At 39.7% G+C, this 57,671-nt stretch carries 39 protein-coding genes and 1 pseudogene (2 of these 40 running past the window's edge); 34 read left to right on the top strand and 6 right to left on the bottom strand.

The features are described from left to right. Positions 1-1,946, bottom strand: partial view of a phenylalanine--tRNA ligase subunit beta gene (pheT, locus tag AACU33_RS33550; protein ID WP_096594577.1) — the 5' portion only. Its footprint begins 490 nt before the window's first position; 1,946 of the gene's 2,436 nt are visible here — the first part of the coding sequence; it begins with the start codon at positions 1,944-1,946; the stop codon falls past the left edge of the window. A gap of 187 nt (positions 1,947-2,133) precedes the next feature. On the opposite strand from pheT, the gene AACU33_RS33545 reads away from it, so the two are divergent. Continuing rightward, complete coding sequence (locus tag AACU33_RS33545; RefSeq protein WP_096594576.1) at positions 2,134-2,787, top strand: hypothetical protein; 654 nt, start codon at positions 2,134-2,136, stop codon at positions 2,785-2,787. A 73-nt stretch (positions 2,788-2,860) separates the two neighbouring features. Next, positions 2,861-3,658: an Rpn family recombination-promoting nuclease/putative transposase gene (locus tag AACU33_RS33540; protein WP_096595476.1), complete on the top strand. Its 798-nt coding sequence runs from the start codon at positions 2,861-2,863 to the stop codon at positions 3,656-3,658. 49 nt (positions 3,659-3,707) lie between these two features. Here the strand turns inward: AACU33_RS33540 and AACU33_RS33535 are convergent, their stop codons facing one another. Next, positions 3,708-4,685, bottom strand: coding sequence for a DUF6745 domain-containing protein (locus tag AACU33_RS33535; RefSeq protein WP_339376433.1), 978 nt, complete (start codon positions 4,683-4,685; stop codon positions 3,708-3,710). Between the two features lie 186 nt (positions 4,686-4,871). On the opposite strand from AACU33_RS33535, the gene modA reads away from it, so the two are divergent. The 3 genes from modA to AACU33_RS33520 are packed head-to-tail and all read left to right on the top strand — an operon-like array spanning position 4,872 to position 9,485. Further along, a complete protein-coding gene (modA, locus tag AACU33_RS33530) occupies positions 4,872-5,657 on the top strand; it encodes a molybdate ABC transporter substrate-binding protein (protein ID WP_096594574.1) in 786 nt (261 codons plus the stop codon). 16 nt (positions 5,658-5,673) lie between these two features. Beyond that, complete coding sequence (locus AACU33_RS33525) at positions 5,674-8,163, top strand: ATP-binding protein (protein WP_096594573.1); 2,490 nt, start codon at positions 5,674-5,676, stop codon at positions 8,161-8,163. Positions 8,164-8,183: 20 nt separating this feature from the next. Further along, positions 8,184-9,485, top strand: coding sequence for a sensor histidine kinase (locus AACU33_RS33520; protein WP_096594572.1), 1,302 nt, complete (start codon positions 8,184-8,186; stop codon positions 9,483-9,485). A 54-nt stretch (positions 9,486-9,539) separates the two neighbouring features. Here AACU33_RS33520 and AACU33_RS33515 read toward each other — a convergent pair whose 3' ends face one another. Beyond that, complete coding sequence (locus AACU33_RS33515; RefSeq protein ID WP_096594571.1) at positions 9,540-9,902, bottom strand: response regulator transcription factor; 363 nt, start codon at positions 9,900-9,902, stop codon at positions 9,540-9,542. A gap of 43 nt (positions 9,903-9,945) precedes the next feature. Then, on the bottom strand, positions 9,946-11,346 hold the full coding sequence (locus AACU33_RS33510; RefSeq protein ID WP_096594570.1) for a response regulator: 1,401 nt from the start codon (positions 11,344-11,346) through the stop codon (positions 9,946-9,948). A 609-nt stretch (positions 11,347-11,955) separates the two neighbouring features. Here AACU33_RS33510 and AACU33_RS33505 point away from each other — a divergent pair. The 27 genes from AACU33_RS33505 to AACU33_RS33375 all read left to right on the top strand — a co-directional run bounded on the left by AACU33_RS33505 (position 11,956) and on the right by AACU33_RS33375 (position 51,406). Further along, positions 11,956-12,630, top strand: coding sequence for a vWA domain-containing protein (locus AACU33_RS33505; protein ID WP_096594569.1), 675 nt, complete (start codon positions 11,956-11,958; stop codon positions 12,628-12,630). Positions 12,631-12,677: 47 nt separating this feature from the next. Then, a complete protein-coding gene (locus AACU33_RS33500) occupies positions 12,678-13,481 on the top strand; it encodes a PP2C family serine/threonine-protein phosphatase (protein WP_096594568.1) in 804 nt (267 codons plus the stop codon). A 37-nt stretch (positions 13,482-13,518) separates the two neighbouring features. Next, positions 13,519-15,699 (top strand): tetratricopeptide repeat protein, encoded by a 2,181-nt coding sequence (locus AACU33_RS33495; RefSeq protein WP_096594567.1) that lies wholly within the window; start codon positions 13,519-13,521, stop codon positions 15,697-15,699. Positions 15,700-16,157: 458 nt separating this feature from the next. After that, positions 16,158-16,931 carry a glucose-1-phosphate cytidylyltransferase gene (gene rfbF, locus AACU33_RS33490; RefSeq protein ID WP_096594566.1) on the top strand — a complete coding sequence of 258 codons (774 nt, stop codon included), beginning with the start codon at positions 16,158-16,160 and terminating at the stop codon, positions 16,929-16,931. 70 nt (positions 16,932-17,001) lie between these two features. Next, complete coding sequence (lhgO, locus tag AACU33_RS33485) at positions 17,002-18,213, top strand: L-2-hydroxyglutarate oxidase (RefSeq protein WP_096594565.1); 1,212 nt, start codon at positions 17,002-17,004, stop codon at positions 18,211-18,213. 264 nt (positions 18,214-18,477) lie between these two features. After that, positions 18,478-19,419, top strand: coding sequence for a glycosyltransferase family 8 protein (locus AACU33_RS33480; RefSeq protein ID WP_096594564.1), 942 nt, complete (start codon positions 18,478-18,480; stop codon positions 19,417-19,419). A 162-nt stretch (positions 19,420-19,581) separates the two neighbouring features. Then, positions 19,582-20,610 (top strand): NAD-dependent epimerase/dehydratase family protein, encoded by a 1,029-nt coding sequence (locus AACU33_RS33475; RefSeq protein WP_096594563.1) that lies wholly within the window; start codon positions 19,582-19,584, stop codon positions 20,608-20,610. A 253-nt stretch (positions 20,611-20,863) separates the two neighbouring features. Next, positions 20,864-21,877, top strand: a complete 1,014-nt coding sequence (locus AACU33_RS33470; RefSeq protein ID WP_096594562.1) for a glycosyltransferase family 2 protein — start codon at positions 20,864-20,866, stop codon at positions 21,875-21,877. 27 nt (positions 21,878-21,904) lie between these two features. Further along, the gene (locus tag AACU33_RS33465) at positions 21,905-22,765 is read left to right on the top strand and encodes a phytanoyl-CoA dioxygenase (RefSeq protein ID WP_096594561.1); all 861 of its coding nucleotides are present in this window, start codon (positions 21,905-21,907) and stop codon (positions 22,763-22,765) included. A gap of 12 nt (positions 22,766-22,777) precedes the next feature. Next, entirely contained in the window at positions 22,778-23,608 is an 831-nt protein-coding gene (locus AACU33_RS33460) for a phytanoyl-CoA dioxygenase family protein (RefSeq protein ID WP_096594560.1), read from the top strand. A gap of 39 nt (positions 23,609-23,647) precedes the next feature. Beyond that, entirely contained in the window at positions 23,648-24,199 is a 552-nt protein-coding gene (gene rfbC / locus AACU33_RS33455; protein WP_096594559.1) for a dTDP-4-dehydrorhamnose 3,5-epimerase, read from the top strand. 105 nt (positions 24,200-24,304) lie between these two features. Beyond that, on the top strand, positions 24,305-25,618 hold the full coding sequence (locus tag AACU33_RS33450) for an NAD(P)H-dependent oxidoreductase (protein ID WP_096594558.1): 1,314 nt from the start codon (positions 24,305-24,307) through the stop codon (positions 25,616-25,618). A 115-nt stretch (positions 25,619-25,733) separates the two neighbouring features. Next, positions 25,734-26,849, top strand: coding sequence for a glycosyltransferase (locus tag AACU33_RS33445; protein ID WP_096594557.1), 1,116 nt, complete (start codon positions 25,734-25,736; stop codon positions 26,847-26,849). 5 nt (positions 26,850-26,854) lie between these two features. Continuing rightward, complete coding sequence (locus AACU33_RS33440) at positions 26,855-29,080, top strand: GumC family protein (RefSeq protein WP_096594556.1); 2,226 nt, start codon at positions 26,855-26,857, stop codon at positions 29,078-29,080. A gap of 621 nt (positions 29,081-29,701) precedes the next feature. Then, a complete protein-coding gene (gene hepC / locus AACU33_RS33435) occupies positions 29,702-30,457 on the top strand; it encodes a heterocyst development glycosyltransferase HepC (RefSeq protein ID WP_096594555.1) in 756 nt (251 codons plus the stop codon). Between the two features lie 214 nt (positions 30,458-30,671). Further along, positions 30,672-32,522, top strand: a complete 1,851-nt coding sequence (gene hepA, locus AACU33_RS33430) for a heterocyst formation ABC transporter subunit HepA (RefSeq protein ID WP_096594554.1) — start codon at positions 30,672-30,674, stop codon at positions 32,520-32,522. Positions 32,523-32,724: 202 nt separating this feature from the next. After that, positions 32,725-33,675, top strand: coding sequence for a glycosyltransferase family 2 protein (locus AACU33_RS33425; RefSeq protein WP_096594553.1), 951 nt, complete (start codon positions 32,725-32,727; stop codon positions 33,673-33,675). Between the two features lie 117 nt (positions 33,676-33,792). Then, positions 33,793-34,650 (top strand): hypothetical protein, encoded by an 858-nt coding sequence (locus AACU33_RS33420; RefSeq protein ID WP_096594552.1) that lies wholly within the window; start codon positions 33,793-33,795, stop codon positions 34,648-34,650. 19 nt (positions 34,651-34,669) lie between these two features. Continuing rightward, positions 34,670-35,794: a glycosyltransferase family 4 protein gene (locus tag AACU33_RS33415; RefSeq protein ID WP_096594551.1), complete on the top strand. Its 1,125-nt coding sequence runs from the start codon at positions 34,670-34,672 to the stop codon at positions 35,792-35,794. 71 nt (positions 35,795-35,865) lie between these two features. Next, positions 35,866-36,879: a glycosyltransferase family 2 protein gene (locus tag AACU33_RS33410; protein WP_096594550.1), complete on the top strand. Its 1,014-nt coding sequence runs from the start codon at positions 35,866-35,868 to the stop codon at positions 36,877-36,879. Positions 36,880-36,888: 9 nt separating this feature from the next. Then, positions 36,889-37,839: a glycosyltransferase family 2 protein gene (locus tag AACU33_RS33405; RefSeq protein WP_339376432.1), complete on the top strand. Its 951-nt coding sequence runs from the start codon at positions 36,889-36,891 to the stop codon at positions 37,837-37,839. Between the two features lie 213 nt (positions 37,840-38,052). Then, positions 38,053-39,279, top strand: coding sequence for a glycosyltransferase family 4 protein (locus AACU33_RS33400; RefSeq protein ID WP_096594548.1), 1,227 nt, complete (start codon positions 38,053-38,055; stop codon positions 39,277-39,279). Beyond that, positions 39,197-40,138, top strand: a complete 942-nt coding sequence (locus AACU33_RS33395) for a glycosyltransferase (RefSeq protein ID WP_096594547.1) — start codon at positions 39,197-39,199, stop codon at positions 40,136-40,138. The genes AACU33_RS33400 and AACU33_RS33395 overlap by 83 nt, the downstream gene beginning before the upstream one ends. A gap of 226 nt (positions 40,139-40,364) precedes the next feature. Further along, on the top strand, positions 40,365-41,795 hold the full coding sequence (locus AACU33_RS33390; protein WP_096594546.1) for a glucose-6-phosphate isomerase: 1,431 nt from the start codon (positions 40,365-40,367) through the stop codon (positions 41,793-41,795). 1,029 nt (positions 41,796-42,824) lie between these two features. Continuing rightward, complete coding sequence (locus AACU33_RS33385) at positions 42,825-45,167, top strand: M10 family metallopeptidase C-terminal domain-containing protein (protein ID WP_096594545.1); 2,343 nt, start codon at positions 42,825-42,827, stop codon at positions 45,165-45,167. Between the two features lie 30 nt (positions 45,168-45,197). Then, the gene (locus AACU33_RS33380; protein WP_096594544.1) at positions 45,198-48,704 is read left to right on the top strand and encodes a two-partner secretion domain-containing protein; all 3,507 of its coding nucleotides are present in this window, start codon (positions 45,198-45,200) and stop codon (positions 48,702-48,704) included. 113 nt (positions 48,705-48,817) lie between these two features. After that, a complete protein-coding gene (locus AACU33_RS33375) occupies positions 48,818-51,406 on the top strand; it encodes a CHAT domain-containing protein (RefSeq protein WP_096594543.1) in 2,589 nt (862 codons plus the stop codon). 83 nt (positions 51,407-51,489) lie between these two features. On the opposite strand, the gene AACU33_RS33370 is transcribed toward AACU33_RS33375, so the two are convergent. Further along, a complete protein-coding gene (locus tag AACU33_RS33370; RefSeq protein ID WP_096594542.1) occupies positions 51,490-53,181 on the bottom strand; it encodes a GMC oxidoreductase in 1,692 nt (563 codons plus the stop codon). A gap of 632 nt (positions 53,182-53,813) precedes the next feature. On the opposite strand from AACU33_RS33370, the gene AACU33_RS33365 reads away from it, so the two are divergent. Then, positions 53,814-54,929 carry a glycosyltransferase gene (locus AACU33_RS33365; protein ID WP_096594541.1) on the top strand — a complete coding sequence of 372 codons (1,116 nt, stop codon included), beginning with the start codon at positions 53,814-53,816 and terminating at the stop codon, positions 54,927-54,929. Between the two features lie 214 nt (positions 54,930-55,143). Here the strand turns inward: AACU33_RS33365 and AACU33_RS37695 are convergent. Next, a pseudogene (locus tag AACU33_RS37695) lies at positions 55,144-55,702 on the bottom strand (IS5 family transposase); the annotation flags it as partial. An 845-nt stretch (positions 55,703-56,547) separates the two neighbouring features. On the opposite strand from AACU33_RS37695, the gene AACU33_RS33350 reads away from it, so the two are divergent. Continuing rightward, a protein-coding gene (locus AACU33_RS33350) for an AIPR family protein (protein ID WP_096594538.1) crosses the window boundary here: on the top strand, positions 56,548-57,671 show its 5' portion. It continues 550 nt past the right edge of the window; the window shows 1,124 of its 1,674 coding nt (coding positions 1-1,124); it begins with the start codon at positions 56,548-56,550; its stop codon lies off the right edge, out of view.

The following is a 57,671-nucleotide window of genomic DNA, read 5'->3' as shown; positions in this document are numbered from 1 at the left end:
CAATCGGGTTGATATTCTACTGGTAAATCTAGTTGATGAAATACGCTGTCTAGAATACCTTTGGCTTCATACCAGGTCAGAGGTTGTTCGCGACCGCTTCTTGACCATTTACTAACAGTGCGATCGCCGCCCATAATTCCTGCGATCGCTTCGGTTTCTTGCAAGCCGTCTTCCTCTCGCGAGAAAATCCGCCCAATTTCAAAGCCGTTTAGCGCACCGTTTCCTTGTTCTAAGTTGTATTGAAAAGCATCAATCAACCCAGCTAATAAATCGGTTCGCAGCGCGGAATACTCTACAAACAAGGGATTTGACAGGACTATTTGTTTGTCTTCGCCTGGTTTTACCAAAGAGTACTGAATTAATTCTGTCAGTCCTTCGGCTCGGAAGTAAGCGCGTAATTTGCGGATCAGTTCCTGATCTAAAGGCAAATAGCCTGCTTCGGCTTTTTGTGGCAGAGTATCACAAAATTTGTCATAGCCGTAGAGACGGGCAATTTCTTCAATCAGGTCAATTTCCCGTTCTAAGTCGCGGTAACGATAAGGTGGTACGGAAACTGTCCAGAAACGTTCGCCCGAAGAAGTAAGTTGACAGCCCAATGCAGTGAGAATGCGTTCAACGTCCTGTTCTTCGAGTTCGCCTGTTTCTTCACCTAAATCAATTGGCCCTAGGACTTGATTGACTCTATCTAACCGCAGTGCAATTGAACGCGTCCAGGTGGAAGGATCGGGGCGAGTATCAGCGATTTCTTGCTGGATAATTACGCCACCAGCCAGTTCAGTTAGCAGTGACAAAGCGCGACGACAAGCTACTTCCAATTCAGCGCGGTTGACGCCCCGTTCGTATCTGCCAGAGGATTCACTTCTTAAACCGACACTCCGAGAAGAACGGCGAATAGCAACAGAATCAAATAAGGCTGCTTCTAAAACTAAGCTTTGAGTACCTTCATGAACTTCTGTTTCTTCACCACCCATGACTCCCGCGATCGCCACTGGTTTATCATTAGCAGTAATCAATAAATTTTGGGTTGAGAGGTTGCGAGTTTGTCCATCTAAGGTTTTCAGCGTTTCCCCAGCATTGGCGAAGCGCACGCCGATAGTTAAATTGCCATTTCCTGCTACCGATTTTAGGCGATCGCGGTCAAATGCGTGTAAAGGTTGTCCCCATTCCAACAATACATAGTTAGTAATATCCACAACATTATTGATGGGACGCACTCCAGCGGCTTGTAAGCGTTGCTGCAACCAACCAGGAGAAGCAGCAATTTTTACCTGTTCGATAACAGTACCGATATATGCAGGACAAGCTTGGGTTTCGGAAATACTTAACGCTAAATTTCCTCTACCTTGGCTAACTGACACTTCACCGGGTTCGGGAATGCTGAGTTTACCACCAGTTAAAGCTGCTACTTCCCTGGCTATACCTACCATACTTAGGGCATCAGCGCGATTGGCAGTCGCAGTTACGTCTAAAATTACATCATCCAGACCCAACAAAGGACGGACATCGCTACCCAAGGCGAGATTTTCCTGTGGAAAAATATGAATTCCATCGACATCTGTAGTTAAGCCCAGTTCTTTTAAAGAACAGATCATTCCCTGAGAAGGTACACCCCGCAGTTTTGCTGGCTTAATTTTTAAATCGATATTGGGTAAATAAGTACCTGTAGTAGCAACTGGCACATAAATATCTGCCCGAACGTTAGCAGCACCACAGACAATATTTAAAGTCTCAGCCGCACCAATATCCACTTGACAAACACTTAATTTATCAGCGTTGGGGTGGGGTTGACGCTCAAGCACTCTCCCCACAACCACGCCATTGGCCCAAGTGCGGCGGTCTTCAATATCTTCTACTTCAAACCCAGCCATTGTCAGGGTTTCAGCTAATTCTTCTGGGCTAAGTTTGATTTCTACTAGTTCCCGCAGCCAGTTTAAAGAAATACGCATGGAGTGTGCTTGTTTTAGGAATCGTCTTTTGCTCTCATTTTAGGGTGCTTGCTAGCGAGCGATCGCCGATCGTTCAGCAAAGTCTACCCATTCACTTGAACGATCCTACTACGTTGATTCGAGCAATTGCGGAAATCGTCTTTGAGACTTTGGATCTATCAAAGCGATAGAGATTTTCAGGTGAACAATGAAAGTGAATTACCAGCAAATCCAAAAATGGATTCTACACCCAATGTTGATGGGTTTGGTTGCAGCCGGAGCGATCGCCTGCATATCTGAGGTAAACTCTGCATTGACAAAAAGTGCGTTGGCCAAAGAAGTTGTTTCTTTAGATGTGCCAAAACCCGTACCACCAGACCAAACTAGTTACCGCAGCCGTTTGGGTTTTAGCTTTGGCTATTCCCTCAACTCTTTTGTGGTAGAAGAAAAGATAGCTTCTCGGACAAATAATGTTAATTCTCCATTGGGTACGGTTGATATCTGGACTAAAAAGCACGCCCAAAAAATTCGTGCTGGAGAATATGCAGGCGGTACAGAATATCCAGCTAATGTTCGTATAGCTGTGTATCGTAATAACCGTAAATTACCTTTGCAGAAATGGGTGAAGCAGAGTAATGAATTTTCGGTTACGCGTGAATTTAAGACTGCCAAAATTGCAGGACAAACTGGAATTAAGTTTAAATCGAGTGGGTTGTATGAAAACGAACACGTTGTTTTTGGTAACCCTAAAAATTCACGTATTATTGTTGTGACATTATCTAAAACTGGTTATGGCGACAATGACGCCCATTACCAGATAGCATATCAACAGCTAGTAGATTCCTTCCGCTTGATAAATTAATTATGAGGTGAGAATAAATTCTTATATAGAAGCAAAGAGTAAAACTTACGCCACCAATACAGCATCAATCAGCGTGAAAACAGACACCATATTCTACCGTTTATTTCAAAGCTTCCCCAGCATATTCTTTGAGCTGATAAACCAACCACCGGAAACCGCAAATACTTACCAATTTTCATCGGTAGAAGTCAAACAACTCGCTTTCCGTATTGATGGCGTATTTCTTCCCAAAACTAACACATCGTACCCCATATATTTCGTAGAAGTCCAATTTCAACCAGATCAAAAATTCTACTCTCGTCTTTTTACAGAAATCTTTCTTTACCTGGATAAAACCCAACTTACCAACAATTGGCGTGGAGTTGTAGTTTATCCCAGCCGCAGTATTGATGTAGGAGAAACAGAAAGATACATAGAATTACTCACATCCGAGCGAGTCACGCGCGTATATTTGGATGAATTAGACTCCACGGCATTACTGTCGATTGGTATTGGGACTGTTAAATTAGTAATAGAGCCTTCAGATAGTGCAGTCACAAAAGCCAGGGAGTTAATCAACCTCGCCAGACAACAAATAGCCTCAGAAATTACCCAACGGGAATTTCTCGAATTGATAGAAACAATTATTGTCTATAAATTTCCCCAAAAAAGTCGAGAGGAGATTGAGCAAATGTTTGGATTTAGCGAGTTAAAGCAAACTAAAGTTTATCAAGAAGCCAAGCAGGAAGGAAAACTTGAAACAATTCCTTTTATGTTGAGTTTAGGTGCAACTGTCGAACAAATAGCGGAAGCATTAAGCTTAGATGTTGAGTTAGTTCGCTTGGTAGCTACAAAAACTAATGCTAACGAAGAACAGAATAGCAAATCTTAATACTTTAATTAATGGTAATTGGTAGCTATTAAAACTTGAGTTTTATAACTTAGGTTTGCACGCTAAAATCTTCTGAATCTATCCCCCAATTTACCCAGCTAATTGCCTCTCTTGCTGATTTGACATCAGGCGGAACTCGCAAGATATGAATAAAATCTGTACTTGGGCAAGTCATTTTTAATAAAACAATTGGTTCCATATCAACATCCTTATCTATTTTTAATAGAGTGTATTCTTGCCAAGTATCTAATTCAACAGCTTGTAATTCATGGGTAATTTTTGCATAACCAATCCCTTGAATTAAAACTCTTCTCAATTCTGCATTATCTTCTTCTAAAAGCCATCTTGCTTGCCATTGTTTTGGGTGTAATTTACCATACTTTTCTGGCAATATGACGCCGTGATAAGCATAGATATTAAATCCTTCATAAGCAATTGCAGGAATTCCTTCACCGTGCAAGTTTTTATCTGCATCAAAGCGAATTGTTAATGGTTTAGAAGTAACTACAGCAATTTCTTTAAAAGACCACCACCAACCACAATATTTAGTAAGATGCCACAAACCTTTTAGTTTAGAGCAGTCTATGCCAATAGCGTTAAAGTATGCATACAAAACAAGTTCTTGTAAGTCAAATACTCCGGTAGGATATTCATAGGGAGCCAAAGCGATAATAAAATTTGATTTATTAAAATTAAGAACGTCACAAATATTATTCCAAGTCAAATCAAATAAATCTCTCACAGGTAAAAATGCAGGATACATATCATATAGAAAAGTATCTTCTATAATTTGTCTAACAATAGGATTTACAACAAGATTAATAGCAGTATCAATATCTTTTCGCACCCACCATAGATTGCTTTTAACAAGATGTCCTAAAAAACTTTCATAACCAACCATCCAACTAACTGCCGCTAAAGGATTATCAAACCACATAATTTTTTGTGGTGGCTTTAGCCCAACACATTCATAAGCAAGGCAAATAGCTGCTTCTGCTTGTTGTTTATCTGTAGGTGAAGTATCCAAAGCAATCTTGAGCCACTCATCCCGAATCAGAGGCATGAGGGCTTGTTGTTCAGGGGTGAGTTTTTGAATGCGAGCCTGTGTCATACAGATGGAAATTGACTATGAGAAATTACTGTAACCTAATGTTTGCTGTTAGGCTGTGTATCTACGTGGGAATACTAAACAGCAAGTGTTGAGGAACTCAGTATGAAACGCCTCCAGTGGATGGCATGGTGCCTTGCAGCCTTAATGCTGGCTCTTTGGTTAGGAAGTTGCTCTCCGCCGCCAACAAAAGTGGTGAGCTTAAATTTTGCTGCGGCGGGTATGGTGCGCAATGCCCTGCAAGAGATTGAAGACCTTTACCAGCAAGAACATCCCAATGTCGTAATCCATTCTATCTATGCTGGTTCTGGCGTCATCAAAGAGGCAATTGAGCAGGGAGAACCCTTTGATGGGATTTTATTGGCAGATATCCCACCCCTTGATGAGTTACAAACAAAGGGGTTAATTCTGCTTGAAAGCCGTAAAGAATTATTGAGTACCGACATTGTATTGATTGCTTCTGCTAATTCTTCCGTGCGAGTTTCCGATTTGCGGCAATTAGCGGACGATCGCATTAAAAGCGTAGCCATAGGCGACCAAAATCTCGCAGTTGGTCGATATACTGCCAGCCTGCTGACTAAGTTGGGTATTAAGCAGGCAGTGGAGTCAAAGGCAGTTGTGGTCAAGGTGGATGTAAGGGAAGTCTTACGAGCAGTTGAGCAAAAAGAAGCGGAGGTGGGCATCACTTTCCTCTCAGAAGCTAAAAGCTCTGCTGATGTGCAGGTGTTAACCACCGCATCAAAAGATTTTTACGAACCAATCCGATCCGGTGTTGCTATTGTCAAAGGCTCTCCCCATCGCCAGGAAATGCAGGCTTATCTAGATTTTTTAAGCAGCCCTAAAGCAATGGCAGTATTTCAGAAATTTGGACTCCGTCCTCTACGGTCATAGGCAAAAGGAATTAGAGATGAAACAAGAATCTAACTTTCTGAGAACTATTACTGGGAGCTTGGCAATAACCACCTTCGTAGCATTAACAGTCAGTGGCATAGCATTTTGGAGTGCCAACCGAACTTTAGAAATCAACCAGCAAATGGCCGAAGATTTGGAAACTCTGAATGCTGTGGAGTCTGTGAGTAGCGCTTTAAAAGATACCGAAAATCTTCAGAGGCAATACTTACTGACAGGAAGTCAACAAACCTTCAGGGCATTTGGTATTCGGATGATCGATGTCGATCAACAAATGCGGCGATTGCAAAGCTTGCTCGACAAAGCGTCTGGCGAACAAGTAGCTGGCGATCGCTTAGAAACATTCACGATTCAACGCCTAAGACAACTACGCCAAGGCATTGAACTCAAGCAAACCAAAGGGCTAGATGCGGCAATTGACCGCTCGCCAACGCAACTACTTGATGAAGCGACGTTGCTGATACAGCAGATAAAAGCCACAGAAACCGTAGAGTTACGTCAGAAACAGCAAGCTGCTACCAACACAGCCCTTCAGGCAATGGCGGCGTTTTTAGTGGGTATTGTCTTTAACTTGGCAATTATTCTTTGGACTTACCATTTAATTCGCAAAGAAACCTGGAAACGGAATCAGGCAGAAATCGATCTTCAGCAAAGCAACCAGAAATTCCAAGAACAAACCATTCTGATGCAACAAATCCTGAACTGCATGAGCGATGGAGTGGTGGTTGCCGATGAAAATTATCAATTCTTGGTTGTTAACCCTGCGGCTGAACAGATGTTTGACACAGAAGTTCCTGAAGGTCAGCCAGAAGAGTGGTCGCAGCAATACGGAATATTTCAAGCCGATCGAGTGACTTTGATACCCCAAGAGCAGCTTCCCATAGTTCGCGCTGTTCGGGGTGAGGAAGTAGATAATGTAGAACTTTTTATCCGGAATCAGAAAATTCCTGAGGGTTTGTGGGTGACATTTAGTGGGAGACCGCTAAAAGATCCAAGTGGCGCATTGACAGGAGGAGTGATCGTTTGCCGCGATACTAGCACTCGCAAGTACGCAGAATTCCAGCTGTTGCAGGCAAAGGAAGCAGCGGAAGTTGCCAACCTTGCCAAAAGCGAATTCCTTGCTAACATGAACCACGAACTGCGAACTCCGTTGAATGGTATTCTCGGCTACGCTCAGATTCTCCAGCGCGACCCCACCACCACCCCCAAGCAGCAGAAGGGATTAGGCGTGATTTACCAATGTGGTTCCCACCTGCTGACCTTGATTAACGACATTCTCGATCTCTCCAAACTAGAAGTGCAGAAGATGGATCTCTATCCTCAAGATTTCCACTTTGCCAACTTCCTCACTACCACAGTAGAAATGTGTCGCATCAAAGCCGAACAAAAGGGTATTGCTTTCCATTACCATCCAGCTAACCTACCAACTGCCGTCCATGCGGATGACAAACGGCTGCGGCAGGTGTTACTAAACTTACTCAGCAATGCAGTAAAGTTTACTGATTTTGGCACGGTAAAATTTACGGTTGAAGCAATAGGGAACCAAGAAACAGCGGACACTCCATCAACAAGAATTCGCTTCCGAGTCGAAGATACAGGCATTGGCATCCCAGCAGAAAAGTTACAATCTATCTTTTTACCCTTTGAGCAGGCGGGAAAGCGCGATCGCAATAGTGAAGGTACGGGATTAGGGTTAGCAATTAGCCAGCAAATTGTGCAGATGATGGGCAGTTCGATCCAAGTCAACAGCACTCTGGGTAAGGGCAGCACCTTCTGGTTTGAAGTGGACATACCTGCTGCTGCTGATTGGCTGAATCGGTGTGGTTCTAACAATCAAAAGATAATTGGCTACCAGGGCGAACGGCGCAAAATCTTAGTGATTGACGATCGCCAAGAGAACCGCGCTGTGGTGATGGGGATGCTGGCACCTTTGGGTTTTAAAGTAGCGGAAGCCGATGATGGACAAGCAGGATTGGATCGCGCGCTTCAGATGCGCCCAGATTTGATTATTACCGATGTGATGATGTCAAAGATGAATGGGCTGGAAATGACCCGCCGCTTGCGTCAACTGCTGGATTTTGCCAAAACGCCCATTATTGCTTCCCCTGCTTCCTTGTCGCAAGTGGATATGCAGGAGGCGATAGATGCAGGTTGTAGTAGCTTTTTTCCCAAGCCGATAGAGTTCACCGCTTTGCTGGGGGAATTGCAACGCCATCTAGAGTTGCGATGGATTTACGAAACTATACCAGAAGCGACTGAATCAGCTATTGCAGTTGCCAATCCGACAGAGCTAGTCGTACCGTCAGCAGCAGAACTGAGCGCTATTTACCAAGCAGCCCAGGATGGCTTTATGAGCGATATCCAGCAGGAAGCCAACCGCCTCAAGCAACTTAATCCCCAGTATGCCCCCTTTGCCAATAAGCTGCTGGAACTGAGCCAGAGATTTGATGACGAAGGAATTCTCAATTTATTAGCACCCCATATTTAAATTTTTCTAGGAGTTCAACTATGTCTGTTGACAGCACAGCCCCAACAGGAACTATTTTGGTAGTCGATGATAACCCTACCAACATTCAAGTATTGTTCGATGTTTTGAGTGAAATTGGTTATCGAGTAGCGATCGCTAAAAGTGGCGAAGCCGCCCTGCAACGCGTCCAGTCCTACCATCCCGATATTATTCTGTTGGATGTAATGATGCCCGGCATCGATGGTTTTGAAACCTGTCAGCGCCTCAAAGTTGACTCCGCTACCCGCGATATTCCAGTAATTTTTATGACCGCCCTCTCCGACTCCGTAGATAAGGTCAAAGGGCTGAGTCTGGGTGCAGTAGACTATATTACTAAGCCGATCCAACATGAAGAAGCTCTAGCCCGGATTCGGGTACACCTGCAACTACGTGACTCGCAAAAATCCTTACAAAAACAAGCCACCGAACTTTCCCAAGCATTAGATAATCTCAAGCAGGCACAAGTGCATCTCGTGCAAAGCGAAAAAATGTCATCACTTGGGCAAATGATGGCGGGTGTAGCTCATGAAATCAACAATCCCGTAAATTTTATCTATGCTAATCTGGCTCCCGCTAAAGAATACATCAAGGATTTGCTGAATTTTGTGGATTTATATCGTCAATACCATCCGCAACCCCACCCCCAAATTCAAGACTGGATGGATGAGGTAGATATCGACTATTTGCAAGCAGATTTGCCCAAGCTAGTAGATTCTTTGAAACTAGGAAGCGATCGCATCCGCCAACTTGTACTATCGTTACGTAACTTTTCGCGTTTGGATGAATCGGGAACTCAGTTAGTTGATTTGCATGAAGGTATCGAAAGCACTCTATTGCTCTTACAACATCGTCTCAAAGGCCGCCCAGAACATCCTGGCATTCAAGTTGTGCGAGACTACGGACAACTACCCCATGTGGAATGCTATCCCAGTCAACTTAATCAAGTATTCATGAATATTCTTGGTAATGCTATTGATGCTTTAGAAGAACGAGATCGAAAACGCAGCCTTGAGGATATCCAGGCAAATCCCAGTAAAATTTCTATCCGTACTGAATACCTACAAGATCGGGATATTGCTATCAGCATTGCCGATAACGGTTGTGGCATTGAAGAAAGCGTCAGTTCTCAACTGTTTGAGCCATTTTTCACTACCAAACCCATTGGCAAAGGCACCGGATTGGGTCTTTCTATCAGCTATCAGATTGTTACCCAAAAACACGGTGGTAAAATCTACTGCCAATCCACACTAGGGATAGGATCTGAGTTTACGATTAAAATTCCGGTTCGGCAAGCTGTTTGTTAGATTTGTCATTTGTCATTAGTTATTTCTCCTCTGCTTCCTGATTCATACCCAAGATTACCCAACAACAGATTCAATAGCACGTAGTAACTGTTGTTTGGTAAAAGGCTTAGTTAAATAAACATCTGCACCTTGTTTCATTCCCCAAATCCGGTCAATTTCTTGATTTTTAGAACTACAAATAATAATTGGGACTTTCTCTGTTACAGAATTTTTCTTCAGTTGGCGACAGAACTCAAATCCACTCATTCCTGGCATTACGACATCAGTAATAATTACATCTGGTTGGTGATTGACTGCCTGAGATAAACCATCTTTAGCATCGTAAGCTTTCAGTACGGTGTATCCACTCTCTTTCAGAAAACTGTTAATTAATTCCAACTGTGAAGGAGTATCTTCAACAACTAAAACTGTAGCCATATTGCTTCTAAATTGCCATTCAAATTAGTATATTTTAAGTTAATTAAGCCAAATGCATGAAAACCAGCTTCAGTAATTCTGCGCGGGTAAAAGGTTTGGTGAGATATCCAGAAGCTCCGACAAGATTTGCCTTAACTTTATCTACAAGCCCTTTATTTGCAGTAACAAATATAATAGGAGTATTTTTAAACATGGAGTTATTACGTATAATTCGGCACAATTCATAGCCATCAATGCCTGCCATATTTAGATCCAATAAAATTAAGTCTGGTTTGTGCCTAATAATTGACATAACAGCTTTTAATGGATCGTCAATAGTCACTACAGAAAAATTTTCATCTTCTAAGAAACGACTAATTTCTTTGAGAATAGTCGGACTATCATCAACAGAAATGATTTTGTAGGTTTTTTTCGCAGTAGCCGTAGCAGTAGTTACTCTTTCAGGCGCAAAATTTATGCTATTTGGTATTGTTAATTCCTGCAAATTGTCTTGAGAAGGAGAAGTAATATATGGCAATTCCTCAATAGGGGCTAGCTCGTCTAAAGGAATATCTATGGAGGATTCAGTATCTGTATTTGTTTCTACTAATGTATCAACGAATTCTGGTTTAGTTGGTTCTGTAATATATTGAGGAGAGGCAGATAATTCGCCAAATGTCTTTGGTAATTTATCGAATGGTGGATCTGCTTCATGTAAAATAATTCCGCCATTAACAATGTAATGGTATAAGTTTTGAACCAATTGAATTTCATCTTGGTTCATAATTACCGCCAGATGACGTAGGCTAAAACCTTTCATCCAGTTAGTTAAATTTGGCTGCAAATCTAAAAAAGCTGGATTCTGGATCGATTTATTAATAAACAGGTAAGGACGCTGATAAGGAGAAGAAATGTGAGGCGCAAAAGCTTGCCAACGCTGTACTCTTGCTTGGCAACGTTCTAAAATTTTTTCTACATCTAGCCTGCAAATTTTTGGCGCATTCTCAGGCAAATTGCTGAATTCAAAGTTACCTACTTTGATTAACAGCCATGATTCAATCACTTCTTTAACTAATTCTTGAATTAGGACTGCTGCTTGGGTAGAGTGCAGATGTCCTTGTTCCACTAGCCAAGTAATAGCTTGGTATTCAGGAGAATCGGTAGTCAAATTACTATGGTGTTCTAGCAATTGGCTTGGGGAGTCAACTTCAAACCTCAAACGTAATTGAACGCGAATTTGACTGTTGAGTAAAGGAATTTGTTGGCTAAGACGGCGTAAATGGCGTTCTAATCGATCGAAGGGTTCGATTGAGTGAGTAGCATAAGCGATTTTGCCCTGTTCTAGGTAAATAGTCCAGGAAACTGAGTTACTAAATGCTCGCAAACAAACACTGTCAGAACTTTTAGATAACTGACTTAACAAACTCTGAGGACGTAGTTTAGTGAATGTGCCAGAAAGATTCATATTTATGGAGTTTTCCGGAAAATCAACGTGGATATAGGTAAGTTGAAATAATGGTCATGAGGCATTTTTTATTGTCAATTTTTCTCTAAAAACAAATTATTTTTAGAAGATATGCGTATATCTCACAAGCCATAAACACCACAGTATAGCTCGTTTGTTACATTTTGCACTGCATACTGAAGCCTGGTATTTTGTGGGTGCCTTTGACTGTTAATGGACATATTTACCTGAGGATAATTCTGATGGCTACACTGTTGAGTCCGAACTATTTATTTCTTTCATATAAAATTGTGGATTTCTACACAAAAGCTTTAAACTTTTCTGCGGGCAGAAGTATGTATTTATTGTATTGTGGGTTTACGATAACTATGAAGTTTAGTAGATGCTTTAATAAAGTTAATGTAAACCCTAAGTAATTTCCCTTTTACTCAACTATGTCTTAGTTAAGATTCTCTTGAAGATGTAGAGAATTGAGTAAGAATATTATTATTAATAAAGGTTAAGGAATCTACCAGAAAATATCTTAAATGTAGTTTTTGCAACCCTGGAAACTATATACTTTGAGTAAAAGGAAAAAAGACTTTGGATTATAACATAACACGAAAAGTTATGCATGATACCTTAAGACTTGATGAAGTAGTAGAATTTGCTGAAAACCCAGAGCCGCGTTGTCCTTGCGTATTATTACTAGATACATCTGGTTCTATGCAAGGAGAAGCAATTGAGGCTTTAAATCAGGGCTTGTTGAGTTTAAAGGATGAATTAGTCAAGAACTCCTTAGCAGCTAGACGAGTAGAAGTAGCAATCGTCACGTTTGACAGTAATGTCAATGTAGTACAAGACTTTGTGACTGCCGACCAATTTAACCCACCAATCCTGACAGCGCAAGGGTTAACCACAATGGGTTCTGGTATTCATAAGGCATTGGACATGATTCAAGAGCGCAAATCTCAATATCGTGCCAATGGGATTGCTTACTATCGTCCTTGGGTGTTCATGATTACCGATGGCGAACCACAGGGCGAACTAGACCATGTGGTAGAGCAAGCAACTAAACGTTTACAAGGTGATGAAGCTAATAAACGTGTTGCATTTTTTACAGTTGGTGTAGAAAATGCCAACATGACACGTTTAAATCAAATAGCTGTGCGTACGCCTCTGAAACTGAAGGGACTCAATTTTATTGAGATGTTTGTTTGGTTGTCAGCTAGTATGTCAGCGGTTTCTCACTCTCAAGTAGATGAGCAGGTAGCACTACCACCTATTGGCTGGGGTACTGTTTAATAAAAGTTGCAGCTTGATATAACACAGCTAGCTGTAAAAGAAAACTTATGAATATATCAAAACAGATACCTCAATGGCGGGTGGTAGCAGCCTCTGTATGTGGTACAAGCCATTTAAAAAACAAACAGCTGTGTCAGGATGCTCACCACTGGCAATTATTGTCTGATAACGTGTTGGTGGCAGCAGCAGCAGATGGTGCAGGTTCAGCTAGCCAAGGAAAAGTTGGAGCGATGATTGCTGTGGAAACAGCAATAGAAAACATATCTATCAAAGAAGTGACGCGCGACGCCTTAGCTGATGATGGTATGGTGCGATCGCTTTTAACAGACGCGCTACTAGCTGCAAGAAAAGCAGTGGAAGATGAAGCCGCTGCTAGCGATAAACAACTTCAGGATTTAGCAACTACCTTAATTGTGATGGTCGCCACGCCAGAAATGGTAGCGGTGGCTCAGATTGGCGATGGCTTGGCAGTAGCGAAGGATAGTATGGGTAATCTCCTGGCATTAACCATACCGGATAGTGGTGAATATATCAACGAAACCACTTTTTTGACTTCGCCGGGAGCTTTAGAAACAGCCCAAATGCGACTATGGCGCGAAGACATAGTTAACATTGGCGTTCTCACCGATGGACTACAAATGCTGGCGTTAAATATGGTTGTGGGTGAACCGCATAAACCATTCTTCTTTCCTTTATTCGACTTTGTAGCGAATACCCAGGATAAGACAGTAGCTAAAGAACAATTAGTTAAGTTCTTAGGCTCGGAGCGAATCACACAGCGTACAGACGACGATTTAACCCTGATTATCGCCGCACTCAGCCAACCATCAGCAACGAATTCGTCAGCTTGAGCATTTTTCAGTAACCCCTGTTTACAGTGACTTTATCATGCAGGTACTACGTTGTCTTCCTAAACAAGAAATTCTCAACCTTAACGTCAGTTTAGGGCGTGGTGGAGAGGCTTGTATTTATGCGGTGCCATCTCATAGTAATTTGGTAGCCAAAGTTTATCACAAACCTACAGTAGCCCATGCTTACAAACTCCAAGCGATGCTGGCCAATCCGCCAGAAAATCCGACAGCAAGTTTAGGGCATATTTCCATTGCTTGGCCGCAGGATCTGTTGCGATCGGTAGATGGGAGCGATCGCATTATTGGCTTTTTAATGCCACGCATTCGGGGGATGCGTCCGATCATTGACTTTTACAACCCCAGAACCCGCCGTCAACATTGTCCTTTATTTAACTATCAATACTTACTGCGCACAGCACGCAATTTAGCAGCTGCTTTTGCCGCTTTGCATAATAGTGGATATTGTATTGGCGATGTCAATGAATCCAATATCCTGGTAAGCGACACCGCACTGGTAACTTTGGTAGACACAGACTCTTTTCAAGTTACCGATCCCGATAGCAATGCTGTTTATCGTTGCCCAGTTGGTAAACCAGAGTTTACCCCGCCAGAACTCCAAAATAAGATTTTTTCCCAGTACGATCGCGAAATTACCCATGACTTGTTTGGGTTAGGAGTGCTGATATTCCAACTGTTAATGGAAGGCACTCACCCATTTTCGGGTATTTTCCAAGGATCTGGCGAGCCACCAGCCTACGAATCGCGGATTGCTGCCGGTCATTTTACTTATAGTAGAAAACGGCAAGTACCTTACCTCCCAACTCCAATTGCACCCGCTTGGGAAACGCTTCATCCCGACTTGCAAGAACTGTTTTGGCGTTGTTTTGAGGATGGTCATCAAAACCCGCATCTGCGGCCTAGCGCTCAAACTTGGTTATCAGCGATAGCTGAAGCCGAAGACAGCCTTGTTACTTGTAGTGTCAATCCCCAGCATAACTACAACATTCACCTCAAGGGATGTCCTTGGTGCGAACGGACTTTACGCTTGGGTGGACGCGATCCCTTTCCCTCACATCAAGCGATCGCCGCTAAAGAACATCTCAAACCTCGGATTCCCGCGAAAAAGCGCTACAATCAACCCACCCGCAGACCACAATCGCCAGTGGCTCCATTGCCAACGTATAATTGGCAGCCAACCTATACCCCAAAAATCCCGTTTTATCAAAAACTGAAGCAGCAGAAGTTTTATCCTGTGGCTTTATGCTTGGTCGGTTTTGGGTTATTGGGATATTTGGATATGAAGGTGAATTTTACTAGCTCCTTTGTATCCCAAAATGCCTATACTCAGCAAAGTTTAATGGCTCGTCAGGCAAACAATAACCAAAATCTGAGCTTTGCTGATTATTACAAACAAGGTCATGCTGCATACAAAGTCAGAGATTACGCGCGCGCCATTGACAATTTTAACCAAGCCTTAGAAAAAGACCCCAATCACGCCAAAGCTCATGTTAACCGAGGTAATGCTCGTTACAACATGAAAGATTATGAAGGAGCGCTGACAGACTATACCGAAGCGCTACAAATCAATCCGCGCGAAATCAAAGCTTTTGTCAATCGGGGTAATGTTCGCTACATGCTTGCAGAATACAGCAACGATCCCGATCGGGAGTATACCTTAGCGATCGCCGATTTTAATAATGCACTACGCCTCAATAGTAAAGAAGTTGAAGCTTACATTAGAAGAGGTGTTGTCCGTTCCCAAATTGCTAAATATAGCGGCGACTCGCAACAAGATTATCAGCTAGCACTCAGCGATTTTACGCAAGCAATTGGCCTGAATGCCTCGAAAGCCGAAGCTTACTACCAACGGGGTATTGTCCATTCGCAAATAGCCCAATACAGCAGCAGTTACATTCAAGAGTACAACAAAGCGATCGCTGACTTTGACCAAGCATTAAGCATCAATTCTAAACTTAGCAAGGTCTACCTCAAACGAGGTATGATTCACTACGAGCTTTCGCAGTATGGCGGTCAAAATTCCGAAGCAAATCGTACCAAAGCAATCGATGATTTGCAGACATCTGCCAAACTTGCTCTGGAGCAAGAAGACATGGAGAATTACCAACAATCACTCAGTAGTCTCTGTATTGTTGTTGAAAACAAATGTGATGCTTTATTCCAAAGTTCAACTGGGTTAGATGCGGGAGAAACAAAGTAGCTGGAAAAAGTAAATTTCATCACTACTTAATGACTCATAACTATTAGGGACAATTGTAGAAAACCGTGCATGATTGGGGTTGGCGTCAGCTAACCCTATTTTTTATGGGTACTATTGCGATTTCGTCAAGTATGAGATTTTTAAGTTTTTAGGTATTCATAAATCTTTTACATATGAAAGTTTTTTATTTATCTTGGCTTTACAAATAATAGAAAAATTGTTGTTAAATTGTTGACGGAGAAAAATACTTTGCAAATGAATTTTTCTCAATTCCAGGTGCAATCGCTTCATCTTGATTGGAGTTCTTTGAGGAGTTACGGTGGTCAGTTCCCCGACTTCTACCAGAAGTTGGGGATCTTATAGAACCACTAGTCCCTAAATTATTTTGCGATCGCTAGACAGTAAATTGAACAAAGCGAATAAAGATTAACCAACCTGCAAATCTTTGAGGTAATTGGATGAAAGCAGTGATTTTGGCTGGAGGTCTGGGTACGCGCCTCAGTGAAGAAACCAGTATCAGACCTAAGCCGATGGTAGAAATTGGTGGGAAGCCAATTTTATGGCACATCATGAAGAGTTATTCTGCCCACGGTATTAATGATTTTATTATCTGTTGTGGTTATAAAGGTTACATCATTAAGGAGTATTTTGCTAACTACTTCTTGCATATGTCAGATGTCACCTTTGATATGCGATTTAATCAGATGAACGTGCATTCTGGCTATGCTGAACCTTGGCGTGTCACCTTAGTAAATACAGGCGATAACACCATGACAGGCGGACGCTTAAAACGAGTTAGAGAACATCTTGGTAACGATACTTTTTGTTTTACCTATGGTGATGGTGTCAGTGATGTAAATATCACAGAATTAATTAAGTTGCATAAAGAACAAAATACCTTAGCCACCCTTACCGCTGTCCAACCTGCGGGTCGTTTTGGGGCGATTTCTTTGGGACAGGAACAAACTAAAATTACTAGTTTTCGCGAAAAACCCGAAGGTGATGGTGCTTGGATTAATGGCGGTTATTTTGTCTTAGAACCGGAAGTAATTAACTTTATTGCTGATGATGCTACAGTTTGGGAGAAAGAACCATTAGAAAAGTTAGCTGATATGGAACAATTATCAGCTTACAAACATAGCGGTTTTTGGCAACCAATGGATACATTACGTGATAAAAATTATCTTGAGGAGCTATGGAAAAGCAATCAAGCTCCGTGGAAAGTATGGTAAGAAAATAGTTATGAGTTATTAAACAAATTTAGCTCTTAACTACTAAATTATTTTTACGGACACAATAATAATGTACGATTTTGCAATTATCGGCGGGGGCATAGTTGGACTTTCTACGGGGATGGCTTTAGGCAAACGCTATCCAAATGCACGAGTTTTAGTATTAGAAAAAGAGAGTAACTGGGCATTTCACCAAACAGGTAATAATAGTGGTGTAATTCACTCAGGAATTTATTACAAGCCTGGAAGTTTTAAAGCCAAATTCTGCCGTGATGGTGCGCAATCAATGGTAGAATTTTGCCAGGAGTATGGCATTGATTATGAAGTTTGCGGTAAGGTAATTGTAGCAACTTCCGAAGCAGAATTACCCCGCCTAGAAAATCTCTACACACGCGGCTTAGAAAATGGCATCAAAGTCCAGCGAATTAGTCCCGAAGAAGTGAGAGAAATTGAACCCCATGTCAGTTGTGTCGGCGGAATCAGAGTATTTTCCACAGGGATTGTTAATTACAAGCAAGTTAGCGAGAAATACGCTGAATTAATTGCCAAACAGGGTGGAGATTTACGCCTCAACACCAAAGTTGAGAAAATTCGCCCCAGCGGTAAGAATCAGGTATTAGAAACCAACAACGGTAGTTTTGAAACTCGCATTGTGATTAATTGTGCCGGATTGCATAGCGATCGCATTGCTAAACTAGGTCAAGTTGAACCACAAGCGAAAATTGTGCCTTTCCGAGGCGAATACTACGAACTCACCCCAGAAAAACGCTATCTCGTCAAAACTCTCATCTACCCAGTTCCCAATCCCGATTTTCCCTTCCTGGGCGTTCACTTTACCCGCATGATTGATGGTAGCGTTCATGCCGGGCCAAATGCAGTTCTCAGCCTCAAACGCGAAGGTTATCACAAAACCGACTTTGACTTGCGAGATTTTGCTGAAGTAATGACTTACTCCGGTTTCTGGAAATTGGCAGCCAAACACGCTGATGAAGGAATCAAGGAAATTATTCGTTCTTTTAGCAAAGCCGCCTTCGTCAATAGTTTGCAAAAACTGATTCCCGAAGTGCAAGCCGAAGATTTAGTTCCTACCCACGCAGGAGTCCGCGCCCAAGCTTTGAAGCATGATGGTTCTCTGGTAGATGACTTTTTGATTGTTCGCGGACACAACTCTATTCATGTTTGCAATGCGCCTTCTCCAGCCGCCACTTCTTCTTTAGAAATTGGCAAAGCCATTGTGGCGCAAGTCCCCGAACAATCACATCTAGCAATGCCCGTCAATTAATTGGCAAAAAAATTAAGTAGTAAAGCAGGTTTGATACTTGATTTGAATTTTAGGTTGTTTACTTAACTAAATTGAAATCTTCTGTAAGCTTGCTACCAGAATTAAACTTAGCAATTAGTTTAATTCTCTAAAAACTTCTGCGATTTGCCAGTCGCTATAGTGAACTTGAAAGGACTGGCACTATTTCTTAATTCACCTGTGTAGCTGATAGCATCCCAACCCTTTATTCCCAAAATCAGCCAACCAGTCCTCAAGGTGAAAATTATGGCAGTTATATCAGATATCCAGCCAATTTGTATCGTTTGTGCTGCTGATAATAACTATGCAATGCCGCTTGCTGTAACAGTGCGATCGCTAGTTGCTAACATTAAAAGTAATCGCCAGATATGCTTATTTATTCTTGATGGAGGAATTAGTAAAGCTAACAAGCAAAAGATTACTCAATCCCTTCCCAGAGAAAAAGTTAAGATTGTATGGATCGCAGTAGATAATACGCAGTTTGAAAATCTAGTTTTGACCAGGCACTTAACAGTTACTGCGTATTATCGATTGATGATTACGAAATTTTTAAACCAAGATTTAGATAAAGTGATTTATCTAGATACAGATATGGTAGTAACTGGCGATCTAGAAGAACTATGGAATCTTGATTTAGGAGATAACTACGCACTAGCAGTTCAAGATGATGTTGAATTATATATTTCAATGTCAGATGGCTTGAGAAACTATAACGAACTCGGAATTTGTCCTGATGAAAAATACTTTAATTCCGGTCTTTTGGTCATTAACTTGGAAAAATGGCGCAATGAAAACATCGGAGAAAAAGTTATTGAATATATCAGGCAAAATCGAGAATATGTTAGAAACGACCAGGATGGGCTAAATGCAGTTCTTGCAGGGAAATGGCGAGAACTTCATCCGCGATGGAATCAGATGCCGAAAATTTATAATTATTCATCCTGGAAAGAGAGTCCTTTTCCTGAAGATATCTATAATCAACTACTGCATCAGCCCTACATTATTCACTTTACAAATTCTCCTAAACCTTGGTGTTCGGGATTGCGAGTGGAATGTCAACATCCTAAAAAAGATTTGTTCTTTCAATATCTTGATATGACAGCTTGGTCAGGTTGGCGAGATACTTTCTGGAGACGCTTGGGTCGCAAATTCCTAAAAATGGCTTTTCTCAATACCTCAAAGCTGTAAAAGGCACTCAAGCTAAAACGCATCTAAATTACATCATGAATGGATCTGTTATTTGGATATACAAAAGGCAAATGACAGGCTTAACCAAAGAATGTAAAACTAAGACGCAAATTAGCTTATTCAACTCTTCAATCTCATAGAAATACATAGGCTAAGACAACAATGAAAATATTGGTAACTGGAACAGAAGGTTATCTCGGTTCGTTATTACCTTCTCTGTTAATTGAACGAGGACATGAAGTTATTGGCGTAGATACTGGTTTTTATAAAGTTGGTTGGTTGTATAACGGTACTGAGGTGACAGCCAAAACTCTCAATAAAGATATCCGCAATATCATCCTCAAAGATTTGCAAGGTGTCGAAGCAGTGGTTCACATGGCGGAACTCTCCAACGACCCCACCGGACAGTTAGCACCCAATATTACCTACGATATCAATCATCACGGTTCAGTTCGCCTAGCAAAGTTAGCGAAAGAAGCAGGTGTACGCCGCTTTATCTATATGTCTTCTTGCAGCGTCTACGGCGTAGCTACCGAGGGTGATGTCACAGAAGAATCACCTGTAAATCCGCAAACAGCCTACGCAGAATGTAAAACCTTGGTAGAACGAGATGTAATGCCATTAGCTGATGATGACTTCTCTCCTACCTTTATGCGCAATGCAACAGCCTTTGGCGCTTCTCCCAGGATGCGGTTTGACATTGTTTTAAACAACTTAGCTGGGTTGGCGTGGACTAGCAAAGAAATCAAAATGACCAGCGATGGCACTCCTTGGCGTCCCTTAGTTCACGCATTGGATATCTGCAAAGCCATTGTCTGCGCTATTGAAGCACCTCGTGATATTGTACACAAGCAAATCTTCAACGTTGGAGATACTACCAACAACTATCGAGTCAAAGAAATCGCAGAAATTATTGCCGAGGTATTTACAGGTTGTCAGCTTTCCTTTGGAGATAATGGTGCAGACAACCGCAGCTATCGGGTATCTTTTGAGAAAATTAACACCATGCTACCCGGATTTAAGTGTGATTGGAATGCCCAACTTGGTGCGCAACAACTATTTAATTTGTTCAGTCAAATTGATATGACTGAAGATACTTTCTTGTTCAGAGGATTTACGCGGTTAAAGCAGCTAGAGTATCTAATTCGCACACAGCAAATCGATCAAGATTTCTTTTGGCATAAAAGATAGTATCGCTGTGTAGTAGTCAAAAGTTAAATACAAGTAGGGTGGGGACTGCCCACACTGCTTATTCTGGCAACAATTAACTCAAAACCTGTAATGTAGAGTTTTGAGTTAATTTTTAATGTTAATTATTTTACTCCATAACAACAAATGTATTTTTCTCCAAAAATAGATAAAAATCTCCGGATTAATCCTTTTATTTTGGAATTATCACTTACAACAATTTATTTTTTACATTAATTAGATCGCAAAAGATTAAATGAATAAATTGCTCACTATTGCTATACCTACTTATAATCGGGCTGAATTACTAGATAAACAGTTAGCTTGGCTGGCTCAAGCTATAAGAGGTTTTGAATCTGACTGTGAAATTTTAGTCTCTGATAATTGTTCCACAGACTCAACTCAATACGTTATTCAAAAGTGGCAATCAATACTCAGTAATATTACATTTAAATCTAATCGCCATTACCAAAATTTAGGTGTAATGAAGAATATTCTTTATTGCCTAAATTCGGCTACAACCAAATACGTTTGGACTATTGGTGATGACGATCCTATTCAAGATAGAGCTATTAACTACGTAATTAACAAACTTAAACAACACGAAGATTTATCATTAATATTTCTCAACTTTTCAGGACGCAACAAAATTACTGGTGAAGCTGTCCACCCACCAACAATAGTTGATAACCGCTGGTTTGATGCTGATAGTGAAGATGGTTGTGGTGATGGTAAAGCCATATTTGAACATTGTTTTTCTAAAAGTGTTGGTGCAGTCATATTTCTCACAGCAACAATCTACCGTACTGATCTAGTAAAACAAGCTCTGCAAATTTGGCCAGATGCTGCCAATAATTGGATATCTTTAGCATATTTAGCTGGGTATTGTGCTGCTAATGGCAGTGTAATTGTTACGAAAGAGACTTTTTTAGAATGTATTGTTGGTGTGAGTTATTGGCAGAAAGAGCCAAAGTCTGCACTATTAATGCAATACAAACACATACCTGAAGTTATTTTAAAGCTGGAAGAAAGCAGCTATTCTAAACAATTTTGTCGAAGAATGCTGTTGCAAAACGGTAAAGAAGTTAGTCTGAAAGTATTTTTAGGGGCTTTAAGAAGATGGCCGATGTCAGCGATTAAAACAGTAATTCCCTTTGTAGCTTTAATTGGATTATCTGTTTTTGATGTCATGGCTGTGAAAGAGTTTAGCATTGCCGAAATCAATGAGAAATCTCATCACGAATTGCAATCCCATAATAAACCTCTCTAACTTAGCAATCAAAATAAAATAACTATCATGCTTAAGAGTTTAAAAAGAAATGTTTTAGCGTTGAAATATGAGTTAGCTTATAGGGCAAAAATTTTGCAGCATCTTCCCCATTTACCAAAACTGGAAGAACGCGATCGCATAATTGTTGAATCCCTACAACGCGATGGTATTTATATTACAAATCTTGCAGAGTTAGGATTTAATTCTACTACAAGAATGCTGAATGCTGCTTACAGTTTACTACCCAGTATGGGAACAGCAAACTACAGCGATTATCAGCATAATCCTCCAGAAATTTACATAGTTACAGATTTACCAGAAATTTCTGGTTGGGGTAAAGAACCAAGGCTGCATAATATTATCGAAAATTATATTGGTCTTCCCATTGCCTATCATGGCGTACATTTACGCAAAGACTTTGTAAATCAGGCTCAGTTTGAAACTCTACTATGGCATAGAGATATAGAAGACCGCCGAGTTTTAAAAATCATTATCTACTTAAATGATGTCGAAGAAAAGCACGGGCCTTTTGAATACGTACCTCTATCTTTAACTTCCATCTATCGCCCGAATTTTTATCGCCTTCAACCCAAGCTTAAGTACTCAGGAATTAACGATGAAAGCCTAAATGAAATTATCCCAAAATCAGCTTGGAAATCTTGTACAGGAGCAGCAGGTACAGTAATTATTGCTGATACCAGAAGACTGATACATCATGGTACTCTCCGCACTGAAGAACGGTCAACACTGTTTTTTGTCTATACAGCTAACCCTCCTAAACAACCACAACTATGTACTCACTACTGGGACAATACTTACCCCAGACCCAATTTAAGTCAAGTATCTGACGAAATCAAAGCGAACACATTTCCCACATTAATAAAATGAAGTAATCGTGCCATGCTCAAGACAGTTGAAAGTAAAATATCGGCATTAAATTGGGAGTTAGGTTATAGATTATCCCGTTTACAGCACAGCAAGAATTTACCTGCTTTAGAAAAACGCGATCGCATAATTTTAAATGCACTCAAACGAGAAGGTGTATATGTAACTACACTCGCAGATTTAGGATTAGAAAATACGCCAGAATTACTTCAATCTGCCCATAAATTAGTCTCTACAATGGGAGGTAGCAATAATCAACAATCCCAAAAGCTACCGCAAATCTATACAGTTACAGATTTACCTGAATTTAAAACTTGGGGTAATGCACCAAGGCTGATGAAAATTATTGAAAATTACCTCGGTCTTCCTGTAGCTTTTCAAGGTGTACATCTGCGCCAAGATTTACCTAATTACAATCAGTTTGGTACGCTGCTATGGCATAAAGATTCTGAAGATCGCCGCATGGTTAAAGTAATTATTTACTTGAACGATGTTGAAGAAAAACACGGGCCATTTGAATATATACCCTTATCTTTAACTTCTTTTCCTAATTTAAATTCCTATCAGATTGATTACAAACTATGGCAGTCCGGATATTTAGGAATTAATGATGAAGAAGTAAAAGAAATTGTGCCCAAATCAGCTTGGAAATCTTGTCCCGGCCAAGCAGGTACAGTGATTATTACTGACCCTAGAACTGTGTTACATCACGGCACTCTGCGTACAGAATCAAGGTCAGCACTATTTTTTGTTTACACAGCAAATCCTCCCAAGCGTCCAGAACTTTGTACTCAATATTGGGATGATACCTTTGCCAAACCAGATATCGCTAAAGTGACAATTTAGTACTGGTTTTTCATGTAAAAAATAATTCTGAGGCTATCTATGATTTTCATCAAAACTGAATTAAAAGATGCATTTATTATTGAATTAGAAAAAAAGCAAGATAGCCGTGGTTTTTTTGCTCGGAGTTTCTGCGCTCAAGAATTTATGGCACATGGTTTAAAACCAAAAGTTGCTCAGTGTAATGTCTCTTTTAACTATAAAAAAGGTACGCTACGAGGGATGCACTATCAACTTGCACCAGCAGCAGAAACTAAATTAATTCGCTGCACTAAAGGCGCAATTTATGACGTAATTATTGATATGCGTCCTGAGTCTCCTACCTTTTTATCCCATATTGGTGTGGAACTCACCGCAGACAATCACTGCGCTTTATATGTACCAGAAATGTTTGCTCATGGCTATCAAGCGCTGACAGATGACGCTGAGGTTGTCTATCAAGTTGGTGAATTTTACACCCCAGGATATGAACGCGGTTTGCGTTATGATGACCCATTTTTTAACATTCAATGGCCTTTAAAAGTTACTGAAATCTCTGAGAAAGATTTAAATTGGCCATTATTGAGCATGATGCCTGTTGGTGGGGCAGTATAACAATCTCACAACTTCTTGGAGGTTGTCATTAGTCATTTGTAATTTGTCGAGAGTCAATTTTATTGGGGCTGCATTCTGCCTTAAATTTATATAGGAATTAAACTCATGATTATTATCGATCGCGCCTTACAAGCCCGTGCAGCGTTAGGTAGACCTATCAAAGTCGGGATGATTGGTGCTGGCTTTATGGGTCGCGGAATTGCCAATCAAATTATTAATTCAGTCCCCGGAATGGAGTTAGTTGCTATCTCTAACCGCAAAATTGATGCAGCCAAGCAAGCTTATAGAGAAGCTGGGATAGAAGATATTCAAATTGTTGCAAATATAGCTGAAATTGAAGATGCGATCGCTCATGGTAAATATGCAGTCACCGAAGACGCAGACTTACTCTGTCGTGCTGATGGTATCGAGGCTTTAATCGAAGTCACAGGTGCGGTGGAATTTGGCGCACATATCGTCATGAGTGCGATCGCTCATCGCAAGCATGTGATTATGATGAATGCCGAACTTGACGGTACTATTGGCCCGATCCTCAAAGTCTATGCTGACAAAGCAGGCGTAATTCTCAGCGCTTGCGACGGCGATCAGCCAGGGGTAGAAATGAACCTCTACAGATTTGTCAAAAGCATTGGTCTGACTCCGTTGTTGTGCGGTAACATTAAAGGACTTCAAGACCCCTATCGCAACCCCACCACTCAAGAAGCATTTGCCAAGCGTTGGGGTCAGAAAGCCCACATGGTGACTAGCTTTGCTGATGGGACAAAAATTTCCTTTGAACAGGCGATCGTTGCTAACGCCACAGGCATGACAGTTGCTAAACGGGGAATGCTGGGATATGACTTCAGCGGTCATGTGGATGAAATGACCAATATGTATGACGTGGAACAGCTCAAAGAACTAGGCGGGATTGTTGATTATGTAGTAGGAGCAAAACCAGGCCCAGGAGTATTTGTGTTTGCAACTCACGAAGACCCCAAACAACGCCACTACCTCAACCTCTACAAACTCGGTGAAGGCCCTCTTTATAGCTTCTATACTCCTTATCACCTCTGCCATTTTGAAGTTCCCCTATCCGTAGCCCGTGCTGTCCTCTTCCAAGATGCGGTGATGTCTCCCCTTGCAGGCCCGGTAGTAGATGTAGTCACCACCGCCAAAATCGATTTAAAAGCTGGCGAAACCCTGGATGGTATTGGCTACTACATGACCTACGGACAATGCGAAAATTCTGCGATCGCCCAACAGCAAAACCTCCTACCGATGGGATTAGCTGAAGGATGCCGCCTCAAACGCGATATTCCAAAGGATCGAGTCCTCACCTACGACGATATAGAATTACCCCCTGGTAGACTTTGCGACCAACTACGAGCCGAGCAAAACGCTTATTTCGCCACAGAAAAAACCCTCGTAGCTGTTGGATAAAACCCCAAATTCATAGGCAAAAACCTATTTTTCTTTGTGTCTTTGTGCCTTTGTGGTTCAAAAAGAAATTTTTCACCACTAAGCACAAAGCTACAAAGGTTTATGAACTGAAATTATGAAAATAGCTCTAGTCCATGATTACTTAACCCAGCGCGGTGGAGCAGAGCGCGTATTCGAGTTGCTGTGTAAGCGCTATCCCGAAGCCGATATTTACACCTCTTTGTACGATCGCCAAAAAACAATTGATTTAAGCGATCGCATAGTTAATACAACCTTCTTACAAAATATTCCGGGTGCAGTCAGATATTTTCGCTTGATTGCCCCTTTATATTTTCCCGCTTTTCGGGCTTTAAATTTACAAGCCTACGATCTAATTATTAGTAGTAGCACGAGTTTTGCTAAAGCAGTCAAAAAACATCCCGATGCGCTGCATATTTGCTTTTGTCATAATGTCACCCGTTTCCTGTGGGATACAGAAACCTATTTACGGGAATATGGAGATTATCGATATTTTGCCCCATTAATTGAAAAAGTATTCCAATTAATGCGAAATGTAGACCTGGAATACGCACAAGAACCAGACCTTTATATTGCGAATTCCAGCATTGTTGCTCGCCGCATTCAAGATATTTACAACAAGCAAGCGATTGTTGTCAACTATCCAATTGATACCAGTAAGTTTGTGTTTTCTGCTAGCAAGGATGAATATTATTTGGCATCAGCGAGGATGATTAGTTATAAGCGTTTAGATATAATAATTGAAGCTTTTAATTGGCTAGGTTGGCGATTATTAATTTCCGGTGATGGACCAGAACAAGAACGCTTAAAATCCAAAGCATTAGATAATATTGAGTTCTTAGGTCATGTAAGCGATCGCCAACGTAAAGACTTGTTTTCTAAAGCGAAGTCTGTCATTGTTGCAGCTTTAGAAGATTACGGTTTAGTTCCAGTAGAAGCTAATGCTAGCGGTACTCCAGTCATTGCTTATGGAGCAGGTGGTGTATTAGATACTCAAGTACCTAGAGAAACCGGGGTATTTTTTAAAAGACAAACGCCCGAATCATTACAAGCTGCATTATTAGAAGCTGGGCAAATAACTTGGGATTATCAAAATATCCGCAATCATGCAGTGACAAATTTTTCTGAAAGCGCATTCTTTAGTAAAGTCGAACAGATTATTGACCAAGCTTGGAGAATGCATAAATCCAGTGATTTATTAGGAGAAGGATAATAAACGTGGTTCAAGCTCTTAATCCTAGCCCCAATCTCGCCTCCGACAATGAAGTGGGTTACGGACAGATATTTGCCGTACTTGTACGCAGATTTCCTTGGTTTGTACTGGTATTTTTGACTTCCGTTACTTTTGCAGGTTTTATCACTACAAAAACACAGCCAACCTACAAAAGCTCGATGCAGTTGTTAGTAGAACCCAACTATCAAGTTAAACCAGGAACAGCAGGAGCAGAAAATCAATTTACTGACCCTAACGTTGAAATTGACACGGCGACTCAGCTGAATTTGATGCAGAGTTCTGGATTAATTCAAAAAGCAGTTGATAAACTTCAACAAGACTATCCAGATATTACTGTAGCTGAGATTAAAGCTGCTTTAGTCTTAAATCAAATCAAGACTAAAGACGATAATGTCGCAACTAAAATTTTCCAAGTTGAATATACCAGTAAAGACCCAGACAAAACCCAAAAAGTTCTGGCTGCCATTCGCCAAGTATATGTGGAATATAACAAGCAGCAGCAGGATGCACGTTTACAAAAGGGTCTGCAAGTTATCAGAGATCAGTTAAAGAAGGCCAGCGATGAAGTAAACGCTTCGGAAACTAATTTGCAAAGGTTTCGGAGAAATCAAAATTTAATAGATCCAGAAACACAAGCAAAAGCCCTTGAAGAAAATTTAAACAAACTTCAAGAAGAACGACGTGCTACTCGTTCTCTATACGAAGAAGCTTTAGCTCGTCAACAATCTCTGCAAGAACAACTTAACCGTTCTCCACAAAATGCTCTTGTTTCTTCTCGCTTGAGCCAATCTACTCGCTATCAAGGTTTACTCAACGAAATCCAAAAAACCGAATTAGCTTTATCACAAGAACGCTTGCGCTTCACTGATGAAACTCCTAACGTCCAAAAGTTAAAAGAACAGCTTCAAGGACAAAAGGAATTATTACAACAAGAAGTCACCAGAACTTTAGGAGGATTACCAGCTGGAGCAGTTGCGGCTGGAGAAAACCTTCTAGAACAAGGACAACTCGGACAAATTGACCTGAATCTTGCGAGTCAGTTAGTAGAAACGCAGACAACTATAGTTGCATTAGCAGCTCGCGATCAAACTTTGGCTCAAAAAGAGAACGACTTGCGCTTTCAACTCAAACGCTTCCCGCCGCTTTTGGCTTATTACAATCGCATACTACCGCAGTTACAATTTAGCCGCGAAAGGTTAGAACAACTGTTGAGAGCAGAACAGCAGTTGCGCCAAGAACTTTCTAAAGGCGGATTTAATTGGGAAGTTGTTGAAGAACCGCAAAAAGGTATGCAAATGGGCCCCAATCTCCAGCAGAATCTGTTGTTGGGTGCAGTGGTTGGGTTAATGTTGGGAGGTATTGCTGCGTTTATGCGCGAAGCATCTGATGATGCTGTTCATACCACCGCAGAATTAGAGAAGCACGTTGCTCTACCTGTGTTGGGAGTAACACCTAAATTACCGACTACTAAACCCAGAGAATCCACAATCAAATTACCTTTTGGGAAGCCAGAAGTTCTCGCACCTTGGACAGTTGAAGTACTGCAATCCCCTCTACGTTGGGAATCGCTAGATCTGATTTATAAAAATATCGAGCTGCTCAATACTGTCGCCAATTTGAAATCTTTGATGATCACCTCGGCTTTACCCGACGAAGGTAAGTCAGCTTTGGCGTTAGGTTTAGCAATGAGTGCTGCTCGCTTACACAAAAAAGTACTACTAATTGATGCCAATTTACGCGATCCTAGTCTGCACAATCAGCTGAATCTTCCTAACGATCAGGGACTTTCTACTTTACTAACAAGTGAAGCCGCCCTGCCAAATCAAGTTAGTATTCAATATGCAGGCTCTTCCTACATCGATATTTTGACCGCAGGGCCAATACCTACTGATGCGGCTAATCTCTTGAGTTCTCCCCGGATGACAGAATTGATGGCAACATTTGAGGAGAATTACGATCTAATACTGGTAGATGGTTCTCCAGTTTTGGGTTTGGTAGATGCCATGTTAACAGCCTCATCTTGCCGTAGTGTAGTTATGGTAGCAAGCATTGGTAGGGTAACTCGCAGCCAAATGGCTCAAGCTACAGCCATGTTGAGCAAGTTAAACCTGATTGGGGTGGTTGCAAATGGAGTATCAAACTCTCACAGCACCTATGTACCCTATGCCAAGCCACAAAGGTTTGCATTGCAACAAGCTCTAGAAAAATAGAACAACCTGCTTTGTCATTACGCAGATTTTTATTGCGCTGACTTTCTTTTATCCAGCCCAGAACATCAGTTCTGGGCTAATTTTTAAAGTCACTGAGCTATTAACCCGCAATTTATACCATTTCTCTAAATTCTAACTACAGATAATTCTCTCCCTGCTGCTTATGTGTAGCCTTATTTTGGAGAATTGGTATTATTGCTGGGCGGGATAACACAGCAGAATTCTATGGCGAGTCCAAGCGTGAATTCACAATAACTTAATAATTCTCTGAAAAAAGCAAATTCTCCTTAAAGAGTAAATAAAGAAATTCTCTGGCCAAGATTTATTCCTCAAATGTCTTATATTCTAGATAACGAAGCCCCTTCATAAAAGCCAAAACATAAGCGTGAACTGATTTTGATAGATTTATCAACTCGTAAATCAGGCGGAAATCAATAGAGAATAAACAGAGTGAGTTTTTCTACATAATTGCGATCGCCTCTAGCTGCCAACCTCGTTAGTAATAATCTAAAGAGTGCGTAGGTGTAGCCCGCCGCAGTCATCGCCTCAGTAGTTTGTCAATTCAGATTCACGCTTTTGGCATCAGGTCAAGAATCTACTTCTCTACACATTTCAAGACCTATGACTATTTCCATTATTCCAACTCTACAGAATCACTACGTCCTACCTGAGCCACACCAAAGCGATCGCTCTCCATACTGTACGCTTTTGTGGCGACGGGGTCAGCTGTTGGTAAAGTCTCCTAAACACATCAAACAACCATATTTACCTTCTCTATATAACGAAGAATTGCTAGTAGAGTGCTTAAAACATTCTCCAATTAAATTGGTGAGCATAGATTCCAAGCTGGGTGAGACTTGGGTGAAGTTTTGGGCTGAAGCTTGCGAACAAGCTAATAAACCAATATTTCTTCGCTTACCCTCTGGAAATCAGCGATTAAAAAAAGGTAATTCTTTGAGTAGAAAGTTGCAGCGAGTAATTGATGGGATTGCGGCTTTAGTGTTGCTAATCTTAGTCAGTCCGGTTATGCTGGGACTGATTTTGCTCATGCAAGTTTACTCACCAGGGTCAATTTTCTCCCATGACTGGCAGGTTGGAGAGTGCGGTAGACTGTTTCGAGCAATTAAGTTTTGCACAAATGAAGGGCATAACATTACACCTCTAGGGCGTTGGATGCGTCAATATAATCTGCAAAATTTGCCACAGCTATTTAATGTAGTGCAAGGTGACAGAGGTTTAATTGGCTCTCGTTGTTGGACTTTAGAAGATGCTGTTCGCCTCAGTTTGGAAGCACAAAAAGAACTAAATCAATTACCAAATGCATGGGAAATCAATCCAGAGATAAATTTGTTGAATTTAGACGGACAAACACTGTGATTGATTAAGTATATTACTCTTCTTGATAAGAGTTAATCAAATAGAAATTACCTAAAATAAATCTAAATCCCAGTTATTTAGCATCGGGTATTTCTGCAAATCAAATCTCTCTGCATTCAGTGCAGTTAATGAATTTTAGATTTTTGTTGGCATTACTAAACTAAAACTCTCTAACTGCTTGGATGCATTGCCCAACTATTATTAAAGAATATCCATGTCTTTACGAATTAAACCAGCGATCGGTAATTTATTCAAAGCTACTAACTTTTGGCAAGAGAACTATTTGATATTGCGAGAATTTAAACATTTCCGCAAAATTGCTGTGCTAGCAGTTATATTTTCTTTTTTAGCTGCAACATTTGAAGGCATCAGCATTGGCTTTTTACTTTCTTTTTTACAAAGCTTAACTACTCCCAACGCCCAACCAGTGCGCACGGGTATAGAGTGGTTTGATATTGCTATTCTGGGTATTAATCAATCAGTGACTAGCCGCTTATATAGAATATGTGTGCTGATTTTATTAACTACATGGATGCGTGCTAGTTTCAATTATTTAGCCCAAGTTTACACAGAATTAGCGCAGTTGCATCTTAGCGATCGCCTGCGTAAGCAAATTTTTGAACAGTTGCAAAGCTTGCCTTTGAGTTACTTTGCTAAAACTCGTTCTGGCGAACTAATCAATACAATTACCACAGAAATTGAACGCATCAAACAGTGGTTTAGCGGTGCTGCTTTCTTGATGACCAGAGCTATAACTGCCATCTTCTACTTTATCTCGATGTTTTTGTTATCATGGCAGCTTTCTATTGCTTCATTACTGCTATTTCTCTTAGCAGGTGTAGGGTTATCAACTCTCAATGCTCGTGCTAGAGAAAGTAGTTTTAGCACTTCTATTGCTAACGGTCAATTTACATCCACAATCGTAGAATTTATTAACGGAATTCGCACAGTCCAGGCATTTGGTACTCAAGGTTTTGAGAGACAGCGCTTTTATCAGGCTAGCGATAATGTAGTTAGTACTTCCAAAAAAGTTGTGTTAATTTGGGCGATGGTGAGACCTCTAGCCGAAAGCATCGCTAGTACAATTCTCATTGGCACGATCGTTTTTGCCTTTACAGTTTTTGTTGTCAATGGTACACTTCAAGTTGCTTCTTTGCTAACATTTTTCTTTGTGCTATTTCGCCTAGTACCGATTATTCAAGATATGAATGGTACGCGGGCACATCTGAGTACGATCGCAGGTGCAGCAGTCAATATTAAAGATTTAATTAGGACTGACAATAAAACTTACTTGCGCAATGGCAAGTTACAATTTCCTGGGTTAAAACATTCTATTGATATCGTTTCTGTAGATTTTGGTTATGACCCTAATCATCTAGTCTTAAATAACGTCACTCTAAGTATTGAAAAAGCGAAAACAACAGCACTAGTAGGCGCAACTGGTGCAGGTAAGAGTACGTTAATTGATTTAATTCCGCGATTTTACGATCCTACCGAGGGTCATGTAATGATTGATGGAGTTGATACCAGAAAATTTGACATCGATTCCTTGCGGCGCAAAATTGCTGTAGTTAGTCAAGATACATTTATTTTCAATACTTCTGTTTGGCAAAATATTGCTTATGGTACGCCAGGAGCAACAGAAACAGAAATTAGAGAAGCCGCACAGCTAGCAAATGCTCTCGAATTTATTGAAAAAATGCCCGAAGGCTTTGATACTAAACTAGGCGATCGCGGTGTGCGATTATCTGGAGGACAACGACAACGAATTGCGATCGCACGTGCTTTACTACGAAATCCAGAAATTTTGATTTTGGATGAAGCTACCAGCGCTTTAGATTCTGTTACCGAACGCTTGATTCAGGAATCTTTAGAAAAGATTTCCGCAGGTCGCACAGTTATTGCGATCGCGCATCGGCTTTCTACAATTACCAAAGCAGATAAAGTTGTAGTACTAGAACAGGGACGGATAGTAGAACAAGGTCTCTATCAAGAATTACTACAGCAACGCGGTAAGTTTTGGGAATATCACCAAATGCAAAATGAATTAGGTCAGGTAGGCTAGTCGCAAAATATAAAAGTCAAAAGACTTCTTGCTCGCAGCCTGCAAAATCTTTTTAGCTGGTCAGTTACTTTTACCATAGTGTCCTAAGATGCTGTCCAGCAAATTATATAAACCTTAAAGCTAGTTGATTTGTAATCGACAAGGCAGAACTTATTCGCACTAATATTGTCAACGAATAACCAATTATTTTGGACAAAATTTTATGAATAATCTAAATACTAGTCTACTTATCCCCAAAGTTTCCATTGTTATTTTAAGTTACAACCGACCAAAGTTTATGCGAGAAGCTTTGGAATCTGTCTGCAAACAGACCTATAGAAACCTGGAAATTATAGTTGTAGACAATCACAGTCCTGCAAGCGATGAAATTTGTAATTTAGTTACCAAATATACTAATGTCACTCTAATTCGCAACGAGATAAATCTGGGCTTTGCTGCTGGTATGAATACAGGTATTATGGCAGCCTCTGGCGAATATATTTATCTCACAGAAGATGACATTATTCTGCAACCTGATTGTGTTGCTGTATTAGTAGATTATCTCCAAAATCATCCTGATACTGGTCTAGCTTCAGGAATGTTATATAACCAGGAGGCTGGAACAATTAGATGTGCAGGTGGTGAGTTTGAATTAAATGCAATCTACACTCAAGAGACTATTGGAGCCGATCAAAACGATCTAGGTCAATTTATCCAACCTTTTGATGTAAGTTTTATTCCTGGCTCAATGATTTTTGCTAAAACTAACTACCTCCAAACATTAGGTGGTTTCCGTCCTGATTTCTTTTTATATTACGAAGATCTAGAACTCTGTATGCGGGTACGTCGCGATGGTAGACGCATCACTGTCATTCCCCAAGCCAAAGGTCATCATTTTGAACCCGAAAAAGGAGTATCTTCACCGCTTGTAGATTTTCATAAACTCAAAAATTTCTTAGCTTTATATTTTCTGCACGGACAGTTAGCAATCTTACCAGAATTTACGCTTAGATATATCTTGCTAGGCTTTTTTCGTTCAATTTTTAGAGGTTGGCAAGAATCAATTATATTTATCAATGCGCTTGGTTGGTTAGTAGGAAACTTACCCCATATACTCATAGATAGATATTACATTTTCCGGCGAACATATATTGATAATCAAATCAATTCTTAAGGTTTATAAGTATTTGCGTAGCTAGTAAATAAATCTTAATTCATACAGCAACAAGTATCACAATCTTGAATGAGTGCCAAAATCACTCATAAAGTAAGAAACAGGGAATATAAAAATATGGTAAATTTCGGCTATCATACTGCTAAATTTCAAGGACAATTTATTCGCTCTATCTATACAAAATTGATTGACAAAGTTGTCCATACTCCCCTCAGCCAAAATCGCAGAGTTAACATCACTGTCTATGCTTTTTCATGCGAACGTGACTTATCTTTACAGGTAGCCAATATTCGCTCATTCATCCGTCACGTTGGTATTCCCGAAAAATTCATTGTTATCTCAGACGGCAGTTATTCATCAGAATCATCTCGCCTTTTATGTCAAATAAATTCTTGCGTTAATGTCATTGAGTGGAAAGATTTACTCCAAGGTGATATCCCCAAATATGTCTTAGACTATGCACTGCACCATCCTAACCGCGCTATACAGGCGTTTTGGAAAAGGCTAGCAGTATTTATGTCACTCTCAATAGAACAGCCAATAATTTATACTGACGCCGATATTTTATTTTTTCCTGGTGCTGGGGAAATTATTAACTTATGCCAACTAGAAGACAACTGTGCTTGGTATTTACCTGATTGCCAAGCTTCTCTAGATGAGCGCATTCTCTTAGATGATGCAGAAAAAATTAATCCAGTAAACGCTGGTTTTTTCTTACTAAAAAGGCAAATAGATTGGCAAAAGCCACTAGAACGTGCTGCACAATTAATAGATTCACCGATATATTTTACAGACCAAACTTTAGTGCATTTAGCAATGCATAATGCCCAAGCAAAGCCACTCGATCGAGATAAATTTATCTTAAGTGTTGACGATCAATTTATGTATACAGACCTTTATGCTAAAGGTCAGATTGCTATGAGGCACTATGTCAGTGATATCAGACATAAGTTTTGGTTAAATTTAGCTTTTTAATTTTGAGGTTAGTTAAAAAATGAGTTCTACAGTAGTTGATAAAACAATGATTTATCAATGCTCTGCTGCTAATCTTAGCGGAGGCGGTGGCATCGAAACTTATGTAGCTTCTTTAGTACTTTCTCAGATTTCAGGAATTAGCGATCGCGCGATCGCATCCTTAAAAAATGTAGACCAACGGCAATTTAAATTACTGCACGTTCACGATGCAGATATGTTAGGCGACCTACGGCAAGAATGTCCGGTAATCTTTACCCTTCACAATCACTCTAGTTACTGTCCTAGCGGCACGAAATATTTAGCAGATCGTGGTGTAGAATGCGATCGCTCTCTGAACCCTCTAGGATGTGCTTGGGGTCATTTGGTAGATGGCTGTGGTAGCCGCCGACCAAAAAATATTATTCAAGACTGGTGGAATGCATACCATCCTTTAGATACCCTAAAAAAACTCAAAATTCCTGTAATTGCTAATAGCGATTACGTTCGTCAGCAAATTATTAATAGCGGTCTACCATCACAGCAGGTTGTCACATTGCGCTATGGAGTTAAAATTCCCAAGACATCTGCTGAACCCCTAACTTTTAGCACCCACCAAAATCAGCGAATTTTGTTTGTTGGGCGAATTATTGCTAACAAAGGGATTGGATGGTTAATTCAAGCTTTATCAAAAACAGATCCCAGCGTTCATCTTGATATTGCTGGTGATGGTTGGGGTAAGCCAAGCATGGAAAAATTAGCAGATCGGCTTGGTTTAAGTAACAGAATTACTTGGCATGGCTGGTGTAGCGGTGACAAGTTAGAAGCACTTTATCAACAATGCTTTACAGTCGTATTTCCCAGTCTTTGGCCTGAACCGGCTGGTCTTGTAACTCTAGAAGCCTATGCACGCTATCGACCAATAATTGCGAGTGCTGTTGGAGGTATTCCCGAACACGTCCAAGAAGGTGAAACAGGAATCCTTGTGCCACCTAATAACATTGAAAAACTCGCTGCTGCCATCAATGAATTAGCATCCAACTACGCAAAAACCCGGCTGATGGGCGAACAAGGTCAAGCTTGGTTTCAACGTGAATTTACAATTGATGTTCACATCAAGCGGCTAGAAAAAATTTACGAAAAAACTATCTCAGACTTTCATTGTTGAGATGACAGCAATTTTTTCTGGAATTAGTAAGCCGTTAATACTTTATAGTTTTTGAATTCTGAGAATTATCAATGAGTAACCAAAATCCAAAAATCGTAGTCATCACACCAGTAAAAAATGAAGCTTGGATTTTAGAACGCTTTTTGTCAGTAACTAGTCAATTTGCTGATTACATAATCATTGCCGATCAAAATTCTACTGATGGCAGCCAAAGTATTTGTAAAAAATATCCCAAAGTTATCTTAATTGAAAATAATTCAGAAAAATTTAATGAAGCCGATCGGCAGTTATTACTGATTAAAGCTGCCAGAGATTTAATTTCAGAACATAAAATTATTTTGGCTTTAGATGCTGATGAAATACTAGCTGCTAATGCTACAAAAACTCAAAGCTGGCAAACAATGCTGAAAGCCAAACCAGGAACAGTAATTTGCTTTGAAAAGCCAGATTTATTCATCACAACAAAACAATGTATTAAAACTGGTATCATAACACCTTTAGGCTATGTTGATGATGGAGCCGAACATCAACCACAAATCATTCATAGCGTCAGGATACCTATGCCTGAATATGCTACCAGGCTACATATTCATGATATTAAAGTACTGCACTATGGTTTAACTCGCTTGGATGCACACGCCTCAAAAATTCGTTTGTATAGTGCCATCGAAAATGTATTAGAAATTAGTCATGGTATTAGCAGACGTTATCGTTATTCTGCCAAACAAAATTACTTCCAATTGGGCAAAGTGGAAACTGCACCAGATGAATGGTTTACTGGTTGGGAAGAAATCGGAATTGATATGCACGCGATTCATAAACATAAATACTATCCTTATGATTTTGAAATGCTACGTTATTTCCATAAATATGGACTGCGCCGCTTTTGGATAGAAGATATTTGGCAGTTTGATTGGGAAGCTTGCCGTCAATATGCTCAGTCCTTGGGAATGAGTAACATACCCAATTTTACAATTATCAAACCGCCTAAAACTATCAGTTTATTGTTCGACATTATCGCTACATTATATAAAAATATCACTTCAGCATTACGCTACTTAAAAAATAAAAGTAATCTTTTTTAAATAATGGTTATGGATAGAAATTTTAATGAACCATTGGTCAGTATAATTATTCCTACTTATAATCGACCGGAGTATCTCAAGCAAGCGATCGCCAGCGCAGTTAAACAGACTTATCAAAATATTGAAATTATTGTTTCTGATAATTGTAGCACTGAAAATCCCCTACCAATTATCGAATCTTTTGCAGATTCACGTATCCGGTTTTGGCGACACTCAGAAAATATGGGGATGATCGCTAATCAGATGTATGGTTTTAAAATGGCGCGGGGTAAATACGTTGCTAGCCTGCATGATGATGATTTATGGAATGAAGAATTTTTAGCCAAGCTAGTACCACCATTAGAAGAAAATCCCGAACTGATTATTGCTTTTTGCGATCAATATATAATAGACGCTCAAGGCAAAATTAATTGTTTTGGTACAGAAGAAAATACACGCAATTTTAAGCGTCATAAATTAGTACAAGGAGTTTATAAATCCTTCAACAAAATTGGGTTAATACACAAAAGTATACCCACAGCCGCCGCTTGTGTATTTCGTAATAATCTTGTGGATTGGAATAATATTCCACCGGAAGTTGGCGGAATGTGGGATTTATATCTAACTTACCTTTGCTGTACATCAGGTTATGCAGCTTACTATATTCCAGAAAGATTGGCCTGCTATCGTGCCCACGAGCAAACTGATACTATGCTGAGTGGAAGTCGAGATGCGCAAGCAAAAATTCGCAAAGCGAAAAGCGAATTATTTTGTTATCAAATCTTCATGGAAGATGCCAAACTTCAGGAATTTAAGGCATACTTTCACAAGAAATGGTTAGAAGCGCATACAACTTTAGGGATTGGCTTAATCCGCAATAAACAGCCAGATGCAGCACGCCTTTATCTTTGGCAAGCACTGAGTCAGCAAAAGTTTAATATGCGAACTCTAGCAGCATTAACTCTCAGTTTCATGACCTAAATCCGATCGGATACCCGACTTCTTCGAGCAGTCTGGTATCTCGCAATGCACACTGAAAAAAAGTCATTTACATGAGAAAAATAAGCAGAAATAAACAAATTAATCTAAATAATTTTTCTGTGTTTATCTATATTTATCTGTGGTTCCAAATATCTTTATCTTGGATATTTATTAGAAGCATACTAATTAACTAAATTTTCTAGGAGGTGGTGTGTGAAACTTTGCATTGTTACACACAAAGTTAAAAAAGGTGATGGTCAAGGTCGAGTTAATTATGAGGTTGCCCAAGAAGCAATTCGTCGCGGTCATCACCTCATATTATTAGCAAGCGAAGTAGCACCTGAATTAGTAGAAAATAGCCAAGTTAACTGGATTGAAATTCCCGTACAAAACTTTCCTACAGAATTTATTCGTAATTTCATATTTGCAAAAAAAAGTGCAGATTGGTTAAATAAAAATCGCACCGATATTGATTTAGTCAAAGTCAATGGGGCAATTACCAAGGCTTCAGCAGATGTGAATGCTGTACATTTTGTTCACAGTTCTTGGTTGCGATGTCTAGCGACAAGCCGCTTTGCGTCTACGCCTGTACATATTTCCCGCACTCGTCGCGATACATATGCTTTGTATCAATGGCTATACACTGCTTTGAACGCGCATTGGGAAAAACAGGCTTTCCAAAAAGCGAAAGTAGTCGTCGCCGTATCTGAGAAAGTAGCCCAAGAATTAGTCAATATTGGCGTACCTCGTTCTCGAATTCAGGTAATTGTCAACGGCGTGGATTTAGATGAATTTAGTCCAGGTGTAGGCGATCGCTTAACCTGGAATTTACCAGAAAATGTCCCTCTAGCGCTGTTTGCTGGCGATATTCGCACCACGAGAAAGAACTTAGATACAGTCTTATACGCTTTAACAAAAGTCCCCAATCTACATTTAGCCGTGGTTGGTAAAACCGAGGGTAGCCCCTTTCCTCAATTAGCAGCCTCTTTGGGGTTAAGCGAACGAGTGCATTTTTTAGGCTATCGACGCGATATTGCCGCAATTATGAGGGTTGCAGATTTATTTGTATTTCCTTCCCGTTATGAAGCTTGCACCCTCGTATTATTAGAAGCCCTTGCCTCTGGTTTACCCGTCATTACCGCCACTACTACAGGGGGTGCAGAATTGGTAACACCAGAATGCGGAGTGGTTTTGCCCAATTCCGACGATATTGATGCTTTAGCAACAGCATTGTTGTCTTTAGTAAACGACACTTCTATGTCGCAAATGGGTAAAGCAGCCCGTTCCGTAGCCGAACAACATAGCTGGACTACGATGGCACAAACCTATGTGGATCTATTTGAAGAGTTAATCCAGAATGAAGAACACTGTTCTCATCCCTACCTATCGCCGTCCTCTAGATCTGTCTCGTTGCCTTTTAGCAGTACAGGCGCAAACTAAACCAGCCGATCGAGTCATCGTAGTTGTCCGCGATACAGATACCCAAACATGGGAATTCCTCGCCCAATTCCCAGCCCAAAACCTACCACTGCATATCGTCAAAGTCAGCGTACCTGGTGTAGTCGCAGCCCTCAATGCTGGATTAGCAGTAGTAGAAGGAGATATTGTTTCAATTACAGATGATGATGCAGCGCCTCATCCTAATTGGTTAGAGAAAATCAACGCTCATTTTCTCTCAGATACTTCCATTGGTGGTGTTGGAGGGCGCGATTGGATTCACCAAGGAAACAAGTTATTAGATGACTCTCGGCAGATAGTTGGCAAATTGCAATGGTTTGGACGAGCGATCGGCAACCATCATCTAGGAGTGGGAGAACCTCGTGAAGTCGATATTCTCAAGGGCGTGAATATGAGTTTTCGACATTGTGCGATCGCTCAATTGCGTTTTGACGAAAGAATGCGCGGTACAGGGGCACAAGTACATTTTGAAATGGCATTTACTCTAGCTTTAAAACGCGCTGGTTGGAAGTTAATTTACGATCCGCAAGTCGCAGTCGATCACTATCCAGCACAACGTTTTGATGAAGACCAACGCCATAATTTTAATGAAATTGCCTTGATTAATTTAGTCCATAATGAAACTTTAGTTTTACTAGAATATTTGCCACTTCTTCGCAGTGCGGTCTTTTTAATCTGGGCAATATTAGTAGGTACAAGAGATAGTTTAGGCTTAGTTCAATGGCTCAGACTTTTACCTAGCCAAGGGCAATTAGCAGGTAAAAAATGCTGGGCATCTTTGCGTGGACGTTGGTTAGGTTGGCAAACATATTGGCAATTCAAAATTCAAAATTCGTCTTGAAAAGTTTGCTCAACGGGGGGAACCCCCGCACGCAACTTTTCGCAAAATTCAAAAGTAAATCTCTGGGCTATTGAATAAAAATATTCTCTTCCCTCATATTTCTTCGTGACTTTGTGCCTTTGTGGTACCCTTCGGGAAGCCGCTTCGCGTCTACGTTAAAAAAATATGAATTAGCCTCGCGCAAAGGCGCAAAGAACAATTTTTATAATCCAAAATCTAAAATTGAATGACTTCTAAACAGATACTCTTCAATAGTGTTTTACAAGAAAACTTCTCTCCTGAAGATCGAGCCGCGCAGGCTTGGATGGTAATCGGGGGATTCATACTACTAACAGTAGTTTGCTATTTTTCTGGTGCAGCTTCTATGTTGCGCCTAATTTTTCCAGCAACAGCTTTACTAGTAGGTTTATTTCTCTATTTACGCCATCCAATTCTCTACATCGGCTTTACCTGGTGGATGTGGTTTCTCACACCCCTAGTTTCTCGCTTGATAGACTACCGAGTCGGCTGGGACGCAACTCGTCAGATACTAATCGCACCCTATTTAGTAGTGTTTGTAACTATAGGAACCTTTTTACGCTACCTTCCTAGTAGCATACGCCAAGGAGGCTTACCCTTTCTTTTAGGCTTTATTGGGGTGTTTTATGGTTTTCTTATTGGTCTAATTCATAACTCGCCTGTTCCTGTAGCACGCGGTCTTTTAGATTGGCTTAGTCCAATTATTTTTGCCTTTCATTTATTTACTAATTGGCGAGATTATCCTAGTTATCGCAATCATATTCAGCGCACATTTATGTGGTGTGTATTGCTTCTAGGCGCTTATGGTGTATATCAATTTGTGGTTGCTCCAGAGTGGGATAGATACTGGCTTATACAGTCAAAAATGTTTGGTAGTTCTGGAGATCCTGTACCGTTTGGGATGCGTGTATGGAGTACTTTGCACTCAGTCGGGCCTTTTGGTTCTGTGATGCAAGCAGGTCTATTATTATTATTTACCAGAACTGGATTCTTAATTCTTCCTGCTTCAGTGGTTGGTTATTTATCATTTTTATTAGCACAAACTCGGACTAATTGGGGTGGTTGGCTATTAGGTGTAATTATAATTTTTGGTTCAGTCAAATCTAAAATTCAAATGCGCTTAATTACTATTATTTTGGTAATGGCACTTTGTATTGTACCCTTAATAACTATTGAGCCAATTTCTAAGGTTGTAGCCACACGTTTTGAAACCTTTTCTAATCTAGAAGAAGATAATAGCTTTAGAGATAGATCGGGAAGCTACGATCGCAACCTGAGTATTGCCCTTTCTAATGGGCTAGGTAATGGTTTAGGTAATATTTGGAAGGTAAATGAAAAGACCGGACAAATTGAAGTATTTGTGATTGATAGTGGCGTTTTAGATATGTTCTTCACCTTGGGCTGGTTTGGTGCTATTCCTTATTTAGGCGGATTAATTTTGTTAATTATTAATGTCAGTAAATATGCTGAAGGTCGTTTTGATAGTTTTGTTAGTGCTTCCCGTGCGATTGGCATTAGTGCTTGTGCGCAACTAATTATTAGTAGCGGGATGCTGAGTGTTGCAGGCATGATTCTTTGGGGATTTTTTGCTATGGCTATGGCCGCACACAAATATTATCAACAACAAGGAATGAAGTAATATTTGTGATTCGTCATGGAACTGGATGCGCTGCTGTGTGGTATCAGCTTGAAGTCTCTAATGCTAAGTCTTGATTAGTGAGACTGGCGACATTATTACCCTCTATATCAACTTTCAACTGAGAATTTGTCTGGTAGAAGTTATCAACAGTCAAAATTCAAGAATCTAAAAAAACAGTGGAATCTTGACTTTTGACTCTCATCTATGTTGCTTCAACTAAATATCTAGATTTATCAGCGCGTATCAGCGGTTAGTTATTCTTATGTAAACCTTGTTGAGTTATAGCAGTCGCTTCTGTTTATTGGGACTGCGGTTACTTAGTAGTGATTTCCTAATTATAAAGATTTCAATAAGAACATATTTTTTCTGTCTGCGAAATAAAATAAAAGATTGAGTAAATCGGCAAAATTAATTTTACACTTGAGCCTTACTGGATAAGCCTCTAAGGTATTTTCGAGCTAACTATAGTTTGTATACATACTTGTGCTGCAAAGACTAACTACTTAACTATTTATTTATAGAGCATCTTATTAGACAGTCTCTTTAAAGATATTACTTAGATTTTTATAATTTCATTACATTATGCTTTAATAACTAAAAAGCATATTTTTTTGGGTGCGTAGTATGAATGCAACACTTCATAGAAAGCCTTGTATCTATCAAAAACTTTTATGATTTCTATGCGATCACTTCCCAGAAATTTTTGGCGAGATATCGCTAGAGTTTTTAGAAAGTCATTTAAAAAGCAATGTTACTAACATTCAACTAAGCAGATATTTGCCTACTATTATGGCAATATCGTTTGATCCCAATCAAAACTCTTTTTGCTGACACGAAATAAAACCAAACTTAAGATTTTCAACCCAAGTATGCAAAGCAGAACCAACCTCAAATTGTAGGTAAATTTTACCTGTTTAAATACAATAATGTTGGTTTATCGATCGAGGGTGAAGGCTATCGTTCTAAGCTTTTTACCATTTTCATGCTTCAGGCTGGTAGATATTGACGCTGACTCATTCAAATTTTCTTATGACTAATCAAAGTTCTAAATTCTCTGATTCATCTCATCGTTTTAAAAAGTTTGATTCTTCACCAAAAGATAGGCATAAAGGCAAATGTAAACCTCCCCAAGCAGATTTATCACTTAGTCAAACAATATCTAATACTTCCTTGTTGGAAGGCGATCGCGCTACTTTTACGCTGACATTGAAGAATAGCGGTTCAGCTAATGCAACAGGAGTTAAAATCAAAGATTTATTGCCTTCTGGTTTTGAGTTTGTCAGTGCTGAACCTAGTGTGGGCAGGTATGACAGTAAAACTGGAATTTGGAAGGTTGATTGTATTACATCAGGATGTAACGCAACCCTAACTCTTACGGGTATAGTTTTGAAAGCAGCTAGTGCTTCTGCTTACACGAATATTGCAGAAATTATTGCTGCCGATCAAAAAGATCCGGATTCAGTTGTCAATAATCACAACCCTCATGAAGATGATTACACAAGTGCGCTTGCACCTGTTGTTAATTTGGCTTTAGATACAAAATTTACCCTTGTTAATCAACAGCCATTCAGTAATGTTAAACGAGCTATTGATAACAACAATGATGGCAAAGCAGATCAGTTTATTGCGCTTCCTGGAGATGAAGTAACTTTTACAATTACTGTCACCAATAATGGTTTTAGTAATGCAAAAGGCGTAAAAATTGTTGATGACTTGAGACAAAAATTGCCTATTGGTTTAGATTTTGTTAGCTTTTCTAATCTTGATGGCGGTAGGAGCGTTGACACAGATAATAACGCCCAAACAGTTGAGGTTTTATTTGACAAAATTGCCCCAGGTGCATCAAAAACTATTACCGTCAATGCTAAAGTTAGTACCGAATACATTACACCTATTAATTTGACGGGTAGGTTAGGAACAATCGATCCTGATACAGGCGATATAAATAAAGCCCTGCCAGAATATTATGAAACTCCTTTTGATGGAACATTTTTTCTCAATTACAATGTTCAAAAAGATGTGAGTCAAGACAGGGTAAATTTTGGGTTTTTAAATATTCAACATAATGCTGAAATTGTTGCTGTCAACGGCAAAGAACTCAACTCTGGTGCAATTGCAGCCAGTAGTAGGTTAGATGTATCTACTTATAAACTTCAGGGAACGTTAAATAACGGACAGCCGTTCCAAGTTTATTCTGTTGAAAATCTCAATAATCCCAACAATTCTGAAGCCTCATTTTTCTTTAATCCCGACCCTGATTCTGGTTCTATAAGCCTCGGCTATCCCTACTTCAATCAATCAGAATTCTTACCAAATGGTGATACTGGTATTGCTGGATTTACAGCGACGTGGGTTAAAAGTGACGATCCCGAATATTTGGCTGATTTAGCAGTTTGGACTAATTTAGGATCTGATGGAAATTTAGCCAATATTGCAGATGAAACAGCAGTAATCAACACACTTGCGGCTTTTGTTGAAGATGGCGTTTATAGTCGTGACCGTTATACTAACGGCTTATTTTCTTTCAATAATGGGAATCAGACAGAAGACCTCACATTTGAAGTCGGTCAATTTTCTCCAGGGCTGAAAAATTTTGTGAATCTTTCGGTGACGGATACAGGTGTAACGTTAACTGATAGTAATAACAAATCTCAGAATTCATCCTTTAGCAATTTACAAGCTGCATTTAATTCTTTTAATTTTAGCGTTCCGACTGGAGTCAACATTAACATTCAAGATTCTAATCAAGATGCTAAAATCTATGCTCGATTGCAAGAATTAGGCGGCTATAAAAATAATTGGTTAGTTTCTAGCATTACGATTGATAGTAATGTCCAAGAGGTGACTTTTTCATCTGGTAAAAATGCGGCTAACTATGATTTTTCTTTTCAAAATCTGATTGTTCCCAACACAGTTCCAGACTTTACTTTGCGTGGTAGCGATCGCGCAAGCAACAAAATTATTGGCACTCGTTTTGATGATGTAATTAAAGGCGGAAATTGTGCTGATACTCTGTCTGGATTTGATGGTAATGATACGATTTGTGGCGGTTGCGGCAATGATTTAATTACAGGTGGTAAAGGCAATGATTGCTTAACTGGTGGCGAAGGAAAGGATCGGTTCGTCTTTGGCGCTAACTTTGGTAACGACACTATTAGCGATTTTTGTCGATATCAAGACAAAATTGACCTTAGCCAATTGGGTCTAACAAAAGGCGTTTTGGACAGTAACAAAGATGGTGTTATTAATGCAAAGGATCGGCTCGCTTCGCTAAACAATTGCAATCTAACTTTAGATTTGTCTTCTTTAAATGGTGGTAGCATCACTTTGACAGGAGTCACTGCGGTCAATATAGCTGATTTTATTTTTTAACTCGATTTTCCACAGTGAAATAACTAACAGATGGTGCACTACAAGTTAATCAATATTTTGGCAAGCGGTGGAGCGATCGCCTATACGCTAGGCTTAACTACAGGTGTATTCGCCCAAATTACCCCTGACAATACTTTAGGCTCTGAACGCTCGGTTATCACCCCGAACGTTCAAAAGCAAGGCGATCTCATAGACCGCATAGATGGTGGGGCGATTCGCGGTAGTAATCTATTCCACAGTTTCCAAGATTTCAACGTCGGGGATCGGCAAAGAGTCTATTTTGCCAATCCCTCTGGTATAGACAATATATTAGGACGAGTTACAGGAAATCAAGCCTCTCAGATTTTTGGGACGTTGGGGGTTTTAGGTAGTGCCAACCTATATTTGATTAATCCTAACGGGATTATTTTCGGACAAAATGCACGGCTAGATATTTCAGGTTCGTTTTTCGCCAGCACCAGCAACAGCCTGTTATGGGAGAACGGTGAAAAATTCAGTACTCAAAACCCCAAAGCGCCACCCCTGCTAAGGATTAACCAGCCTCCAGGGTTAGATAGTTGGTTGGAACCCGAAAGTAATATCGCTAACTCTGGTAACTTATCTGTAGGGCAAGACTTGACTTTAGTTGCTCAAAATCTCGACTTACAAGGACAATTACAAGCAGGTCGTAATTTAACTTTGCAAGCTAGCGATACTGCCAAAATTCGAGATAGCTTTAATCAACCTTTTATCGCTGCTGCTGGCAAACAACTATTAATTCAAGGTAATAAAATAGATATTTTTGCTTTGAATAATCCGACCAGTGGCTTCTTTGCGGGTGAAAATATGCTGTTGCGTTCAGCCAATTCTATTGGTGGGAACGCGCAATTTTTTAGTAATGGGAATTTTCGCCTCGAACAAATGAATGGTAATGGCGGAAATTTATCAAGTGTTGATGACCCAATTATTCGGGCGAGTGGAGATGTCACTTTTAATAGTTATACCGGAGCCTCGATTCATATTTTTGCAGGTGGTAGCGTCACAATAGACAATTTAACTATTACTAGCCCCGATCCGACTAATTTTATTAATGAAAATGTTACCCTTGCTGATGGTGTAACGCAAGTTCCAATTAATGGTAGCGTCAAACCTACTGTTGATATTAGAGCTGGAACAACTGCTTTCAACCCACCAGGAATTAGTGGAGATATCGATGTTATTTCTCCTCCTAATAATGGCAATCCTAGCAATGCTAATATCACCATCAATCAAATTATTAATCAGGGAGGGTTGATTTTTTTAACCAATCAATATCAACCTAATCCTGCTTTATCGGGTGATATTACAGTTAAATCTTTGCTAGGAACCTTTGCTGGTGCTGACGGTGGTGGTGATATTGTAATTGACTCACGCGGAAAAATTACTACCCCCAACTTTGTTGATGCTTCGGGAGTTGATTTTTCTAATTTCTCCTTTTCCAACCCCGGTGGAAATATTACATTGCTAGCTAAAGATAATATTTTCATGCCAGCTGGGTCGAAAATTTTATCCTACGGTTCATCTGGGGGAAACATTACTTTTAAGAGTCAATCAGCGATTATTCAAGAAACAGCGCCTCTAGGAAATTCTTTTATTGAAAGTGCTGCCTATGGTTCCGCCCAAGGTGGTGATGTGACGTTAAATGCACCGTTAATTTCTTTAAGTAATTATGTGCAAAGTAATTTGCGTACAGGCGCAACAGGCCCGGGTGGAAAGCTAATTATTACCGCTAAATCTTTAGAAGCAAATCAAGCGGAATTATCAAATATTACTCGCGGTGGTAATGCTGGTAATGTCATCGTTAATGCTGAGACAATTTCTTTAAATAACTCCAGATTAGGAAGCCAAACCTTAAGCAATAGTGGGGGTAAGGCTGGCGATGTCGAGATTAATACGAAAAACTTTGTCGCCACCAATGGCGGTCAGGTATTTTCGCAAACAGAAGGTGTAGGTAATGCTGGTAATATTACAGTGAATGCTGCGGATGCGATCGCCCTCACAGGAACCTCTGATATTGGGGCTTTCAGTGGTTTTAGTAGCATTGTCTTTCCTAACGCTGAAGGCAATGGTGGCATCATTAAAATTAAAACTGGCTCTCTATCTCTACAACAAGGAGGGCAAATTCGAGCCACTACCGTAGGGCGTGGGAATGCAGGCAGAATTGAGATCGACGCAGCAAAATCCATTTCAATAGATGGGGCAATTTTACTTCCGAACCCAAATCTTCCTCAGCCAGTAGCGATCCCTAGCGGCATTATTAGTGAAGTTTTACCAGGTTCTCAAGGCCAAGGTAATGTAATTGACATCAAAACAAGTCAACTTTCGGTTAAAAATGGTGCTGGTATTAGTGCTAGTACGATTGCCCCAGGTGATGCAGGTAATATTTTTATCGATGCTAGCGAATCAGTTGCTTTCGATGGTAATCCTGGCGAACCTTTTAAGCCTAGTGGTGCTTTTGTCGCCGCCTTAGAGGGTGCAACCGGAAAAAGCGGAACGCTACAAATTACTACACCATTTTTATCTATCACTAATGGCGCGCAGTTAGAAGCATTGACTGAAGGTGCAGGAGATGCAGGCAATATAATAGTTAAAGTCAAGGATAGAGTTTTTCTCTCAGGTAAAAATACAGGTTTATTTTCCAATACAACTTTGGGTTCTACTGGTAATGCTGGCAATATCTTCATCGATCCCGAACTTGTGGAAATTAGAGATGGTGCAGCTATTGCAGTTGATAGCCAAGGTGCTGGAATAGGTGGCAATATCGAGATTCAAGCCAACAAATTAACCCTTGACAATCAAGCTTTAATTTCTGCGGAAACAGCCAGCACCAATGGCGGGAATCTTGCCCTGAATGTACCAGATTTTTTATTGTTACGCCGTGGAAGTCGCATATCTACAACGGCGGGAAATGCTGGTGCAGGTGGTGATGGTGGCAACATTAAAATCAACACCAATTTTATTGTTGCTGTACCCGAAGAAAATAGCGATATTACAGCCAACGCTTTCTTCGGTCGTGGTGGTAATGTTGATATTACAACCACAGGTCTTTTTGGTATCGGATCTCAACAGCAAAATACCTCTGGAAGCGATATTACAGCTAGTTCTCAGTTTGGTGTTGCGGGAACTGTAGCGATTAATAACCCAGAGGCGAATCGCAGTACAACATTGCTGACATTACCAGAAAAACCAAACGATCCGCGCAATAGAGTAATTGCTAGTTGTAGTGCAACTGAAGGTAATTCATTCGTCATCACTGGTAGGGGTGGATTACCAGCAGATCCCACCGCAACTATTCGCAGTCAAACTCTATTGTCTGATATGCGAGATTTTACAACTACACAAAATCGCAATCAAGCAACTAATTTTTTGCCGCAAACAAGACAGTTAATTGTGGCTGCAAACGATTGGATAATTAATGCCAAAGGAGAAGTAGAATTGGTGGCATCTGTACCGCAAGAAATAAATAAATATCCGAATTGTCACAGTTTATCAAATTATAAAAAAACACACCTATCGTAGGGTTTAGCAATGCTAAGTCCCTAAAGTAAAGGTCTGAAAACTACGATTAATTTGTACAGTGTGTCATTTCTCAAAAAAACAAAAATAACAAATTGAAAATTTATATAAAACCAATGTGGCGATATTTTTGGTTAATTATCAAAAGAAATATCCGGCTTGTAATGCTTTTTTTAGCAAGCTTAATGTTGACTCTACTATTAGTCAATAAAGGTATTCCGGCTATAGCAATTCCATCAGGATTCCCAGAACAGCCGCAGATAGCTCAAGAATTATCTAATACTTCAGATTTATTACGGCAGGGAAAGAATTACTATCAAAATGGTCAATATACAGCAGCAGCTGAAATATGGGAAAATGCTTTAAAATCTTATCAAGAGCAAAAAGAAATTATTAGTCAAATTCAAGTACTGAATTACTTATCATCCGTATATAAAGATTTAGGGAAAACGCAACAATCACAAAGTACAATTACAGAAAGTATAAATTTATTAAAGGGCTTTAAAAAAACAGATAATCAAACTAACTTATTATTAGCTCAAGCCCTGAATACTCAAGGCACAATTCAACTACTGCAAGGACAAACAGAAACTGCTATAGATACTTGGAAACAAGCAGCAGAAATATACGATCGCACTGGAGATAAAACAGGCAAACTCATCAGTCAAATCAATCAGGCTCAGGGTTTGCAGACTCTAGGACAATATCGTCGGGCGAAAACTCTGTTAGAAGAACTGGTTGCAGAACTGCAAAATCAACCTGATAACCTGCTGAAAGCCCAAGGATTTAAAAGTTTAGGAGTAGCGCTACAAACTATTGGAGATTTGCAGAAAGCAAATGCAGTTTTAGAGAAAAGTTTGGTAATTAGTAAACAGTTGAACTCTCCAGCTGATGTGAGCGCAGTTTTGTTTAGTCTGGCTAATGTCGCTAAAGATTTAAAAAAATATGATGTCGCTTTAATAAACTACGAAGAAGCGATTAATTTATCTCCAGAATCACGAACTAAATTATCATCTCAGTTAAATCAGTTCAGCTTGTTAGTAAAACTGCAAAGATGGGAAGCTGCACAAGCATTAATTCCAGCAATTGAAACTAACATCGACTCGCTTCCGCCTAGCCGTCCTCTAATTTATGGCAGGATAAATTTTGCTGAAAGTTTGATGGCCGTCAAGCGTGCAAAAGAAAACTCTGATGCTACTAAAACTGCTCAATTATTAGCAAGAGCCATCGAACAAGCTAGAGAAATCAAAGATCCCAGAGCAGAGGCTTATTCTTTGCAACAGTTAGGTAAACTGTATCAACAAAACGGCCAGTTAATAGATGCCCAAAAACTGACAATACAGGCACAAAAAATCGCCCAAGAAATTGATGCAGCTGATTTAGTGGCTCGGACTGCGGCACAATCGGGCACAATTGCTCAAGAAAAAGGAGATATCAAAAGTGCGATCGCAGCTTATGAGATTGCGTTTAACTACTTACAATCTCTACGCAGCGATCTAATTGCCATTAATCCCGATGTTCAGTTTGATTTTAGAGAAAGTATTGAACCAATCTATCGAGATTATGTCAGCTTGTTGTTACAAGAAGGCGACGATCAAAGCAATCTCAAACAAGCGCGTCAAGTAATAGAAGCTTTACAACTAGCAGAATTAGATAACTATTTTAAGGATGCTTGTGTAGATAGCCGTCCTGTATCTATCGAGCAAATCGATGTGAAAGCAGCTGTTATCTATCCGATTATTCTCAGCGATCGCCTGGAAGTTATTCTTTCTATTCCCAATCAACCCCTACACCACTACAGCACCCAACTGTCAAAAAAGCAAGTTGAAAATACTCTCAAACACCTTTATTCTTATATGTCCCGTGGTTATATCCGCGAAGAGAGTTTTCGACTGTCTCAAAAAGTCTATAAATGGCTAATTGCACCTGCGGAAGAGAAACTTAACAGCAGTCAGGTGAAAACTTTAGTATTTGTCCTAGATGGTTTCTTACGCAACTTGCCAATGGCAGCGCTGCACGATGGCGATCGCTATGTGATAGAAAAATATAATGTGGCTCTCAGTCCAGGTTTACAGCTATTTCCCCAAGGACTAGAACGCAAAAAACTAGGCGTGTTAGCGGCTGGACTGATAGAAGCACGCCAAGGCTTCAGTTCTCTACCTGCTGTAAAAGATGAAATTCAAGAAGTCACAGCGAATATTCAAGCAAAAGTATTGCTCGATCAAAAATTTACTCGCGATAGCTTGAGAAAAGCCCTGGAAACTCAACCATTCCCCATAGTTCACTTAGCCACTCACGGACAATTTAGCTCTAATCCAGAAGATACTTTCTTACTGACATGGAGCGATCGCATTTCTTTTCTAGATTTCGATCGATTATTTCAAAAAAGAAGGCTGGGAATTCTAGAACCGATTGAACTATTAGTGATGAGTGCCTGCCAAACAGCAGCAGGTGATAATCGCGCTACTTTAGGGTTAGCTGGGTTTGCTTTGCGTTCTGGAGCCAAAAGTACTATTGCTAGCCTGTGGTCAGTCAACGACGAATCAACCTCCAACTTAATGAAAGAATTTTATCAGCAGTTGAATAATCCTCAACTAAGTAAAGCTGAAGCATTACGACAGGCGCAACTCAAAATTATGGCAAATCCTGCATACCAACATCCCTATTTTTGGGCTGCTTTTGTGTTGGTAGGTAATTGGTTGTGATCTCAAGTTTGGATAATCCACTGATTATTCAAAACTCTCCACTTCTCCGCATACTTGCGTCAGCATTAACACCAGTCCTGTTCTCACTCACCAAACAGATTGTTTTGCGAAACTATCGCTATCGGCTTCGATGCCATAACTGTTTTCACGTGGTCTGCCAGTCTAATTGCCAAAGCGACAATAGTGAGTGTGGGATTAGCATAGCCTCCTGTCGGAAAAACAGAGCTACTGGCTATGAAAAGATTGGTAATGCCGTGGACTTGGCAATTACGATCTACAACACCCTGCTTCGGGTCGTCATGCATACGTGTTGTTCCCATGTGATGATGTGTGCCAGGATGAATTAATTTTGGGAGATTTCCATCTCGTTCAACTTGTAACTGACCGATTCCCGCACTAGCAATCTCTTTTTGCAGGATATCTTGGGTTCGCTGAATGTTTTGGATGTCAATATCGTTCCAACGCCAGTTTAACTTTACTTGTTGACGACCGAGGCGATCGCGATTAGCACTCAGCGTTATTCGGTTATCTGGGTCGGGTATTTGTTCAGTTTGATGAAGGGCTGCAAACTCAGAAAATCTACTTTCATAACCTCGAATATACGACCAACCACCCCAAGCAAGACTGGGAATAAAAGGTTGTTGCTTGGTTATTGCCCCATAAGCAGCAGGCAAAATATAGTCTAATCCGGTAATAAAACTTTTTAAGTGTTTGACAACATCTTGACGTGCTTCTGAATTGTGCAACAACGAAAGCAGTGTTTTTAACGAATTAACAGCTTGTAACTGATATGGTTTGGGGATGGGAAATAGCAATGTACTATTATTTAGTATTTTTTCGCGGCGCATGATTTCTTCACTTAGGGTGAGTTTGCCCATTACTGGTACGTTATTTACCCGCCGCAAATCGTATAAAGCAGTACGCTTAAACAGATCTGGATTAGTAGGAATCAATTTACCACAGCTAACTAGAGGATGATCCATAAAGAACCTACCTACTAGATCGTTTTGATTGCCTAAACCAGCTGTTTGCCCCTTATTTGATAGCAATAATAAACGCGCAGTTTCAATACCACCCGCAGCTAAAATTACAACTTTTGCACGAACCCAAAATTCGTTACCTGATAAACAAGCTACTCGTAAGCGGGTTACAGTTTTAGCTGTTTCATCTGTCTCTATCTCCATTAAATTAGCGTTGAGATAGGTAGTAATATTTCTAGCCTGATTAAGTTCTTCACGGTACTCATGGGTAAACACAGCACGCGGCCCAAACTGAAACATACTAGTGGTTACATTACTGCTCAAAGGTAGTTGAGGAGTTTGAGCATCTTCCCAAGTGTTAGCATCATAAGCAAAAGCTCCTAGTTTACATACTACTTGGGCGCGTTTGTAGAAAGGATCGAGGTGAGATTTCTCAAAAGGCCAGCCACTGTATGGTAGCCAGTCCCGTTTCTCAAAATCTATCTCGTCTAAAGGTACGTACCTAACACCAATTTGATTGTCACCCAATCGAATTTTCCAAGAGTTTGCTGTCCCACCAAACTGCAAACGACGTTGTTCGTCTAGCGTCCCAAAAAGATTCCCTACACTTTCACCTTGAGCAAGCGATTGAGTATGTTTATCAAAATCAATACCACCACTTTCTAAAAGACAAACCCGAAAGTCTGCAAAGGCTAATTCACGTGCCAAAGTTATACCAGCTGGCCCAGCACCAACGATACAAACTTCTGTTTCAATAGTTTCATTGATCGGGAGTGTGCGTGCGTCTATTAACATTAACTAGTTATAGCCATTCTAAATTTTTATTGAAAAAGGAATTTTGATAAATATTTTCTTTTTTTCCTTATTTCAATCAAAATGAATATGGCACAACTCAAATAAAAATGCCACATATAAACAATGATTTTTTTGTCTTGTTAGACTTATTCATTAGTGTATTTTGAAAGAAAAAGTATGTGGTTAAATATTTTACATATATATGGTTACAACTATAACAAAATCTCTATAAGAGTTTTCTGAAAGTATAAAATTAGCCATATTTTACAGTTTGGTAGCTGCAAATTAAGTAGATATAAAAATAAGAATTTCTTATTTAACTTACCTACAGTTGTTCATAGAATATTTACATAACAAATATTTTTATTTACTTTTTCTTGATAAAATTACTCATAAATCATATTTAAATTATGTACAGAGAAAAATAAGTAATGAATCAATTTTTCTCTATGCAATGTAGAAAATTTCAACAAAAAACAAATTGTTCTCAAGCAATCTTATTGAGATTCTGAAGAAGACCGATCTGCGGGTAGAATTTTTGGCTTTCAAGTTGTTCAGATTTCTATAGGAATGCTTTAACAATTTCGGTTGGATCTAATATTCATTTGCTTTCTTACCAGAGGACTACAGATATGTCCGTAATTAATGCACTTGCTAATCAATATTATCTATATATCAAACGAGGACAAAAACCAATTCCTTGGAATATATATGATACTCATCCACCAATTGAATTTGGTTTAACTACTTACTTTGGTAAGGTATTTCAAGCTATAGAGAAAAGTTGTCAGCTAAGTGGTTTAGTATTTTATGTAACCTGGGACGAAATCGATCAACTCCCATCATACGGGCCAAACGTTGTTGTGTTTGTATTAGGAGATGAGTGGTATCGTATACCAAAATATACTCACAAGGTTAGGGCAGTCTTTAAATGTATAGGCACGCGCCCGATTCTTGGATGCAATCCTCTTCTTAAGCCTTCTTTACTCAATTTACTGGCACTAATTCAATTCATCAGAATCTTAGTTGTCGGATTACCTGGCTTCGTGAATTATCACTGGCATAAATTCAAAAGCTTACTATCAGGTAAAGGCACAATCACTCCCATCTACGATATTCCTTTGGGATATAGCAACTCGAAAGATATACCAATTAAAGATATTGAAGAACGTCTCTACGATACTTATTTTTCTGGCAGCGTAGTACATATACCATATCCTTTATGGTCTTTCAAGCGCTGGTTGGGAACGCCAAAAACCCTAGCTCGAAAACTCATGATATCGAGTATTAATCAGTTCAAGAAAAAAAATCCAGATTTTAAAGTCGAATTATCAATCACTGGTGGTTTTCGCAATAGAACTGTTGAAGATGAGCGCAGTTATTGCGAAATTATGATGGATACAAAAATCTGTCTAGTTCCTAGAGGTACATCTTTTGAAACAACTCGTTTTTTTGAGGCGATGAAATATGGATGTATTGTGGTGACTGAAGCTTTGCCTTCACGTTGGTATTTAAATGGCTCACCTGTAATTCAAATAGAGGATTGGCAAGATTTGGAGAAGATATTAAAAAAGCTGCTAGAAAATCAGCAACTCATGCGAGAAATGCACCAACAATCTTTAAATTGGTGGAAGAATCAATGTTCAGAAGCCATTGTTGGAGAGTACATAGTTGAAAAACTTTATAGAAACATCACTGTTTCCACAAAATACAAAGCAGGTGTGTCTATGTCTTTGACTCCACCCTAATCTAGAAGTTGGGAATTAGCTATCAATTTTTATTCTTCTTCACCTGCTCATGGGTGTAGGTTTTTTATAAAAAGGTGATTTAGGAATTTCAAACACAGAAATAAGTTTTTTCTTCTTTGTCTGCTTTGTCCTTTTTCTAACGTTGTTGTAAAAAACCTACTCTTAGAACTGATTCGTAAACAAAAGCTTAAGATGCCATTCGCTTTAGCATCATTTGAATCACCTCAACTCGAACCTTTTCTCCACAAACTTGCTTGACAGCTTGAGCAAAGTTTTCGCCCGAATAACCTTGATCTACCCAAATAACTTCCAATTTAGACAATTCTTCAACAGCTTCATCTAGCACGACCACAGCCCCTAAATGCTCTCTTGGATTTGCTTCAGTAACTAAAACACCAATCAACAATCCTTGTGAATCTACAACGATATGGCGCTTACGCCCTTTAACCTTTTTACCACCATCAAAGCCGTAGACCTCCCACGCCAGTTGCTTCAAGTCGGCGAAGCCGCCCAACGCACTGGCTCCTTTTTTTCCGTAGTCTTTACTGACTGAGAATCAGCGGTAAGCGAAGCCATGCCGTTAGGCTTATCGCTACTGTAGACTGTTCATTTCGTCCTAAATCTTGTCGTAGTTGATGGCGTACTTGATCGTGAATTTGCTGTCAAATGCCTTTGCGCTGCCATTTTTGAAAGTAGCCATACACGGTTGTATATGGAGGCAGGTCATGAGGTAGCATTTCCCACTGACATCCAGTCCGTTGCACGTAGAAAATGGCATTGAGAATACTTCTACAGGATGCCCAAATCCTTTCGGTGTCGGTAAACGTTAACGAAAGTAGCGAGATCGCAAGGGCAGTAGCATAAATTAGTTGGTGGACTTGGTAGTGAGGATGCGATCGCATAACATTTTGCCACAGCAAAACTTCTCAACTGAAGCTTGAACTGATTGAAGTATCCCAAACCTTTACCAGTAAAGAGTTTGCATCATTGTTTAATCGTTTTATTTGAGTTTTTTTGCTGAAAGCCAAGTAGACTATAGAACCCATTTGGGATCTATTCGTTAGCTAGAAATTTGAGCATCAGTCTGATGAAACGAAGGTTGAGCTTTACCTCTTAAACTGCCTCACTGCCTCACTATTAACTTAAACTTGTTATGACTGCTTAGGGAGGTTACTTTAAATGATTCAAATTTAAATAAATTGGTTGAAAAGCTCACAGGATGGGGCTTAGAAAAATTGTATAACTTTTTTATTTATGAATATGACGAAGACTTAGAGAATTGTACAACTTTATTTTTTGAGAGTAGGTAGATATTAACGGAAATATAAGCTATACAAGGACTAAAACTGTATAAATTTATTATATTTCGACAGTTAGTGATAGAATAGCTTCTCATTGATTATATATGAATTGCAGGAGCTATTTTTTATGAGTAAATATTTCATTAAATTGTATAATAGGCCACGTTTTAATGCGAGATTTACAGAAAAGTTAAAATTTTCTGTTTAATGCGATCGCGGAAACTTGAATGTATATTTTTATAACTTATTTATCCTATCAACCAGCCTGTAAAAATTTGATCCGATAATATCTAAAATCAATTAAATCTACCAAAATTATGAGTGAAATCCATCTACGCCAAATCAAGTCTTACCTCCAAAGAACATTTAATGGTTTGATTGACGTGTCAGATTATCAAAACAAATCTGAAGCAGACAGAGAGTTGATTTTCTTAACAAGAAGTCTAGCTGCATTTACATTGATGGTAATAGCAGATATTTCTCCTCAAGAAGCATCAAAATCAATAGTTGATGGTGGACAGGATAATGGAATAGATTCTATTTATTTTGATAGAAGAGAAAAAGTAATGTATATATTACAATCCAAGTGGAGACAGGACAGTAAAGGAAGTATTAAAGCAGATGAGGTGATGAAATTTACTAGAGGTTTTAAAGATTTGGTTAATGCTAAATATGATAGATTTAACTCAAAATTTAATAATAAAACTAAAGATATTGAAGAGGCATTAAACGATGCTGGAACAAGGTTTGAAATCATTCTTGTATATTCAGGTCAAACTCCCTTAGCAGATGAGCCTCAAAGAGAACTTGATGATTTATTAGAGGAGATGAACGATCCAATAGATATTGTTAGTAAGAAAATTATTAACCAGTCAAGTATATATAGCATAATATCCCAAGGAGCATCAGGCAACCCGATAAATTTAGATGTGTGTCTTTTTGATTGGGGTCAAACTAAAGAACCTTATCAATCATATTATGGTCAAGTTTCTGCAAGAGAAGTAGCAGATTGGTGGTCTAAACATTCTCCTAAATTATTCGCTTCAAATATTAGGCTTTTTGTTAAGGATAGTGAAGTAAATGAAGGTATTATCAATACAGTAAAAAAAGAACCAGAGAAATTTTGGTATTATAATAATGGCATAACAGTTTTGTGTTCTAGTATTGGGAAAAAAACACTTGGTGGCAGTGGAAGAGACACAGGTATATTTGAATGTAAAGATGTCAAAATAGTCAATGGTGCTCAGACTGTTGGTTCAATAGCAAAAGCATATCAAATTTCTCCTGAGCAGGTTGAAAAAGCAAGAGTTCTTATTCGTTTTATATCTTTAGAAAACTGTCCTGAAGAATTCGCTACAGAAATTACTAGATTCAACAATACTCAGAACAGAATTGATCGTCGCGAATTTGTAGCTCTTGATCCTGAACAAGAAAGAATCAA

The sequence above is a fragment of the Calothrix sp. NIES-2098 genome, from assembly GCF_963875125.1.
Lineage (GTDB): Bacteria > Cyanobacteriota > Cyanobacteriia > Cyanobacteriales > Nostocaceae > Aulosira.
Note: the sequence above shows the minus strand (reverse complement) of the source record. Positions and strands in the feature narration are given on the sequence as shown.

Excerpts from the sequence above, each read along its gene's own strand:
- AACU33_RS33465 (WP_096594561.1), top strand. The coding sequence starts at position 21,905 with ATGCTTAAGAGTTTAAAAAGAAATGTTTTAGCGTTGAAATATGAGTTA.
- AACU33_RS33545 (WP_096594576.1), top strand. The coding sequence starts at position 2,134 with ATGAAAGTGAATTACCAGCAAATCCAAAAATGGATTCTACACCCAATG.
- AACU33_RS33495 (WP_096594567.1), top strand. The coding sequence starts at position 13,519 with ATGCAGGTACTACGTTGTCTTCCTAAACAAGAAATTCTCAACCTTAAC.
- AACU33_RS33415 (WP_096594551.1), top strand. The coding sequence starts at position 34,670 with ATGAGTTCTACAGTAGTTGATAAAACAATGATTTATCAATGCTCTGCT.
- AACU33_RS33525 (WP_096594573.1), top strand. The coding sequence starts at position 5,674 with ATGAAACAAGAATCTAACTTTCTGAGAACTATTACTGGGAGCTTGGCA.
- modA (WP_096594574.1), top strand. The coding sequence starts at position 4,872 with ATGAAACGCCTCCAGTGGATGGCATGGTGCCTTGCAGCCTTAATGCTG.
- AACU33_RS33510 (WP_096594570.1), bottom strand. The coding sequence starts at position 11,346 with ATGAATCTTTCTGGCACATTCACTAAACTACGTCCTCAGAGTTTGTTA.
- AACU33_RS33410 (WP_096594550.1), top strand. The coding sequence starts at position 35,866 with ATGAGTAACCAAAATCCAAAAATCGTAGTCATCACACCAGTAAAAAAT.
- AACU33_RS33390 (WP_096594546.1), top strand. The coding sequence starts at position 40,365 with ATGACTTCTAAACAGATACTCTTCAATAGTGTTTTACAAGAAAACTTC.
- rfbF (WP_096594566.1), top strand. The coding sequence starts at position 16,158 with ATGAAAGCAGTGATTTTGGCTGGAGGTCTGGGTACGCGCCTCAGTGAA.
- AACU33_RS33385 (WP_096594545.1), top strand. The coding sequence starts at position 42,825 with ATGACTAATCAAAGTTCTAAATTCTCTGATTCATCTCATCGTTTTAAA.
- AACU33_RS33425 (WP_096594553.1), top strand. The coding sequence starts at position 32,725 with ATGAATAATCTAAATACTAGTCTACTTATCCCCAAAGTTTCCATTGTT.
- hepA (WP_096594554.1), top strand. The coding sequence starts at position 30,672 with ATGTCTTTACGAATTAAACCAGCGATCGGTAATTTATTCAAAGCTACT.
- AACU33_RS33370 (WP_096594542.1), bottom strand. The coding sequence starts at position 53,181 with ATGTTAATAGACGCACGCACACTCCCGATCAATGAAACTATTGAAACA.
- AACU33_RS33480 (WP_096594564.1), top strand. The coding sequence starts at position 18,478 with ATGGCAGTTATATCAGATATCCAGCCAATTTGTATCGTTTGTGCTGCT.
- AACU33_RS33505 (WP_096594569.1), top strand. The coding sequence starts at position 11,956 with ATGCATGATACCTTAAGACTTGATGAAGTAGTAGAATTTGCTGAAAAC.
- AACU33_RS33405 (WP_339376432.1), top strand. The coding sequence starts at position 36,889 with ATGGATAGAAATTTTAATGAACCATTGGTCAGTATAATTATTCCTACT.
- AACU33_RS33380 (WP_096594544.1), top strand. The coding sequence starts at position 45,198 with ATGGTGCACTACAAGTTAATCAATATTTTGGCAAGCGGTGGAGCGATC.
- AACU33_RS33470 (WP_096594562.1), top strand. The coding sequence starts at position 20,864 with ATGAATAAATTGCTCACTATTGCTATACCTACTTATAATCGGGCTGAA.
- AACU33_RS33475 (WP_096594563.1), top strand. The coding sequence starts at position 19,582 with ATGAAAATATTGGTAACTGGAACAGAAGGTTATCTCGGTTCGTTATTA.
- AACU33_RS33520 (WP_096594572.1), top strand. The coding sequence starts at position 8,184 with ATGTCTGTTGACAGCACAGCCCCAACAGGAACTATTTTGGTAGTCGAT.
- AACU33_RS33445 (WP_096594557.1), top strand. The coding sequence starts at position 25,734 with ATGAAAATAGCTCTAGTCCATGATTACTTAACCCAGCGCGGTGGAGCA.
- AACU33_RS33420 (WP_096594552.1), top strand. The coding sequence starts at position 33,793 with ATGGTAAATTTCGGCTATCATACTGCTAAATTTCAAGGACAATTTATT.
- AACU33_RS33375 (WP_096594543.1), top strand. The coding sequence starts at position 48,818 with ATGTGGCGATATTTTTGGTTAATTATCAAAAGAAATATCCGGCTTGTA.
- AACU33_RS33395 (WP_096594547.1), top strand. The coding sequence starts at position 39,197 with ATGAAGAACACTGTTCTCATCCCTACCTATCGCCGTCCTCTAGATCTG.
- AACU33_RS33500 (WP_096594568.1), top strand. The coding sequence starts at position 12,678 with ATGAATATATCAAAACAGATACCTCAATGGCGGGTGGTAGCAGCCTCT.
- hepC (WP_096594555.1), top strand. The coding sequence starts at position 29,702 with ATGACTATTTCCATTATTCCAACTCTACAGAATCACTACGTCCTACCT.
- AACU33_RS33515 (WP_096594571.1), bottom strand. The coding sequence starts at position 9,902 with ATGGCTACAGTTTTAGTTGTTGAAGATACTCCTTCACAGTTGGAATTA.
- lhgO (WP_096594565.1), top strand. The coding sequence starts at position 17,002 with ATGTACGATTTTGCAATTATCGGCGGGGGCATAGTTGGACTTTCTACG.
- AACU33_RS33450 (WP_096594558.1), top strand. The coding sequence starts at position 24,305 with ATGATTATTATCGATCGCGCCTTACAAGCCCGTGCAGCGTTAGGTAGA.
- AACU33_RS33460 (WP_096594560.1), top strand. The coding sequence starts at position 22,778 with ATGCTCAAGACAGTTGAAAGTAAAATATCGGCATTAAATTGGGAGTTA.
- AACU33_RS33365 (WP_096594541.1), top strand. The coding sequence starts at position 53,814 with ATGTCCGTAATTAATGCACTTGCTAATCAATATTATCTATATATCAAA.
- rfbC (WP_096594559.1), top strand. The coding sequence starts at position 23,648 with ATGATTTTCATCAAAACTGAATTAAAAGATGCATTTATTATTGAATTA.